Source organism: Glaciecola sp. SC05 (assembly GCF_041380235.1).
GTDB lineage: Bacteria > Pseudomonadota > Gammaproteobacteria > Enterobacterales > Alteromonadaceae > Glaciecola.
The window spans coordinates 173,015-228,343 of sequence record NZ_JBGIYY010000005.1 but is presented as its reverse complement, the minus strand read 5'-3'; the positions used below and the strand labels follow the sequence as shown (position 1 = coordinate 228,343).

40 protein-coding genes and 2 pseudogenes (1 of these 42 running past the window's edge) are annotated in these 55,329 nt (G+C 43.6%); 16 read left to right on the top strand and 26 right to left on the bottom strand.

Features of this window, described 5'->3' with window-relative positions; genetic code table 11:
- The 8 genes and pseudogenes from AB9H30_RS06835 to AB9H30_RS06800 all read right to left on the bottom strand — a co-directional run.
- A pseudogene (locus AB9H30_RS06835) lies at window positions 1-629 on the bottom strand (transposase zinc-binding domain-containing protein); the annotation flags it as partial.
- Between the two features lie 82 nt (window positions 630-711).
- Window positions 712-1,395: an alpha-L-rhamnosidase N-terminal domain-containing protein gene (locus AB9H30_RS06830; RefSeq protein WP_371193906.1), complete on the bottom strand. Its 684-nt coding sequence runs from the start codon at window positions 1,393-1,395 to the stop codon at window positions 712-714.
- A gap of 67 nt (window positions 1,396-1,462) precedes the next feature.
- Window positions 1,463-3,325 carry a TonB-dependent receptor plug domain-containing protein gene (locus tag AB9H30_RS06825; protein ID WP_371193905.1) on the bottom strand — a complete coding sequence of 621 codons (1,863 nt, stop codon included), beginning with the start codon at window positions 3,323-3,325 and terminating at the stop codon, window positions 1,463-1,465.
- 69 nt (window positions 3,326-3,394) lie between these two features.
- Complete coding sequence (locus AB9H30_RS06820) at window positions 3,395-5,812, bottom strand: PVC-type heme-binding CxxCH protein (RefSeq protein ID WP_371193904.1); 2,418 nt, start codon at window positions 5,810-5,812, stop codon at window positions 3,395-3,397.
- 286 nt (window positions 5,813-6,098) lie between these two features.
- Complete coding sequence (locus AB9H30_RS06815; RefSeq protein WP_371193903.1) at window positions 6,099-6,722, bottom strand: sulfatase-like hydrolase/transferase; 624 nt, start codon at window positions 6,720-6,722, stop codon at window positions 6,099-6,101.
- Window positions 6,719-7,564, bottom strand: coding sequence for a sulfatase-like hydrolase/transferase (locus AB9H30_RS06810; protein ID WP_371193902.1), 846 nt, complete (start codon window positions 7,562-7,564; stop codon window positions 6,719-6,721). Before AB9H30_RS06810 ends, AB9H30_RS06815 begins: the two co-directional genes overlap by 4 nt.
- A gap of 162 nt (window positions 7,565-7,726) precedes the next feature.
- Window positions 7,727-8,311 (bottom strand): heparin lyase I family protein, encoded by a 585-nt coding sequence (locus tag AB9H30_RS06805; RefSeq protein ID WP_371193901.1) that lies wholly within the window; start codon window positions 8,309-8,311, stop codon window positions 7,727-7,729.
- A gap of 270 nt (window positions 8,312-8,581) precedes the next feature.
- Window positions 8,582-8,857, bottom strand: a complete 276-nt coding sequence (locus AB9H30_RS06800) for a hypothetical protein (RefSeq protein WP_371193900.1) — start codon at window positions 8,855-8,857, stop codon at window positions 8,582-8,584.
- Window positions 8,858-9,310: 453 nt separating this feature from the next.
- Here AB9H30_RS06800 and AB9H30_RS06795 point away from each other — a divergent pair, with 453 nt between their 5' ends.
- On the top strand, window positions 9,311-9,946 hold the full coding sequence (locus AB9H30_RS06795) for a hypothetical protein (RefSeq protein ID WP_371193899.1): 636 nt from the start codon (window positions 9,311-9,313) through the stop codon (window positions 9,944-9,946).
- Between the two features lie 286 nt (window positions 9,947-10,232).
- Entirely contained in the window at window positions 10,233-12,299 is a 2,067-nt protein-coding gene (locus AB9H30_RS06790) for an EAL domain-containing protein (RefSeq protein ID WP_371193898.1), read from the top strand.
- A 759-nt stretch (window positions 12,300-13,058) separates the two neighbouring features.
- On the opposite strand, the gene istB is transcribed toward AB9H30_RS06790, so the two are convergent.
- On the bottom strand, window positions 13,059-13,805 hold the full coding sequence (istB, locus tag AB9H30_RS06785; RefSeq protein ID WP_371193897.1) for an IS21-like element helper ATPase IstB: 747 nt from the start codon (window positions 13,803-13,805) through the stop codon (window positions 13,059-13,061).
- 9 nt (window positions 13,806-13,814) lie between these two features.
- Window positions 13,815-15,271, bottom strand: a pseudogene (gene istA / locus AB9H30_RS06780) (IS21 family transposase).
- A gap of 596 nt (window positions 15,272-15,867) precedes the next feature.
- Here istA and bioA point away from each other — a divergent pair.
- Window positions 15,868-17,148, top strand: coding sequence for an adenosylmethionine--8-amino-7-oxononanoate transaminase (gene bioA, locus AB9H30_RS06775; protein ID WP_371193896.1), 1,281 nt, complete (start codon window positions 15,868-15,870; stop codon window positions 17,146-17,148).
- A gap of 89 nt (window positions 17,149-17,237) precedes the next feature.
- Here the strand turns inward: bioA and AB9H30_RS06770 are convergent, their stop codons facing one another.
- The 5 genes from AB9H30_RS06770 to AB9H30_RS06750 form a co-directional block, all read right to left on the bottom strand.
- Window positions 17,238-18,596, bottom strand: coding sequence for a sigma 54-interacting transcriptional regulator (locus tag AB9H30_RS06770; protein WP_371193895.1), 1,359 nt, complete (start codon window positions 18,594-18,596; stop codon window positions 17,238-17,240).
- A 2-nt stretch (window positions 18,597-18,598) separates the two neighbouring features.
- Window positions 18,599-19,183 (bottom strand): hypothetical protein, encoded by a 585-nt coding sequence (locus tag AB9H30_RS06765; RefSeq protein WP_371193894.1) that lies wholly within the window; start codon window positions 19,181-19,183, stop codon window positions 18,599-18,601.
- A gap of 3 nt (window positions 19,184-19,186) precedes the next feature.
- Window positions 19,187-20,662, bottom strand: coding sequence for a sensor histidine kinase (locus tag AB9H30_RS06760; RefSeq protein ID WP_371193893.1), 1,476 nt, complete (start codon window positions 20,660-20,662; stop codon window positions 19,187-19,189).
- Window positions 20,663-20,728: 66 nt separating this feature from the next.
- Window positions 20,729-20,980, bottom strand: a complete 252-nt coding sequence (locus tag AB9H30_RS06755; RefSeq protein WP_371193892.1) for a calcium-binding protein — start codon at window positions 20,978-20,980, stop codon at window positions 20,729-20,731.
- A gap of 255 nt (window positions 20,981-21,235) precedes the next feature.
- Entirely contained in the window at window positions 21,236-21,667 is a 432-nt protein-coding gene (locus AB9H30_RS06750) for a hypothetical protein (RefSeq protein ID WP_371193891.1), read from the bottom strand.
- Between the two features lie 122 nt (window positions 21,668-21,789).
- Between AB9H30_RS06750 and asnS the strand changes: the two genes are divergently transcribed.
- From asnS to AB9H30_RS06725, 5 genes are all read left to right on the top strand, one after another.
- Window positions 21,790-23,187, top strand: coding sequence for an asparagine--tRNA ligase (asnS, locus tag AB9H30_RS06745; protein ID WP_371193890.1), 1,398 nt, complete (start codon window positions 21,790-21,792; stop codon window positions 23,185-23,187).
- A gap of 200 nt (window positions 23,188-23,387) precedes the next feature.
- Window positions 23,388-24,557, top strand: a complete 1,170-nt coding sequence (locus AB9H30_RS06740; protein WP_371193889.1) for an efflux RND transporter periplasmic adaptor subunit — start codon at window positions 23,388-23,390, stop codon at window positions 24,555-24,557.
- Window positions 24,558-24,568: 11 nt separating this feature from the next.
- Window positions 24,569-27,745: an efflux RND transporter permease subunit gene (locus tag AB9H30_RS06735; RefSeq protein ID WP_371193888.1), complete on the top strand. Its 3,177-nt coding sequence runs from the start codon at window positions 24,569-24,571 to the stop codon at window positions 27,743-27,745.
- Between the two features lie 376 nt (window positions 27,746-28,121).
- Window positions 28,122-29,237 carry a chemotaxis-specific protein-glutamate methyltransferase CheB gene (gene cheB, locus AB9H30_RS06730; protein ID WP_371193887.1) on the top strand — a complete coding sequence of 372 codons (1,116 nt, stop codon included), beginning with the start codon at window positions 28,122-28,124 and terminating at the stop codon, window positions 29,235-29,237.
- A 25-nt stretch (window positions 29,238-29,262) separates the two neighbouring features.
- Window positions 29,263-30,489 (top strand): threonine/serine exporter ThrE family protein, encoded by a 1,227-nt coding sequence (locus tag AB9H30_RS06725; protein WP_371193886.1) that lies wholly within the window; start codon window positions 29,263-29,265, stop codon window positions 30,487-30,489.
- A 15-nt stretch (window positions 30,490-30,504) separates the two neighbouring features.
- Here AB9H30_RS06725 and AB9H30_RS06720 read toward each other — a convergent pair whose 3' ends face one another.
- The 6 genes from AB9H30_RS06720 to AB9H30_RS06695 all read right to left on the bottom strand — a co-directional run bounded on the left by AB9H30_RS06720 (window position 30,505) and on the right by AB9H30_RS06695 (window position 36,689).
- Window positions 30,505-31,644: a GGDEF domain-containing protein gene (locus AB9H30_RS06720; protein ID WP_371193885.1), complete on the bottom strand. Its 1,140-nt coding sequence runs from the start codon at window positions 31,642-31,644 to the stop codon at window positions 30,505-30,507.
- A 298-nt stretch (window positions 31,645-31,942) separates the two neighbouring features.
- Entirely contained in the window at window positions 31,943-33,115 is a 1,173-nt protein-coding gene (locus AB9H30_RS06715) for a DUF1501 domain-containing protein (protein ID WP_371193884.1), read from the bottom strand.
- Between the two features lie 2 nt (window positions 33,116-33,117).
- A complete protein-coding gene (locus AB9H30_RS06710; RefSeq protein ID WP_371193883.1) occupies window positions 33,118-34,464 on the bottom strand; it encodes a DUF1800 family protein in 1,347 nt (448 codons plus the stop codon).
- Between the two features lie 197 nt (window positions 34,465-34,661).
- On the bottom strand, window positions 34,662-34,814 hold the full coding sequence (locus AB9H30_RS06705) for a hypothetical protein (protein WP_371193882.1): 153 nt from the start codon (window positions 34,812-34,814) through the stop codon (window positions 34,662-34,664).
- A gap of 163 nt (window positions 34,815-34,977) precedes the next feature.
- Window positions 34,978-35,883: an ABC transporter ATP-binding protein gene (locus tag AB9H30_RS06700; RefSeq protein ID WP_371193881.1), complete on the bottom strand. Its 906-nt coding sequence runs from the start codon at window positions 35,881-35,883 to the stop codon at window positions 34,978-34,980.
- Window positions 35,880-36,689 carry an ABC transporter permease subunit gene (locus tag AB9H30_RS06695; protein WP_371193880.1) on the bottom strand — a complete coding sequence of 270 codons (810 nt, stop codon included), beginning with the start codon at window positions 36,687-36,689 and terminating at the stop codon, window positions 35,880-35,882. The genes AB9H30_RS06700 and AB9H30_RS06695 overlap by 4 nt, the downstream gene beginning before the upstream one ends.
- Before the next feature lie 421 nt (window positions 36,690-37,110).
- On the opposite strand from AB9H30_RS06695, the gene AB9H30_RS06690 reads away from it, so the two are divergent.
- The 8 genes from AB9H30_RS06690 (at window position 37,111) to AB9H30_RS06655 (ending at window position 49,455) form a co-directional block, all read left to right on the top strand.
- Window positions 37,111-38,190, top strand: a complete 1,080-nt coding sequence (locus AB9H30_RS06690; RefSeq protein ID WP_371193879.1) for a class I mannose-6-phosphate isomerase — start codon at window positions 37,111-37,113, stop codon at window positions 38,188-38,190.
- A 77-nt stretch (window positions 38,191-38,267) separates the two neighbouring features.
- A complete protein-coding gene (locus tag AB9H30_RS06685; RefSeq protein WP_371193878.1) occupies window positions 38,268-39,539 on the top strand; it encodes an Nramp family divalent metal transporter in 1,272 nt (423 codons plus the stop codon).
- Window positions 39,540-39,921: 382 nt separating this feature from the next.
- Complete coding sequence (locus tag AB9H30_RS06680) at window positions 39,922-41,088, top strand: thrombospondin type 3 repeat-containing protein (RefSeq protein WP_371193877.1); 1,167 nt, start codon at window positions 39,922-39,924, stop codon at window positions 41,086-41,088.
- A 21-nt stretch (window positions 41,089-41,109) separates the two neighbouring features.
- Window positions 41,110-42,765, top strand: a complete 1,656-nt coding sequence (locus AB9H30_RS06675) for a BNR-4 repeat-containing protein (protein ID WP_371193876.1) — start codon at window positions 41,110-41,112, stop codon at window positions 42,763-42,765.
- A 1-nt stretch (window position 42,766) separates the two neighbouring features.
- A complete protein-coding gene (locus AB9H30_RS06670; protein ID WP_371193875.1) occupies window positions 42,767-46,285 on the top strand; it encodes a glycosyl hydrolase in 3,519 nt (1,172 codons plus the stop codon).
- A gap of 232 nt (window positions 46,286-46,517) precedes the next feature.
- Entirely contained in the window at window positions 46,518-47,345 is an 828-nt protein-coding gene (locus tag AB9H30_RS06665) for a (Fe-S)-binding protein (RefSeq protein ID WP_371193874.1), read from the top strand.
- On the top strand, window positions 47,332-48,756 hold the full coding sequence (locus tag AB9H30_RS06660) for a lactate utilization protein B (protein ID WP_371193873.1): 1,425 nt from the start codon (window positions 47,332-47,334) through the stop codon (window positions 48,754-48,756). Before AB9H30_RS06665 ends, AB9H30_RS06660 begins: the two co-directional genes overlap by 14 nt.
- Window positions 48,757-49,455: a lactate utilization protein C gene (locus AB9H30_RS06655; RefSeq protein WP_371193872.1), complete on the top strand. Its 699-nt coding sequence runs from the start codon at window positions 48,757-48,759 to the stop codon at window positions 49,453-49,455.
- A gap of 34 nt (window positions 49,456-49,489) precedes the next feature.
- Here the strand turns inward: AB9H30_RS06655 and AB9H30_RS06650 are convergent, their stop codons facing one another.
- From AB9H30_RS06650 to AB9H30_RS06630, 5 genes are all read right to left on the bottom strand, one after another.
- The gene (locus AB9H30_RS06650; RefSeq protein ID WP_371193871.1) at window positions 49,490-50,470 is read right to left on the bottom strand and encodes an aldose epimerase family protein; all 981 of its coding nucleotides are present in this window, start codon (window positions 50,468-50,470) and stop codon (window positions 49,490-49,492) included.
- A 229-nt stretch (window positions 50,471-50,699) separates the two neighbouring features.
- The gene (locus tag AB9H30_RS06645) at window positions 50,700-52,361 is read right to left on the bottom strand and encodes an amino acid ABC transporter ATP-binding/permease protein (protein WP_371193870.1); all 1,662 of its coding nucleotides are present in this window, start codon (window positions 52,359-52,361) and stop codon (window positions 50,700-50,702) included.
- Between the two features lies 1 nt (window position 52,362).
- Complete coding sequence (gene cydD / locus AB9H30_RS06640) at window positions 52,363-54,234, bottom strand: thiol reductant ABC exporter subunit CydD (protein ID WP_371193869.1); 1,872 nt, start codon at window positions 54,232-54,234, stop codon at window positions 52,363-52,365.
- 3 nt (window positions 54,235-54,237) lie between these two features.
- The gene (gene cydB, locus AB9H30_RS06635) at window positions 54,238-55,239 is read right to left on the bottom strand and encodes a cytochrome d ubiquinol oxidase subunit II (RefSeq protein ID WP_371193868.1); all 1,002 of its coding nucleotides are present in this window, start codon (window positions 55,237-55,239) and stop codon (window positions 54,238-54,240) included.
- A gap of 2 nt (window positions 55,240-55,241) precedes the next feature.
- Window positions 55,242-55,329, bottom strand: the end of a protein-coding gene (locus tag AB9H30_RS06630; RefSeq protein WP_371193867.1) for a cytochrome ubiquinol oxidase subunit I. It continues 1,310 nt past the right edge of the window; the window shows 88 of its 1,398 coding nt (coding positions 1,311-1,398); its start codon lies beyond the right edge, outside the window; its stop codon occupies window positions 55,242-55,244.

Genomic DNA, 55,329 nt, shown 5'->3' with positions numbered 1-55,329 from the left:
TGCCACCCCATGAATTTTCGCTAATTGTGCCTTCAAGAAACAGCATATGGAAGTGGATGTTTAGATTCAACGCGCTGCCAAAGCGTTGAATAAGTGTCACAGCCCCCGTATTTTCTTGTTTAGTTGTAAAGCCTGCTTTGTTAACAATGTGAGTGGAAATGGCGCGGTGAATGATTTGCATCACTTTGCTTAACTCACTTGGGTATCTTGCTAGCAGCAAGCGAAGGGGAATGGGTAAACTTAGCACCCACTGGCGCACTGGGTACGCCCTTCAGGAACTGCTAAGCACATCATCAACCAACAGCGCTGCGCTTTCAGCCATTCGTCTTGCGCCACAGCTTGGTCCTGCAGACCGCGACTAGAAATCCACCTCGCTTGCAGCTAAACGCGACTAACTTTTCATGTTTGCAGTCGCCGCATACCACGCGTAGAAAGCCGTGCTCAAGTCGGCCGCAACGCAAGAACTCATCAAACTCACGTTCAACATATTTGGGTAAGTGTTTGCCTTGCTCGGCTAAGCTGGCGGTAAATTCTGGATAGTACCTTTCGACCAACTGATAAAGTAAGGTAGTTTCGGGGCGGTGCCGTTTGTACTTTTGTTGTTGCTGTATCGCCAGCACTTCCTTCATCCTTGAATAGTGGCATTCAAGGATGTCAAACAAGCGCTTAGAAAACGACTGAACTATGAGCCTGATTTTGGGAGGTGAGGTACTATTCAATGCGTTTTTTATAAGGTGTATAGCCAGGCGTTAATATATCACTACCAACGCGTTGACCATTTATAAAGGCTTCAAAAATACCTTTGGCAGTAATATACAAACGTGCCTTTTTAATGCTTTGTACTGTTGTAAATTCAGTGCGTAAATGCTGAGGAATATGAATAGGCGTTTTGTATTCATTCAATGCTATTGGCTCTGGATTATCAATCTCAATCCAATTTGCCGACCAGTCCGAATTTGATAATAAACCCAGTTCAAATTTGGCAATTTCGCTCCAACTTGACTCATTTTTTTGCTCATCCCAAAACTTTACTTGCCAATATACTGCTTGCCTAGACGATAGTGTTTTGCCTTCATAATTGATGAAAGTCGTTTCCCCACTTGGCACAATAGCGCTATCCCAAAGGTCGGGGGTATTAGGTAATAACTCGGCTTGGCTAGCGACAACAATTTGGTATTGTGATTGCGATAAAACATCTCTACTTACGGGCAATTTCCATGAAAAATTAGGCGTAGAGTCATAAAAACCTAAGGCATCAGAAAACCCTTCGTTTATGACTAGATCAAAAGGAGGCATCGACTTTTTTGATGCAGTGGTGTTCACGTCTGAACATGCCTGCAAGGTAAGCATAAAGGCTATAATTACTGATAATATAAACGCTAGTCGTTTGTTCATTGTCACTTTAATCTCCACTTCCTTTCCTGATTTCAATTGCTAGCATATAGCGTTACGCAGGCATATTTTAAAAGCGGTACGTCAAACCCAGGCGAATCTGCGCATCATTTTGTAAAAATCCAACAGAATCTTCAATCTGCTTACCTAGTACATTTTCAATATTTATAGTGATATCAGTATTTGAAGATAAATTAACAACACTGCTGAATCCAACACTTACGTGGCCTGGCAAGCGAACAAAACCCGTTGCAATAGAACTATCCAAAAACTCATCTCGAAAGTCGATATATATCGAGTTATTCGTTTTCTTATATGCAATATCTAAGCTTGCATTTCCACTAATATTGGGACGTTTACGGAGCACTACGCCATCATCAGCGTCTATCTCTAAGTACCTTGTATTAAGAACAAAATTCAGGTGTGAATTAATCTTGGTGATAAAGTCAAATTCCAAACCCGAAGTGTTTACCTTGTTGCGATTAACATTAGTAAACAATGCAGCATCAAAATCGACCAGATCGGTGAAGCGATTCATGTAAAACACGACGCTATATTGAGTATTTTCATTAAATTGACTCGAAAAACCCAAATCAAAATTCTTACTTCGCTCAGGGCGCAAGGCACTATTACCAACCAAAGGGTGGGCTAGTGCAAAAAAGCTAGGTAGCTTATAACCTTCATTATAAGTCGCAAAAATCTGGTATTGTTTGTTAACATTATAGGTTACGCCCAACCTAACACTTGTTTCATTGTCAAAGCTTTGTGGTAAATCAAGTCGAGCACTAAGCTCAAAGGTCAGATTTTTTGCGCTATGCTGCAGTTCTGCATAGGTAGAATTTATATCTTGAGAGAAGTCATAATCGACCTGCAAAGGCCCCCCGCCAAAATCTAGCTCCCCTCTATTTTTGCCGTCTTGCGTGCGGTGACTGCCCCCAAATATTAAGTCTGTGTTATCGGTGATTTGAAAATTGGAATATAAATCAAACTCAAGCTTTTCATATGTTGATCGTATATTACTAGGTGGGATCCCTGAGAACACTCCTTCGGATATACCAGGGTTAATAATACCTTCTTCTCGACGTAACCATGAAAGCTGGGCTGACAAGCTTAAGCTATCACTTGCGTTTACGGTAGACGTTAGTCCCATTAATGTCTGTTTACTATCGCGCTGTTCTGCAATTTTTGGCATGGCAAATACTTCACCACCCGAGTCCTCGGTAAAACCACTGACATCAGATTGATTGTGAGTTAACAAACCCGCTACATTATGATTTGTTCCTTGATAACGCATTTTTAGCAATATCTGATCAGACGCTAGTTTTTCAAATGAAGATACTGCTTTATTTTGACTTGAAAGAGACGCTAACACGGTCAAATTTTCATAGGCTTGATAGCTCGCCGTTAAACTGGCGTTCAAATCTTTGTTATTTCCTAGTTCTAATCCAAGTACAGGTGAAGTTGTATCTCTGGTAACAATATTTATCGCACCACTAATTGCATCGCCACCGTATATTGTGTTCACGCCACCTCTGAACACTTCAATTCGCTCAATAGCTGACGGGTTTATTTGATTAAAATCAAAACCTCCACCACGGCTGTTTGTGCTGTCATTAACAGGAATTCCATCAATGGTCACTAAAGTAAAATTAAACTCCCCACCCCTTATACTCACAAAAGGTAAACCACCGGCACTTCCATTTTCGGATACATCAACATGTGGTAAGCGTTTTAAAAGATCGGTAGTGGAAGCAGGGTTTATTTGCTCGATTTGTTCTCGAATAATGACGCTATAAGCACCTAGAACACCCTCGTTTAGTCGAGTTCCACTAACTTGGACCACTTCAACGCTACTTTGCTCTTGTGAATATACGTTTTCAGCAAAACAAAATAAAATCACACTTACAAGCAGAATTGAGTCACTTAATCTCATAGTTTAACCCTTTACTTAGATGAAGCTAAGCTATTCAAATAGGTCTTTCTAATGCCGTCCACTCTTAAACTAATCATTTTTTGAACGGTCAATTAATTCTGCTTCTGTATATGGCATTTGCCTGTCGCTTGTTTGCGTTCTGAATTTAGTCACAACGTTACCACCAAACGGATGTGCTTTATTTCCCCAATTGTTTCTAATGTATGTGCTTATATCAGCAAGTTCTTGATCGCTTAGACTTTGAGCAAAGCCAGGCATGATCATACTAATGTCATATTTTTTGTTATCAACAGTGATTGGCCCCATCAATCCATGAAGCAAAACTTTCGCTAATATTTCTGGATTGCCAATAACCCACTCACTATTAACAAGTGGTGGCCCCATGCTGTTGATACCTTCTCCGTCTTGCCCATGACACCCAAAACATGCAGCCTTGCCGTCATACAATGCTTTCCCACGTTTGTACATGTTCTGTTGGCCTTTACTCAAATTAAGCACATTACTATTGGCTATGTCTTTACGACCTACTTTTGCTAACAAATCTGTAAATTCAGTATTGTTAAACGTATCTTTGGCGTCTAAATATTGAGCAAACTCTTTCTCCTTGCCAGTAAGTCCATTTATGACAGCTTCATACACATAGGGCTTTCCTCCATACAAGTTTAGCACTTGTTCAAGCGCAGGAAGCGCCAATGGACTATCAATTTGGCCCGCTACTAAAGCCACGTTCACGCCTAATTCGTAATTATCATCATGTAAGGTAAATAGTTTTTGCGCCAAGCTCTCATGATCATTTTTAGACAGTCGAGTACTCAACTCTATACCTGCCACTTTTACTTTGTCGTGCTTATCGAGTAACGCTAATTCAATAGTTTCAATATCTATTGCATCTAAGCCCTCAAGTGTCCAAAGTGCATTGATTCGAGCGATATGACTTTGACTGTTTTTAACAATATCTTTTATCTGCGGGACCAGCGATTGTAGATAGTTTTGCACAATTAATTGGCGTGCCATATCTCGCCACCAACCATTTGGATGTTCAAGGTGGGTGACCCATTTTTGCGGGTTTTCTGATGTCATGCTTGGAAGCGACCCCAACGGTCTTTGTGCCCATCGCAGCCTATATATTCGTCCCATACCAGCATTATGTTTTTGTAAATCGCGAGATTCGTATTGTTCTCGTAAATATGTTGTCAAGTAATCAGCATGCTGAATCACGCCATGATACATATCCACAATATACAAAGTACCGTCAGGAGCCGTATTCAAATTGACAGGGCGAAAACGCTCGTCTGTTGACGCAAGAATTTCTGCTTGAGGATAGATTTCTGTTCCCTCAAGCTTTCCTTCAACTTGCGTCACTCTGCGCACACTAATTAGGTTACCAGCAGGTTCAGGTGTAAAAGACACACCATAAAATTCTTCTGGAAATTGATCTCCTCGATACAGATTATTCCCCGATGCGGCCGTGTATTTATTAAGTTTGCCTTTGTTTGGCCCTTCTGCAACAAGCGTGTTTGGTAAGTATGCTCTGTTTACCCCAGGGTTTATTCTGATAGGAAAAACATGATTTGAGCCTAAGGTGTTGGCATCGACAGCAAATTGCAAACCTGGGTTATTCATTAATGCACCTGGTCTCAAATATTCACCGCGTGCTGCCGAACTATTACCATTATGATAAAGGCGTCCATAATCATCTGAGCTAATCCCCCACTGTCCGCGATTCTCGGTAGTGGATAAGAGCATTTTCCAATATTTGTTGCGATATATTTCTTCGGCACTATCAGGAATTGCTGAGTTTAAAGGCACAACTCTATACTTGCGATTACTCTTAGCGTTGTAATACCAATTATCAAGCGAATAGTGCATAGCATTAGGTTTATGTTCTACGTTTCCACCCTTTGCGTAAATTGGGTCCACTACTTCATGTATGCCAACGCTATTATCTTCGAGAATTTCTGCAAAATGGAGTGACTCATGACTGGCATATAATATTCCACCTTTGACCATAGATATGGTCCTAGGAAGAACAACATCGTTTAAAATAACGGTACGTTTGTCAATTTTGCCATTTGCATCTGTATCTTCAAGTAAAACAACACGGCCTTGGGGAACCTCTTCATTATTTGCATCTAAGTCAGGCATATAAGTCTGCATTTCTACAGCCCAAATACGACCATTCGCATCAAACGCAATATCAACTGGACTTTGAATAAGAGGCTCTGCAGCGACATTTTCAATAACAAATCCATCTTGCACATGAATAGATTGGAGCGCTTTTTCTACATTTAGCACTGGTGCTGGAGGTATTTCTTCGGCAGGAATAGGTGCCGTCATATCGTGACCAAGCCGATCACCTTTATTTATTTTAGTTTCGGAGTTATTAGTTGTAAGAGCAGCAGCATTGTTAATCACGAGCAACAATATACAAGCAAGCACCTTCTTTGCACGTTGTTTAAAGCCAATTGTAACTTGATGATCTGACATAAAACTCGTTAATCGTGTCCTAACTTTACCTTTATTCATCGTTGTTTCTCGCTACGTTCGATGCTCAATCAGCCATACAAAACTAACCATGCAATCAGCAGACTTTGTCTACTTAGCCGCTTAATTACTATACAATTTTGAGATATTAACAGATTGGGCGATGCCACAAAAGCATATTTGACTACTTATGATTGAATATGAACACCTATGATAGTTGTTGGCGTAAAAAGTCAGGCTGCCAAACCCTTAGGGTTTGAAATAGGCAGTTAATTCGAGCCAAATAACGTTAAAACTTCTCGTTCAATTTCATCTTGCTTTTTAGTATTGCAAGCATTTTTTCAACAACTTCTGGGTGCTTTTCAGCTACATCTTTAGTTTCTTTTTCCTTACTCGTCAGGTCATACAACGCCAGCCCTTTGTTGCCAAAACGGGTTAACCGAAAATTGCCCATACGCAAGGTGTGCTTGCCTCGCCAATATGAATAAGCGGTATCTCCTTGCTCATTTGAATCATTTAGCAACTTGAGCATGGATTGCCCATGCAATAACTCATCTGGTACAGGTAATCCCACTAATTTTGCTAAGGTTGGAAAAATATCGACAGTTTCAACAACAGCATCTGTACTTGCGCCAGGTTCAGGCATATCTGGGTAAGCAATTAATAGAGGTGATCGCAGCGCTTCTTCATACAAGTTATGTTTGCCCCACATAGCGTGTTCACCTAAATTCCAACCGTGGTCTCCCCATAAAACAACTACCGTATTTTTATCTGCCCCAGATGCTTTTAGCATGTTTAGAATTTTGCCCACTTGTGCGTCAACATAACTCACACAAGCTGCATAGTGACGACGAACTAATTCAGCAAAGGCTTCATCTTGCAGCGGATTTTTACCCCAACGGTTATATTTCATAAACTCATTCGAGTTGAACCAAGTGGATGGATCTTGTGGTTTATTCGGGAAAGGATTTTTTGGGAACTCAACCCCCTCGTATAAATCGAGATATTTTTTAGGTGCGCCAAATGCAAATGCGGGCGAATAAGCCCCACAGCTAAAAAGAAAGGATTTTCAGGTGATTTGCTTAGTTGCTGAAGTTGTCTAATGGCTTCTTCGGTGATCAGGCCATCTGGATAAATATTGTCATCACCTTCTACTGCTTGAAAAACGCTCATTTTTGAAGCGTTAATGCGAACTTCACCGAAGGCTAAACCATGCATCGCTCCCTTTGGCGTTCCCCACTCACCAACCGGCATCAAGCTTTTCGTCCAACTATTAGGCATTTCTAATTGCGTGGCGTCATCCCAATTTTTCCCGATTTTTCCACCAGGATAATGAGAAACTTTACCGACAGAGACCGTAGTATACCCATGAGATTTGAACCACGCCGGCATACTTGGCGCAATTTGCTTAGAGCCTTCTAATAGAGCTTTCCCCCTTGCTTGGATAGACTGATTACTGTAATGGCCATATCGACCGGTTAACAACGAATAACGAGACGGCCCGCAACTGGGTGAATTTACAAAATGATTAAAAAACAGCCGGCTACTTTCAGCTAGCTCATCAATATTCGGCGAGTGAATATGTGCTGCGCCAAAAGATTTTAGCTCTGGACGTAAATCGTCAATGGCGATAAATAAAATATTCTTAATTGGCGCTTGTGCTGTTGTTTTTTTAGTTGCTTCTTCATTAGATAAAACTGCACACCCCTGCCCCAAAAAAATGCTACCGAGCAAAACACTGAATCTTACAAACATGATTTTTGCCTTCACTTTATTTTCCCTTAATATAATAGTGTTATCGAAAATAACGTATCTTAGAAGCTAAGTGGCCTTAACAAATAGCCGCGTGTTTAGTCCAGCAAACTTTTAAGGTAAAGAAGTACAATAAAATGGCTACGTTAGGTTTATTTCTTTATATTATTGCTCAAAATACCCAGGTGCAACATCGTAGTAGCCAGCTTCTTCATGTTCTACGTGGCGCAATTCATCCATAAACATAATAGCATCACTGTTACGAGCAGGATTATATTTACCGGTCTGATACCAGCCCCATGATGGGTAAAGCCCTTTGTCATCATTGTAGCCAAGTTTGATGTTGGTGAGTTTTACCATTTGCTTACCATTGATCCACATGTTGATGTAGCCTTCTTCTTCAAAAGGGTTGGAGCTTATTTCAAACACAAAGTCGAGCCACTTGTCTTTGTAATCTGCAATATTGACTGGCACCGTAACTTTCCCACGTCCTTGCCCACCGGTGTCTACTGCAAACTTTCTAGCATCCCATCCATACCCAATATCAAAACCCTTGTTGGTAATAGTCAGGGCCAATGGCGGATTGCGACCGGGTTCTTTTCCTTGTAGGGTTTTATCGGGAGCCCCGTGTAGCTGAAAAAAAAGCGGATTGTGGTTATTAGTCAGTTTGGTGCTCTTGCTTGGAAAATAGACACTAAACCCATGCCATACGGTTGCCGTGTGGCTACTGGCGTTTGTACCATGAAACATAGCTTTACGGTCTTCATTATCTAACTTGTTTGGATTGCGATTCCACTTAGCAGAGTATAAGTAAAACTAACACTATACGCTACCCTTCGTTACAGCTGGCTTTTAGTTTGGCTAGATGTTCGTTGCGAAGATGATTTAGGCATTTTGGCTAATTGAACAGTTTTCATTGTATGGTCTTTTCAAGTCTTTGGTATAGCAATAATGGAATTTGAGCGCATGTTGCCCTACCATTTCAGAATCTATTTCTTAGTATCTTATTTTGCTTATTGTCTACGCCCCAAAGTTGAAGTCGCGCTGTTCATCAGGTGGTGCACGCAAAGGTGGTAATAGCGTTGTTTGTGAAGAAGTAGGGTATTTTTTATCTAAATGCTCCAGTATTTTTTGAATAACGTGGCTATCTATAATGCAAGCGATGACGCTTAGCGGGTTTTGTTTTTTATTGGTGAGGTTTTGCAAATTAGAAAAATGGTAATAGAACTCTGTGCCAATAACGGCGCATTTCAGGCGCAGTAATATTTGATCGATTGAACAAAGCTGACGTTTCAAATCATATTCTAGACGAAATTCGAACAGTGACTAAAGAAGAGTCTAAGTTAATTAGACCATTACACTTAATAGTGAAGGCTCAATTGGGACGAGGATGTTGGCTCCCCCTTATCTTTCCTCACTTTTACCCATGATTTAGGGTTGGGTTTAGGTAACGGCTTTAGGACATCGCTTTTCCTAGCATAGAACGTTTGCAGATGAGTTTTTTGCTTGGCGCAGTATTCGGGCGCGAGTAAGCCACTGGCTTTGTGAGCGTCAAGCGTGGCTTTCCATTCTTCTTTAGTTCGGCGTTTTCTTCGCATAGTGTTCTCGATTAATTATCAACGACACCTCATCAAAACCGCTTACATTTTTCTTGTACTAAGTATCCTCATAAGATATTTTGAGTTACAACTTGTTAACAAATGGCAAGTTGCGATTTAGAATAAACGCATTACCGTTTGGGGAGGTAACATGAAAAATTCCATACATACAATATACAAATACTGCTTGCTGCTTTTTTTAGCCAATTTTATTCATCCCGCATATGCACAAGAAAATAAGCAAATTGAGCAAGTTTTTGCCAAGTTAATTCAAATATTACCCGAGGGTAGCCAAATTATTGCGCGTCCTTATGCTGAGAGCCTAACGAGTTATGGTGATAAGTTGCAGGCAAAGCTTGTTGATATGCCAAGTATGATTGGCGGAAAAGCGTTTAATGTTAAAACAAAAAAATCCAAAAATGTATACGATGCGGGCGTGAATACGCCTGTTATAGCAGATTTGAAAAAAGGCGATGTGGTCTATATCACGTTTTTTGCCCAAGCAACTAAACTTCCAAAAAACGCAGATAGGATCACCATACATGGTGTTGGTGTGCAGCAAAATGCGCCGCCATATGGTAGTTTGTTTTCTAAGACTATTAGCGTTGATGAAAAAATGCAGTCTTATTCTTTTTCTGGTGTAGCGGATAGAGACTATAAAGCCGGAGAACTACAAGTCGCTTTTCAGGTAGCCAGTGCATCACAAGAAATAGCCTTTGGTCCTGTGTTTTTGTTTAACGTTGGTCAGGGAATAGACCCATCGAGTTTGCCTTATGTAACAAATTAGCCTAATCAGAAGTCAGCGCCTATATGTCAAACATATCACCAGTAAAGCAATCTCTGGTGGGAGTACTTAATGGCCTAGCGTCGAGTGCTTCTATGTTGATTAGGGATGGACCATTCTGGTGTGTTGTTGAAATGCCTACCTTCTTTAATAGAGTGCTTATGACTATTTTTGTCTCTTAAGCTGCACAAAGCGTTTGATGTATCAATCAGCACCTCGTATGCAAAAGCATTGAAGAATACATAATAATTGTCGATACAAAGGGGATATTCAAAAAAAGGGGTAAATAGTGAATAATAAAATACATTTACGGGCTGTTTACTCTCTTGTCTTACTAGCAATGAGCATTTTACTTGCGTACTTTTCAGGAGCCTTGGATCGACAGATCGACTTACTAAAAAGCGAAAAAGTACCTAATATCGATTATGTAAACGATGGCAAAAATACTGCTTCCATAAAGAAATCAACAGACCATATTGGTGTTTCGTGTGTGGTTGTTGAAGAGAAATCGGATACATTTTGTGGTGCGACCTTTTGGACAAGCACTGTATTAAAAGAAGGTTGGGATATTACAAATTTCGATCGACTAGAAATTGGTATTAGCGTTGCCAATGAATTTGACAATCGACAAGTAAAACTTACGTTTAAAAATTACAACGAAAAATACTCAAAATCTGAAGATGTTGTTTCCCAAAAGTTCAATAGTGTGACTGCAACACTTGACAAAAACAAGCACATTTATAGTTTTCCATTAGAGTTTTTTAGGGTAGAAAGTTGGTGGATAAATCAATACAACGTTCACTATAATGATGCGCAAACTGACCTATCAAATGTGCAATCGTTAGATGTTATTTACAATAATTTAGACAAAATCGGTAACTACGAGTTAATTGTTTATCAAGCCAAGCTGCATGGAAAGTGGCTAAGCCTAACCCATGTTATGAGCATCGTTATTCTGATAATGTTTATTTCAATTGTTATTTTAATCAACCGCCAAATTGAAAACCAACGGCAACTGTCGTTTATGGATCCTTTGACAGGGCTTGCTAACCGAAGAGGAATGCAAGCTTGGGTTGACGAACTTAATTGTTCACAGAGCGCTTTAAAAAAAGCATCTTTGTTGTACATGGACATTGATGACTTCAAGCATATCAATGACAAATATGGCCATCTTATTGGCGACATATTACTTAAAACCTTCTGTAAGCTTGTGCAAGTTGCCATAAATGACTCAACAATAGGCGATAAAAACCTAAAATTTACCCGTCTATCTGGCGACGAATTCGCAATAATGTTGGTCAATCAAGACCCAATCATAACAAAACAGCTAGCTGAGTCTATTTTTAAACAACTTACCGCGCCAGTGCACTTAGATGGTCACTCTATCAATATTTCTGTCAGCATGGGCGTATCGAATGACATTCTTCACTCTGCAGATTTAAAAATACTATTTGGCAAAGCCGATGCCGCTATGTATTACGCCAAAAGGCGAGGTAAAAATAGTTTTAAAGAGTATGACGCGAATGTTGAGAGTGAACAAATGAGTCACAAACGAATTGCCGACGAACTCATCCAACAAATAGAAAGCGATGCACTTAAACTCAAGTTTTTACCTATTTACAATACGCTAAATAAACATGTAGAAAGCGTAGAAGTTGTATTTACTAGTGATTCAGAACTACTCAAGCATCAAGATACACAAACGCTCTACAAAATAGCCCAAGAGCACAAATTACTAGACGCGGTTGATGCGTGGACAATAAATGCTACTTTAAGCATGCTAAAGAACAATTATGATGCAATTGCGCAATTAGGTGTAAAGTTTTGTGTTAACGTCACTACCCTCGAAGTAGCAAATTCTAGTTTTGTCGAAAACTTGGCTAAACAACTCAATTATTATCGTATACCCGCAACATGGATTGGTATTGAAGTGAGCGAAAGCGCCGCGTCAAAAGACTATGAAAATAGTTGCAAAGATTTAAAAATACTTAGAGATATGGAAATTACGCTTACTTTAGATGAATTTGGTGTGAGCGCTACATCTCTCAACCACTTGGTACATTACCCAGTGGATACATTGAAAATACATCAAAGTTTTATACAAAACCTAAGCAGTAATAACGAGCAATCATCTATTGTAGTCGAGTCTGTTATCTCGCTCGCCAAAACTTGTAAACTCAAAATAATTGCTGAAGGAGTAAATAACCTCGATCAATTTTATTGCTTAGAAAAATTAGGCTGTGACATGATTCAAGGCCTTATATTTTGCGATCCTCTTAGCATAGAAGAGTTGCTGAAAGCCTTGAAAAGTCAAACCATGTTTAGTACGTACGCTTCTAAATCAATAGCGCAGTAAAAGGCTCGTTGATTATTCCCGAATTTGATCGGTTTTGTGATCAAATCAGATTGATTTACGAGTCTGTTATACACAATCGCGACGGCAAAGTGGCAGACTAATCCGATTTACCCGTTGTACTAAACCAACTTTTTCTAAATATCGAGCAATGCGATGGCTGATACTTGTCCGCGTGTGGACGGCTGCGTGCGCTCATCCTGTTGAATTATGATACCGCTCGGAAAAAATGCCATCCGCGTCCGACCCCGCTCCCCCTGCCCTTGCACTGCATGCAAAAATGAACTGCTCTCGCTTACTTCAGCATTTTGCTAGGGTGGGTGGGATCGCAGTTTTTTCAACTTTTTTTGCCAGTGATTGAGGTCGAAAAGGTGAAAGCCTGGCAATTCTGGCAATTCTGTTTTGGTCAATGGAGAGTATAAGTAAAACTAACGCTATACGCTACCCTTCGTTACAGCTGGCTTTTATTTTGGCTAGATGTTCGTTGCGAAGATGATTTAGGCATTTTGGCTAATTGAACAGTTTTCATTGTATGGTCTTTTCAAGTCTTTGGTATAGCAATAATGGAATTTGAGCGCATGTTGCCCTACCATTTCAGAATCTATTTCTTAGTATCTTATTTTGCTTATTGTCTACGCCCCAAAGTTGAAGTCGCGCTGTTCATCAGGTGGTGCACGTGCGTATTAACATCAGGAAGATCGCTGAATAACATTCATGGAGATCGCTTACTCCCTAATCAACAGGACCTTGGTTAAGGTACTTTTATTGATCTGCATGAGTCAATGATTTTGTCACTTTTCGCATCGACTCCCCTTCCAATTCCATTTTAATCGAGCGATGAACTAATCGGTCAAGGATGGCATCGGCATGTGTCGATTCACCGATCATTTCATACCATTTTTCAATAGGCAGTTGGCTTATGATGAGGATTGAGCGATGGTCATATCGTCCATCAATAAGATCGAGTAAGTCGCTACGCTGATTGGCGTTTAATGGCTCTAGGCCCCAATCATCGATAATGAGTAAGTCAGCTTTTATCAGTTTGCTCACCAGTTTTTGGTAACTTCCCTCAGCTTGAGCCAGATACATTTGTTCCAGTAGTCCTTTCAACCGGAAGTACAATACGCTTTTGCCTTGCCTGCAATATTCTGCACCAAGGGCGCAAGCAATAAAGGTTTTCCCACAACCGGTCGCGCCGGTGATCACCAGATTGTGTGCATGATGAAGCCAATCACTTTGGCTCAGGGTTCTGATTTGTGCTTTATCTATATTGCGGTTGGCTTTGTAATGAATATCCGCGAGCATGGCCTTTTGCCTGAATTTGGCCTCCCGAGTCAGTCGTTCAATGCGTCGTTGCTCGCGCTGTGTCAGCTCATGCGCAAGCAGTAATTGCAGGCGCTCTGTAAAGCTTAACTCTGCGTAGATATTGGCCTGAACAAGCTGTTGCTTGAGAGCATCTCTCATGCCCGCCAGCTTTAGTTGATTCAGTTGTAGCGTAATGTCTTGCATAATGTTCCCTTAGTGATAGTAATCGTTACCACGGATATTTGAATGTTCAATTAACGATAATAAGTCAGGTTGTTGCTCTGGCATTGCCGTTTTATCCAGTCCGTTTTTGAGTATAGGTTCAGCAATCCTAAGCAAGAGCGAAACGCTTGCTCAGGATGCTTGCGACTAGCGAGATTCTCTTGCACTAGCATTAATGTATGTGGTCCGATATTTTTAGCCCAATGTTCGAAGCGCTGGGCTGACCATTGTTGTTTTTGGTGAGCCTTAGGCATATGGGCGTCTTGGGTGGAATGTCGACCTGCTTGGTAAGCGCGAGCATGAGTCGCGACCGTATTCCCCTCATGCTTTAAGATAACAAGTTGACCGGTGATGTTCGCTTCAAGCTGTTTTCTAACAAGACTATAAGGCACAGAGTAATAGTGTTTTTCAATCTCAACGTGATAGTCGATATTGACGCGCACATGTTTGATATACGTATATTGATATGCACACTCCGGTAGGGGCTGTAAGGCAGGTCTATCAATACGTTGGAATAAGGATGTCCGCGATTCACCGTACTGCTTCATGACTTTATGATTCATCCACGTCACTAGTTCGCTAATGCGTTGGTTCAGTTGCCTTAGGCTGAAGAAGGTTTCTTTGCGTATTCTTGCCATTATCCAGCGCTCGACAATTTGCACGCCGACCTCGGCTTTCGATTTGTCCTTTGGCTTATAGGGTCTGGCAGGAATGATGACCGTACCATAGTGTTCCGATAGCTGATGGTAGGTAGGGTTTACATCAGGCTCATAGCGGCAGCTCTTATGGACCCCGCTTCTGAGATTATCCGGAATGACCACCTCAGGTACACCGCCTAGAAACTCAAAACAGCGGACATGACTCATTATCCAGTCTTCTAACTGCTGTGACCAGGTGGCCTCGGCATAGGTATAATTACTGGCACCCATCACCGCAACAAACACTTGGGCGCTACGACATTCGCCTGTTTCAGGGTTCACGATTGTCATCGTGGGGCCGCAATAATCAACAAACAGCTTCTCACCCGCATGATGTGTTTGTCGCATTGATAAACGTAAACTGACGCTCCACTGCCGATACATTCGACAATAATGATTGTAACTGTAATAGCCCGCAGGGTGATCATCTACATACTCTTCCCATAAGAGCTGCAAGGTCATATATTTGCGGGTTTTAAGCTCCTCTTGCACTTTTTGCCAGTTGGGTAAGCTGTGCTTTTTGAGCGGTGCTTTGGTTTTCAAGAATGTATTTTTTAGTGCAACGTCATCCCACTTATCTGCTAATGGCCACGACGTTATACCCATGTTAGCGGCTCGAGCAGCATAGCGTGAAACCGCCGAAGGCGAGATGGATAAACTTTTGGCAATTTGCCGATGTGTCAGTTTTTGTCCGTATTTAAGCCGGAGAATATCTTTCAGTTTTTTCATAGTAATAGGTACTGTCGACATGATTACTCTCGTCACATTTAAAAAAGACAGAGTAAAGGTTAAACACACCTATTGACTAGAAAGTAAGCAATTCAATAACATCGATGCAGATCGCTAAATAACATTTAGCATCGAAATTGATCTCGATGGATGTTATTCGCTGATCTAAGTTGATGTTATTACTTGATCTCGATGGATGTTATTTTGCGATCTAAGCTGATGAAAATATGCAGCTGTATCGCCAGTACTTCCTTCATCCTTGAATAGTGGCATTCAAGGATGTCAAACAAGCGCTTAGAAAACGACTGAACTATGAGCCTGATTTTGGGAGGTGAGGTACTGCCGTTATATCTTGAATGACCGCTTCCAAGAACGGTAACTCAAAATTTGGCAATGACTCCTAATCGAGGGCTTTGTCGACATTTGGTATAGTGAAAAGAAATCTAAAAGTATCAAACATTACGACTTTGTTTTTTTAAGTAACCCGTCGATTGTTACTATACTAAATAGTGGTAGTACACTTTATTATAGCCGTACACGTTTTCAGGCTTTTTTACCAAGCCATTGTCGAAAATTGTCCCGTGCAAACATTATTTCGCTAACCTATAGGCTATATCTTGAATAATTTAGAATTTGACAGACAGCATATCTGGCATCCATATACCTCCGCGCTGGACCCACTTCCTTGCTATGAAGTAACCGGTGCAAGTGGCGCAGAACTGCGCCTCAGTAGCAAAGAGGTACTGGTAGATGGTATGTCATCATGGTGGGCGGCTATTCATGGCTACAATCACCCCGTGATTAATCAGGCAGCCCATGCACAAATCGACAAATTTGCCCATGTGATGTTTGGCGGCATCACTCATCAGCCCGCTATCGACTTATGCAAAACCCTGCTGAATATTGTGCCTCAGGGGCTCAGCCGAATATTTTTGGCCGACTCAGGTTCGGTATCTATCGAAATTGCTATTAAAATGGCCATACAGTATTGGGCCAGCCAAGGGCGTACCGAAAAGTCAAAGTTACTGACGCCCAGAGGGGGCTACCACGGAGATACGTTTGCGGCAATGTCAGTATCCGATCCAACGAACACTATGCATGGCTCATTTCGTAAAACGCTGATTGAGCATTTCTTTGCCCCTGCCCCCCAAATTGGCTTTGATAATGCTTGGCACCCAGACGAAATTGCCCCTATGCGAGACATCTTAGAGCAACACCACCATCAGATTGCGGCATTGATATTAGAACCAATTTTGCAGGCCGCTGGCGGGATGCGTTTATATCACCCTGAATATCTCAAGCAATGCCGCCTACTCTGCGATGAATTTGATGTACTGTTGATTTGCGACGAAATTGCCACAGGTTTTGGCCGAACCGGTGAATTATTTGCTTGTAACCATGCCCAAATTAGCCCCGATATTTTATGCCTAGGCAAGGCACTTACTGGCGGCTACATAAGCATGGCAGCAACAATTTGCACCGAACAAGTTGCCGTAGGAGTGTGCGAAGGTGAGCCAGGAGTATTTATGCACGGCCCAACCTTTATGGGTAACCCTTTAGGCTGCGCTGTGGCAAATGCCAGTATCGAATTGCTGCTAAACAGCGATTGGCAAGGCAATGTCAAACGTATAGAAACCCGACTTAAACACAACCTTATGCCCCTAGCCAAACTTGATAGTGTCGAAAATGTAAGATGCTTAGGAGCGATTGCTGTTGCGCAGATGAAATCGTCGGTCAATGTTGCTCTGTTTCAAAAAGACTGTATCAGTCAGGGCGCATGGATTCGACCATTTGGTAAGCTGATTTATCTGATGCCGCCGTATATTTGCAGCGACCAGCAAATCGACTGCCTGACTCAGGCGATTGAATATGCCATCACAAAAGGCTGTGCCAGATAAATCCTGCACTGACGATACAACACACCAAAAGAGTATGAGATATCCAGCACAACAGCGCTTAAGCAATGCTAGACGACTTGCCATTTTTATTAAGCGTCAGCGGCTCTAAAATCTGCAGCATTCAGGCCATGTTTTTTCATCAACTTATGCATGTCGGTGCGGTTTCGTCCTGCCATATCAGACGCACGGGTAACGTTACCATCGGTCAACTGCAGTAAGCGACATAAGTAGCGATACTCAAATGAATCACGGGCTTCAGTCAAAGTTGGCCAATACTCCGTTTCTTGGGAGAGTGACTGTTCAACCAAAGAAGCAGGAATAATCTTAGAGTTAGTAAGGGCCACACAGCGTTCAACGACGTTAACCAATTGACGCACATTTCCTGGCCAATCGGCTTTAGTTAGCATGTTCATAGCGTCGTCGGCAAATTTACGCACGTTTATAGAATGCTTTTTAGCACTTTCTTTTAACAGGTAATCTGCCAATAAGGGAATGTCTTCAAAGCGGTCTTTGAGCTTTGGAATATCAAGGTTAACAACGTTTAAGCGATAATATAGATCTTCTCTGAACTCGTTGTCTTGCATGGCGTCCTGCAAGTCTTTATGGGTGGCAGAAATGAGTCTAACGTCAACATCGATAGAGGTGGTGCTGCCAACCGGTCGAATCGAACGCTCTTGCAATGCCCGCAGTAATTTAACCTGCAGACTCATCGGCATATCGCCAATTTCGTCTAAAAACAGTGTGCCGCCATCAGCCTCTCTGAACAAACCAGGGTTGGCCTGAACAGCGCCAGTGAATGCACCTTTAGCGTGACCAAACAATTCAGATTCAAGCAAATTTTCAGGTAAAGCACCGCAGTTAATCGCAACAAACGGCTTATTAGCACGGTTGGATGCTTTGTGAATCGCTTTGGCTAGCAGCTCTTTACCGGTGCCGCTAGCGCCGTTAATCAATACACTGACGTTTTTATCTGCAATCTGCTCGGCTTGTTTGAGCAGTTTAATCATATCGGGTGAACGCGTGATGATTTCAGAGCACCAGTCTCCCAATTCGCTCTTACTGGTTTGTTCAATCGCCTTCAATAAAATACGGCGCAGTTCATCATGATCAACCGGTTTGGTGAGAAAGCTAAACACACCGCGCTGAGTCGCCTCGACCGCATCTTTAATGGTGCCGTGAGCGGTCATTAATATCACCGGTAAATCTCGGTGCTGTTGTAATATTTCATCGAATAACGACAGGCCATCCATACCCGGCATGCGCAAATCGCTGAGCACAACATCGAAATCGTTATTGAACATTAACCTCAGCGCTTGGGTACCGTTATCAACGCTAGTCACTTCAAAACCCTCGGCCTCTAAACGAATAGACATCAAGCGCAGTAGACTCTCATCATCGTCTACTAATAATAATCGTGGGGTTTTAGGATCTTGTAAATCTACGGTCAAGACTAATTGCTCCTTTTTTCATCTGACATATTAGCTTCAATTTGTAAGAGTTGCTGAACTTGTTCACGCTGTTTTTGAATCTCATTGGTGCGAGTGTTAACGGTTTCTTGAAGTTCAGAAATCGATTTTTCTTGGCGTGTATTAACTTGACTTAATATGCTGATTGCAGACTCTAACTCAAGCATTTGTTGAGACGGCTCTTCAATCATTAATTGCAGTACTTGAGCCATTTTATTGTCCATACCCGATTTTAACTCAGTAAGCCACTTTTGTGCACGCAATCGATTTATATAGGGCGTATCTATGCCTTGACTCAACAGTACTTTCTGTAGTTTTTGTTTAGGCTCACTGCCTAAACTTTTGACACTTGCGTTACGTTCGGTCCATGTGACTTGGTCGGCGTCGATAATAAATTCGCTCCACGCACGCAAATGACAAAATTCTTCGTAGGTTTCTAAGGCAGAATCAGTTTCGCACAAGTAGGTTCCCGTAGAGGTTTCAATAGGGGCCTGCGAGCCAAAATTGTTTTGCAACAATTGACATCCCGATAAGCTGAGCAACATTACTGCTATACATACGACTCTCATGCCTTAATCACTCCTGGGCAATCTTACTCTAAAACAAACATCAGCCTCATTAGCATCGATAATTGTCACATCACCATTTAATAAACGTGCACAGTCAGCAACAATAGAAAGGCCCAGTCCTGCTCCCATCACTTTATCGTTACGTTTGTCTACACCCCGTTTAAATGGCTCAAATATTTCAGCTCTTAAGACTTCAGTAATTGGCTTACCGTCATTTAACACATCAATAATAATAAACTGGTTGTTTTGTGACACTTTGATGTTTATTTCACTGTCAGTTTTTGCATAGGCAATAGCGTTAGAAACTAAGTTGTCAAGTATCCGCCGAAGCAGTTCAGCATCACTATGCACCTGAATGTTGGCAGCAATGTGCGTTTTGATGCTCTGCAGATTTTGCGACAACAATAATCGGTATTCTTGTACACAGTCTTCAATCACTTCGGTAATATCGAGCGGCTCAAATGTAGGCTCTGCCTGTTGTAACAGCGCATTGTAGTCGAGTAACTTCACAACCAACAAATTCAGTCTTTCGGTAGAGGCATTGAGCAAACCAACCACCTCTGTTTGTCCTGGAGATAGCTTCCCGACCACTTCATTTTCAAGGATGGCGCAACCTTCTTTAATACTCGCCAGGGGCGTCTTTAACTCGTGTGAAGCATGGCGCAGCAAAGCCGTTCGCACCTTTTCTAACTGCTGTAAACGGTCGTTTAACCAAAATAAATCTTTTTCAACCGCCTTTAATTCTCGCGGCGCAGAATCAGAGCGTGGCGGTAATTTATGGCTAGAGGTCGCAATTGCTTTGATAATAAGCTGTAATTGTCGTACCGGTTTTACGATCAATTGCGCAGCAACGAGTATTAACGCAAGGGATAAAAGCACCAAGAAAGCAGTTGACCAACCCTGTCGTTTTTGAATATTGTCTAGATGGCTTTGCTGCTGAGAGATTCTTACGCCCACCGCGCCATTGACCTGCTCTTTAATGAGCTCTACAGATTGCGCAAATCTTGCCAAATGAGCATTAACGACGAGCTGGTCGTTGAACTCTGCATATCCTCTCAGCTTGGCAATATGGCCCTCAATGACCGAACATTCCGACAAGCCACCTAATATATTGCATAAAAACGCTAGTTTGTCTTCAAACCTGACAATCGCGAAATCAGCCAGTTCATCTAGCTGCGGATTAGGCAACACTTGATATTGTTTTATAAGCCTTTCGACATCTTCCCCAATCAACTCTAAATCTCTGAGTTCACTGGCAACCGACACAAAAAATTGCGTGTTAACAGTAGTAATGTAGCTAACGTCATCAAAATCTTGCTGACTCTGCCACAACAAGGCTATAAGCGGAATTAAGGCCACCATATAGCTACCAAGGACTAACTGACGTAGTGAGCGTATCTGCACTTTATTTACCGACTGGTATTTCCCTATTGCTAGCATTGCACAGCCAAGAAGATCCATCAACTTAATATCGCTCAAAAGAAAAAGGGGACGCCTGCCACTCGCAAAGCAAAACGCCCCACTAAAACTGAAACGAACGCCAGCTTACTCCTTTAAAAATGAACTAGTGAGCATTTCATCCATGCTCACATAACCATCTTCGTTTATGTCTACTGTCGTAAAATTTTCTAAAAGCCTAGCGTTGCCCGCTGCTTCACGCAGCGAAATTAGACCGTCTTGATTTTTATCAAGATTAACAAACATACTCTCTTGGGCGTTGACTTTAGCAAGGCCCATAATGGCTTGTAAGACGATGACACTCATCCCAACAATCATTATTTTTTTGTACATTCTCATGATCATTTCCTTTCAAGGTATCTAGGACTAAATTCAGGCTTATCAGCTCGATAAATTGAGTATAGCGAATACTGTGCCAACTGAACTTTAATCATACTTAACAATGACTTAACTTAATCATAAGAAACAATGTATAGGATAAACGTTGCACAAAAGCGACAGTGCTATCGCAGAATCAATTCAACTTGCTAGTATTTGCGCTGAGCGGCTTGTTTACGGTGGATCAGAGGCTTGTAGCTAATAAGACACAGCGGTTTACAGAAACAGGTAAAGCACCAGTAGACTAAGCACCGAGATGCCAAACAGGATAAGTAAATTAACACCAAAGAAGTCGGTTTTACGGCGGTTGCGCCTAGTGCGCATAATTATTGATACTAAACTCAATACTAAACAGCCCTGTAGCAGCAACAGTAACTGTTGTAAATGCGGTTGTGACCAAAACTCGCGACCATCAATCCCCCAAAACACCTGCACCCCCGCAATAAATTCAGGACGCGCATAATGAAACACTACTAGCGAGATCACGAGCAGTATCCATGCAATGACGTTTAGACCAACCACAAGGCGATAAAAGAGGTCTTGAGAACGACTAGTGTGGCGACGCTCAACAAGCACCTTTGTTCTATGTGAAGGCATTTTGAGCTCATCTATCGCACTTTCGTTGGACTTTTGTTTTTTATTTAGCATATTGTGCTTTGACTAGTGGAATCCTCACTTTGGTTCAGTATACTAGGGCCCGCTAATATTTTAAACGAACATGATTTAATACCAGTGAGAGCATAACATGCTCCCATCAATTGGAGACCTTTATGACCAACGCCCCAGTCGCCGATGTTTTGGCTGGCAAACACGACATAGGCAACAGCATCCAAGTTCAGGGATGGTTGCGCACAAAACGTGATTCTAAAGCAGGATTATCATTCCTTGCAGTGCATGATGGCAGCTGTTTTGACCCCATCCAAGTGGTCGCTATGAATTCACTGGCAAATTATAGTGAAATAGTAAAACTCACTACCGGTTGCTCGATTAAGGCCACTGGCACTATAAAGCAATCTGAAGGTGCTGGACAAGCTATCGAAATAGAAGCGAGCAGCGTTGAAATCGTAGGCTGGGTCGAAAACCCTGACACCTACCCTATGGCCGCAAAGCGTCACAGTATAGAGTACTTGCGTGAGCATGCACATTTGAGACCACGTACCAACATTATTGGTGCCGTTACTCGTGTCAGAAACTGCTTGTCGCAAGCCGTACATCGCTTTTTCCATGAGCAAGGTTACTGCTGGATCAGTACGCCGATATTAACTGCTGCTGATACTGAAGGTGCCGGCGAGATGTTTCGAGTCTCTACATTAGACATGATGAACGTTCCGATGAACGACCAAGGTCAGGTAGATTACACTCAAGATTTTTTTGGTAAAGAAACCTTCTTAACCGTATCGGGTCAATTAAACGTTGAGACTTACTGCACAGCAATGTCAAAAGTATATACTTTTGGGCCAACTTTCCGTGCAGAAAACTCCAATACCAGCCGTCACCTCGCTGAATTTTGGATGATTGAACCTGAAGTTGCCTTTGCCGACTTATCTACCATTGCACAACTTGCAGAAGACTTACTTAAATACGTATTTGACGCAGTCTTAAAAGAACGCCCCGACGACATGGCATTCTTCGAGCAGCGCGTAAACAAAGACGTTATTTCGCGTATGCAGGCGGTTATCGATTCTGACTTTGTGAGAATGGACTACACCGACGCGATTGAAATTTTACAAAAATGCGGTCGTGAATTTGAGTTCCCTGTCGAGTGGGGTGTGGATTTGTCATCAGAGCATGAGCGTTACATTGCTGAAGAGCATGTTGGCGCGCCGGTGATTATGCAAAATTACCCTAAAGATATTAAAGCATTTTACATGCGCATTAACGATGATGAAAAAACCGTCGCCGCAATGGACGTGCTTGCTCCAGGGATTGGCGAAATTATCGGTGGCTCGCAGCGCGAAGAGCGTCTTGACGTATTCGACCGCCGTTTAGCTGAAATGGATTTAAGCGCCGAAGATTATGCATGGTACAGAGATTTGCGCCGCTATGGCACCGTTCCTCATGCGGGTTTTGGTCTTGGTTTTGAACGTTTAGTGGCGTATGTCACGGGCGTACAAAATGTCAGAGACGTCATTCCCTTCCCAAGAACACCGGGCAATGCAAATTACTAAGATTTGAGCAAATAGCGTAAATCGTTAGTCAAAAAGACCACTTCACCGAGTGGTCTTTTTTTTCGCCAAAATAAAAATTAAACGCAAACCCATGCTGCATATAGCTTTGCAAGCAATTTGCATATTTCGTTACATTTGGCACATACCTTGTAAACAACTCTCCTATAAAGTGTCAGCATATCCACTAAGGACAGAGCACCATGAAAAGCAACACAAAACGAATCGTGATCAATACTATCGGCTTTTTCGCCATCATTGGTTTAGCATTTGGTATCAGTACTGGTATTCAAGCCACCGCTAAAGATGTAAAAGAAAAAGAAGCAAAAGACACGCGCCCCACTGTAAGTATTCAAACCATGTATCCAGAAACTCATAATGTCGAAATATCGAGCTTTGGCGAAGTCCAGCCTCTTGAAACTACCGTGCTTGCCGCTCAGGTAAATGGTGAGGTGCTTAGTTGGAACCCGCAGTTCGTGCAAGGCGGAGTAGTTAAACGGGGTGAGGTATTATTTACTATCGAAGCCGACGCCTATGAAGCTGCGGTACTGCAGGCACAAGCTCAAGTATCCTTAGCCGAAGCGGCGCTCACCGAAGAACTTGCCCGACAAAACGTCGCGCAACGCGAAGCACGGAACTTACCCAATAGCCAAGTATCTGATTTATATCTACGCAAACCTCAAGTGTTAAGTGCACAAGCTCAATTAAAGTCAGCACAAGCTTCTTTGCGTATCGCTAATCGTAACTTAGCTAAAACTCAAGTAACGGCGCCCTACGATGCATTAGTGATGTCTCGTGAAATAGGCTCGGGGCAATATGTCAGCGCCGGCATGCGAGTTGCTTCACTTAGCAATATTGAAAGCGCTGAAATTATTGTGCCTATTGCTGGCTTTGACCGCCCGTTTTTGCTCGATGACATGAACGGCAATGAAGCGGTAGTCACCACCAAAGACCGAGCGCCTATTGTGCGCGCTGGATTTGTATCTAGAGATTTGGGTGTCTTAGACGAAGCCACGCGAATGCTGCATTTAGTAATAAGAATTGATGATCCATATAGCTTAAATAGCGACGCCCCCACGCTAAAATTTGGTTCTTATGTAGAAGTCGCAATTAAAGGCAAGCAACTTTCAAATGTATTTAAAGTACCTCAGTCACTCGTAAACAACCGTAAGATTTGGTTGTTAGATAGTAATGAGCAGTTACAGTCTCACCCTGTCGAAGTAGTTCGCGAAGAAGGCAGCTTCTTTTATATATCTAGCGGCATCAGTGCCGATGACAGATTAGTCAAGGATTTACCTGAATATCCACAAAATGGCATGCAGGTAAAAGTAAAAATGCCTGACCAAGCCCTTATCTCCTACCATAGAAACTAAGGGGAAACGTCATGGAAACTCAACACACTCAAGCATCCACTACTGAATCCCAAAGCATGCCCACCGGGCTAATTGCTTACTTTGCGCAAAACCCCGTAGCCGCCAATCTGCTTATGGCTTTTATTATTATAATGGGCGTTATTAGCTACATCACTATCCAAAAACAAATGTTTCCGAATATAGAAATTAACTATATTACGGCAGATGTTTCATACCCCGGGGCCTCGCCCAAAGAAATTGAAGAAAACATTATCATCAAGATTGAAGAAGCCATCACCGATGTCACCGAAATCAAAAAATCGGTAGGACGTTCATATCGCGGCGGTGGTCGCGTGACTATGGAGATCCACCCCACTGAACATTTGCCCGATGTGCTCGATAAAATTAAAGCTAAAGTAGACGGTATCGCAACTTTTCCAGCTTCGATGGAGCCCATTACTGTTCAACAAATCGAATGGCAGCAGCAGGTGGTCGAACTGACCATTGCAGGCGACTTACCGCTTACTGAGCTTAAGCCTATCGCGATGCAAATTGAAGAAGAGTTACTGCAGTTAAGCAATGTGCAAATAGCCAGTACCGGAGCACCCGATGCTGAAATTGGCATTGAAGTACAGCCTGAGATGCTGCGCAAATACAATCTGACCATTAACGATATTACCTTAGCGATTCGTCGCTATTCAGCCAACTTTTCAGCGGGTCAAATAAGAAGTGACAGCGGCATGATTGCAGTGCGCGTTGAAAATCAGTTCTACAATGGCGACGAATTTAGAGATATCCCTATCAAAGTCGGCGCGGGCGGCGCAAAAGTACTGCTCAAAGATGTGGCGACAATTACCGATGAATTTACCGAAGGCGAGCGCTATTTTAAATACAATGGTAAAAACGCCATTTACGCAAGTGTAAGCGCTACTAGCACGCAAAACATGCTGCCTGTGGCCGCCTCAGTTAAGGCTTATGTTGAGGAGCGCAACAAAACCTTGCCCGACGGCGTCAGCCTCGAAATCTTGGTGGATATGACTTACTACTTAAACGGCCGCCTCGACATGATGTTGACCAACATGCTGCAAGGCGCGGTGCTTGTATTCTTAATGCTGGCCCTGTTTTTGCGCATAAAACTGGCTTTTTGGGTCATGATTGGCTTACCGGTATGTTTTTTAGGCGCATTGATGGTCATGCCCTTTGTTGGTATTACTATCAACATTATTTCTTTGTTCGCCTTTATTATGGTCTTGGGGATTGTGGTAGATGACGCCATTGTAATAGGCGAAAGTGCCTATACCGAAATTGAAGCCAATGGCGGTGGTGCGCGGAACGTTATCATTGGCGCCAAACGCGTCGCCACCCCAGCTACCTTTGGGGTACTCACTACTATCGCGGTGTTTGCACCCTTTGTATTTACCACCGGTCCGATGGGCGACTTTTTTATCAATATTGCCGGAGTGGCAATATTGTGTTTAATATTTTCATTGATTGAATCTAAACTGATCTTGCCTGCTCACATTGCCCATTCGACTTTTAAACCTTTAAAAGAGAATGGCTGGCGCTCTCGTTTTAACAAAGCATATTTTGGCTTTATTGAAGGTCCTTATAAACGCTTTGTTACCGCTTGTACTAAATACCGTTGGTTAGTATTTGCAGGCTTTTTCGGCATGCTGGTGATTAGCTTTGGATTAATCTCAGCTGATTACGTGCGCGTAGTGCCTGAACCTAAAGTGCCTCACGATTTCCCAAGCATTAACATTGAAATGAGCGAAACGGTTGCCGATGAGGTCACCATCGAAGCACTAAAAACCATAGAGCGTGTGGTGCTTGATGTTGATAAGCAAATTGCTGAAGAATATGGCACTGGCATGGTCCGTGACATTCTAGTTTGGAACAACGGCCGCACTGAAGGCCGCATCATGGCTCCCCTTGTAGATGAAGATTTACGCCATTTTGACACCTTTGAGCTTGCACGTCGCTGGCGAGAAGCGATGCCTGAAATTGCCGGTATGAAGTCTTTTACCGTACAAGATGACGTCAATGGCGGCGGCGGTGAGGGTGAGTTTGGATATATGCTATTTGGCTCAGATATCGCGACCCTGAATGCTGCAGGCCGCTTAATGATTGAGCAACTGCAAAGCGAAAAAGGTGTCTTTGACATCAGCTCGACCATCGATCCAGACAGCAAAGAAGTGCAGCTTCAGTTAAAGCCGGTGGCATACGACTTAGGCTTAGATTTAACTACCATTGCGGCTCAAGTTGGCGCCAGTTTTTACGGCGGCGAAGCACAGCGAGTATTGCGCGACGGTGAGGAAGTACGCGTAATGGTGCGTTATCCTAAGCTGACTCGCGAACGCTTTGCAGAACTCAAATACGCCGTGATCAGCACCCCAACTGGACAAGAAGTGATGCTAGGTGACGTTGTTGACCTATATGAAGTACCAGGTATTAGCTATATACGCCGTGAAGGTGGTTACCGAAGTGTCTACATTTGGGGTTCTATTGACGAAGAGCTTATTGAGCCAAATCAGGTTGTCGAGAATATAAAAGAGAATATACTTCCTGCATTAAAAGAAGCCTTTCCTTCGGTTAAAACAGAACTCGGCGGACAAATAGAAGAGCAGCAGGCTCAGCAATCGGAGCAAATCATGTTTTTTGCCGCTGGTTTAGTATTGGTCTATATATTATTGGCCGTGCCGCTTAAAAGCTATGCTCAACCCTTAATCATTATGTCGGTTATCCCCTTCAGTTTTACTGGGGCAATCTGGGGGCATTTTTTCTTCGGCATGGACATCAGTATGTTTTCGTCGTTTGGTCTGATTGCAGCCGCTGGGGTGGTTATCAACGACTCACTGGTGATGACCGACTTTGTGAATCAGCGCAGAGCTCAAGGCTATAGTATTAAAGACGCCGTAATTGATGCCGGTTGCTCTCGCTTTAGAGCCATTACCTTAACCTCAATTACCACATTTGCTGGGGTGCTACCAATAATGTTTGAAACAAGTCTGCAGGCTGGCTTTGTTATTCCAATGGCGGTAGCTCTTGGCTTTGCTGTACTTTACGCGACGATAGTCACGCTAATTTTGGTGCCGTGCTTGTATTTGATGATGTCAGATATTGGCGGCCTGTTGATGACTTTTTGGAGATTTATCAAACGCGTTTTTAAACGCTCAGAAAAGTTAAGTTCAAGCACTTATACTAGCTAATCTGAACTCTGGATAGCTAAGCTCTATCATCGAAATCCAGCCTACTGAGGGATCCACAACCTTGGTAGGCTGATGCTTAAGTTCACTGTTCATCTCCCCTGCTAGATTCCACCGTATATAGCTTTTATTCGTCTGAATCGCGCTAAATCACTGCGCATAAACGGTATTCCAATGACCTTAATTTTTGCAACGATGATCAGTAATGCCAGCCGTTGGCGAAGATAAGTGATTGGCGCGAGCAAAAAAGATCGAAAATAGCCTGCATTTACGCTAACTTTTTGGCCAAAAATACCGATGATATAGATAAGCAATGATATAGATAAGCAAAGTGCAGATAAAACGTTTTAAACACCCCACGCTTTGATAAAAGGACAAGATGCAAAGTAAAAGCCCCATAAGAGTTTTGGTAGTAGATGACTCATCTTTGATGCGCAGTCACATTTGTTCAGTGCTGATTGAAAACGGCATGATTACCGATACTGCGAACAACGGGCAAGAATGCTTAGATAAAATAGAACGCTTTCGCCCCGATGTGATCACCCTTGATATCAATATGCCAGTAATGGACGGGATTGAGTGCTTAAGACGAATCATGTACAAGCATCCAATGCCGGTAGTGATGGTTTCATCACTCACACAAAAAAATGCAGCAGAGACCTTAACGGCGCTTGATATCGGCGCGGTGGACTATGTAGCAAAGCCCGACGGGTCTGTATCGCTTAAGCTCAATCGCGACAAATACATGCTGGTTAGCAAAGTCATTAATGCAAGTAAAATCACAATGCGCTCAAACGCTCAAGCATCGAGTCAGCGCGACCTTGCTAAACCTCGCGAGCCCATCACAGCGCGCCATGTAGCTGTTCCAGACACCGCATTTAGCTCATCAAACAATGTAACACCGCTACAAAGACTCGCAGCATCTGCTTTTGACGCGGTGATAATTGGCGTATCTACTGGTGGCCCGAGCGCCCTGCAAGAAATCATTCCGAAATTGCCGGCTAACTTTCCCTATCCTATAGTGATTGCTCAACATATGCCCGCTCGCTTTACAGCGGTATTCGCTGAGCGCTTAGACAAAATATCTGCGGTCACGGTTAAAGAAATCAATGCACCAAAAACGCTTAAACCAGGCGTGGTCTATATCGCTCAAGGCGATGCCAATGTCGAAATGTACGCTCAAGGCAATCAACTAGGCGCAAGGCCTGACAATAAAGAAAGCCCGCACATTTGGCGTCCTAGCATAACCAAATTAGTTGAGTCAGCGCTGAAAGTAGCGCCTGCAAAACGGCTGTGTTTTGTGCAACTTACTGGTATGGGCAACGATGGTGCGCAGGCCATGGCGAGCGCCCATGCGCAAGGTGCGACAACCATTGCTGAGTCAGAACAAACCGCAGCTGTATACGGAATGCCAAAAGAACTTGTAAAATTGGGCGGAGCGAGTATGGTGCTGCCTAATTACGACATAGCCCAAGCATTATTGGCATTAAAATAGTCATTTTGCACGCACTGGAAAACAAGTGGACACCCAAGAATTTATTAAAATCCGCCGATTTATCGTCAAACTCGGCAAGATGCTGCACAAGTACGGAACACCCGCGTTCAGACTAGAAGCCCACCTACTAGAAGTGGCAACATACCTGGGTGTGAACTCAAGCTTTATTTCAACGCCGACTTCATTAACCTTTGTGATCTGGAGTGACTTTCACGAAGATGAGTATAATCATGCCGCGAGAGTGCAGCCCGGCGATATCGATTTAGGCTCATTATCGCGTACCGATGAACTGGTTAATCGATTGCTAAAAGGCGAGCTAACCTTGGTCGAGGCCGACGTTGAATTAACTCGAATTGACGGTCTTCCAAACTTTTATCATCCTGCGGTAGAGTTTTTTGCTTTTGGTTTGTCCACCGGCTCTTTTGCATTGGTCATGGGCTCTAGCTTTGATGATGCCGTGGCTGCCGCGGCAATTGGCTTGATCATGTATCTAATTTATTTTTGGTCGACAAAGAGTAAACGTGTTGCGCTTATGCAAGAGCCATTAGTTGCGCTTGTAGCCGGTGTCTGTGCCTGTGCTATTAGTAGCCTATTTGACCCCGACATTAATATCCGCTTAGTTGTGCTCTCTGCGATCATTATTTTCATTCCGGGGCTCGCACTTACTATTGGTTTGGCGGAACTTTCATCGCGCAATTTGATGTCGGGAACGGCCCGGGTCATGGATGCATTGATGCAGCTATTTAAACTCTACTTTGGTGCGTTTTTGGGGATTGCAATTGGCATATGGTTGTTTAGTGAGGTCGAACTAGTGCCCACAAAAGCTGCCCCTAAGTATGCTGTTTGGATTGCAGTACTTACCCTATGTTCGGCCCTAGTGGTCATTTTTAAACTGAGAATTAAGCATGCTCCATGGGCAATTATGTGCGGATTCATTGGCTATTTTGGTACCTATTGGGCATCAAAATACTTAGAGTTTGGCTTAGGAACCTTTGTTGGCGCATTTGCGGTTGGCATCTTTGCAAATATATTTACTAAATTGGCCAATGCACCAGCAAGTATCGTGCTAATGCAAGGCCTTATTGTGTTGGTACCGGGTTCAAAAACCTACATAAGTCTGAACTCGTTTGTGTCTGGAAAAGACTTCATGCAAACCGAACACATTGGCCAAGAAACCTTTGTTATCTTTATGTCTTTAGTTGCAGGACTAATATTTGCTAACGTGGTTATGCCTACCAAAAAAGCGCTTTGATCTTATACCTTCAAATTAGCTTGCGCTGCTAAGATCGAGACTGGTAAAGCACTGATTACGGCCATTAGATTTGGCTCTATACAAGGCTTCATCAGCTCGTTGCAGCCAGTCGTAGTTGCTTTCAGCTTCGGTGTATTGGGCAATCCCTGCAGAGGTAGTAATCGTCAGCTCCGGCAAATGCCACTGGGTTTGCTCAATCGCCGCCGCCAGCTTTTTTGCAAGTTTCTTGGCTTCAAACAACTGCGTATTTTCAAGCACTAGCACAAATTCTTCTCCACCCAAACGGTAAAAACTATCGGACTCACGAACATGATCCATCATAAGAGCTGAAAACTGTCGCAGTACTTCGTCACCGCAAGCATGGCCAAAGCTGTCGTTTACCCGCTTAAAATAGTCAATGTCAAAGATAATCAACGAGCATACGTTTTCTGGAGTACGTTTTATGCGGTTGACAATTTCTATAAGCTTTTCTTCCAGCCTACGTCGATTACCTGCACCGGTTAACGGATCGATAGTTGCCAATTGCTTTAAAAACAGAGCTTGGGTGCGCATACGCTTTGAAAAGGCAAAAGAAAACAAAAATGTAGCGCCTGCCGAAATGCTAAAGGTGAGCAGTAGCAAAAAGCTGACTTGTGTCCAGATCATGCCAATCACTAAAAACAAAAACAGCAGAGTAATAATGGCCGCAATGCTAGGACTTAATAAGAAGAAACTTGTGGTCAGCGCAGGATAAACCCAAAGTACGTTTTGCGCGCCTTTAAGGTAAATAGTAGCGGTCATGGCAAATAGCGTAATAACGGCCAAGCCGACCCTTGCAACTTCGACACGTTTGGTGATTAAAAGATGTAAAAATAACAACAGAGTAGCTGCAAATACCGCACTGTTCATAATAGCAATAGACCAATCTTGTTGGAGTATTCTCAATACTGCAAAAGGCAATAAACCTAAGGTAATTCCACCGCTGATGACGACCAATACAATATAATCAGAACTGCGACTGTCTGTACTTTGTTGATGTTTAATAATATCACTCCAAAAATGTACATCAACAATGGGATAGCCGATGCTTTGTGCTAACTGCCGATTATTAAATCGACCGCTTATTGCGAGTGTTTTTGATATTTTGGTGGTGTTAAAGGTAACGTCAATAACCATTTTGTTATTAACCTAGCAGGCTATTTTTATTATTTTGTCTGCCTTATGAGGCGAGTGTAGCTTGTGTTCTTAAAAAGTAACAGCGTATTTCAATTATTTATGTTTATTATTTGTACAAGCACTTTGCTATTTTTATTGAGGCCTCTAGCTTATGCAACAAATGCACGTAAACATTCACCCGTATTTTCATCTAAGGTTTAACATCAAATGATGCGCATTTGTCTGAGCGGTTTATAAGAAGTCAGGCGAACAGTCAGTATTTAAGTAAGACAGGCCAATATTACAAATATGGCCACGATTACATAAAGCTAATATCAGGAAATATTTCAGCAAGCTGCCGTTTGTTCAAACTCCAATGTGCCTTTAACGCCTTGCCAATCCACTCGCGAGTATCTGAGGTCGGCATTAAGTCCCTGCCCTCATATAATTGATCTTTGCCTAAGCCCGGCCAACTACCATGAACCTGTTTGTTTGCAACACCTGCACTCGCAAAGTCAGGGGCATTGCTTGCCAGTGCGCCACCGGCTAAAAACATCGACGCCCCAGTTCCGTGATCGCTGCCAGAGGTGCCATTTATTGCAACCGTGCGGCCAAATTCAGTGGTTACCACCACTAGAGTGTCTTTCCAGCGTTCTCCTAGACTTTCCCGCAGCGCCAACAAGCCTGCGTCTAGTTCTCTAAACTTGCGAGAGAGCCTGCCCTGCATGTTGTTATGGGTATCCCATCCATTTAGCTCTAACATAGCGCATGATATGTTGGCTTGTTGAGCCATTAACTGCCCGCAACTTTTGGCTAACAGCGCAAAATTAGTGCGTCGTTTTTGCTCCATGCCCTGTGTGGCAGTCAATTGCATCTTAGCCAAGTCAAGCCACTCTCCCATCTGCTCATCGTTGCTATACAAGGATGTCAAACGTGCAAGTAAGTCGTCATCCGGCTCGTTAAAAGCAGTCGGGTACCATGTTTGAACGGTATTATCTTCGCCCCTCAATGCAATTGGGACTGCACGCGCAAGCGCAAGTCCATCTCCTGAATAAGCGTTTAAGGCCCTAGCCAACCAGCCGTTTTCATGTTCCGTTTGATTGAGGCCAGACTCTAACTGGTCTTGAGCCTCAAAATGTGAGCGTTCTCTATACCCAGTAGCAACGGCAACGATAGGGCTAAGCTGACCTTCGCCATATAGTTGATGCAGGTAGGGTAAATCTGGGTGAAGTGAAAAAGATTGGTTTAAAGGCAGCAATGCGTCTTCGATGGGCTTCACTATTGCGCCTCTTATGGCAGCAAAATCAGGATCAGCCACTGGCATAATGGTGTGCAACGGATCGAGTCCTCCACGCAACATTACCCACACTAAGGGTTTTTTGGTCGACTCGCTGAGCAATTTGGCTGTTGCAAAGACACTTGGGGATTGCATTAACACCCAAGCGGCTCCTGCTCCTTTGATAAAGTCGCGGCGGTTTATATACTTGCTCATAGCTATCTCCTTTGAAACTCAGGGCTCATTAATAACAAGGTAATAGCCTGCCGCTGACTCTCAGCTCGCGCAATTTGCGTGCGTGTATGTTCATTTAAAAACCCTCCGAGCAAAGCTGGAGCAAGCATCAAAGAATCTGCCGAGACCTGTTTGGCGAAATGTTCTGACCATTCAATGCGACTCATCAGGGCTTGCGGCCCAGACCAAGCGCTTGCATCGTCAGCATAGCCCGCGGGCGAACCTGCATTAAATAGGCCTTGTCCCAACACCTCCAGTAATTGGTAAATACTTGGTCGAGGAGACATTACCGAACACCCACGGCAAGCCGAAATCACAAAATCACGAGGCGTCTTTAGTTTTTGCTGCGTCATTTGCCAGCTTTGTGGGTGATCAATCATGGCGTTCATCACGCTAGGAATGTGCCCCTGGCTACTTAAAAATGCAGCGCTCATTGCATCTACTAAACCTTGGTCGGGCTGGTCTGCGATAAAGTGTTTAGCTAGCTTATGACTAATATGTTTTGCCGTTTGTGGATGATTGGCTAAATCGTTCAAAATCCCCAAACCTTGGGCTTCTCCTTGGCTTTTATTAATCTGTGCATAACGTTTATTGAGAATGGTGCGCCGGCCAGGCTCATGGGCGTTATGCCTAAACACAAAACCTGCAGATTCATCTTTTTCGGGGTTGCCAATACTCCAACCACTTAGTGCCTTGGCAAGCTCAATCACATCTTGTTGGGTGTAACCGCCATTAACGCCTAAGGTATGCAGTTCGAGAACCTCCCGCCCCAAATTTTCATTTAGGCCTGCTTTTTTTCGGCGCCGAGCGACTTTGCTATTCGGCCCTACTGAACGCTCATTATTTAAATACACAATCATCGCGGGATGACTCACCACCTGTTTGAGCATCTGCGCAAAATAACCATGTAAATTGGGTGCTATTGCTTCAGCTTCTAAAGTGGGAGCAAGCGCTAAAGATGACAAGTTTGCGCGGCTGACTGAAAAATGATTTGAAAAAAAATCGAGCAACCTCGCCTGCAAAGGCCTGTTGGTGCTAAAGCTCTGTTGAACGCTCTGCTCTGCCATCGCACGGGCTTTCATCACAATAGTTCTGCGGGCCTTGCTAACTTCGCCTTGGTCAAGCCCTGAACCTTTACGAAAGGTGTTAAATGCGTACACGTCTGTAATAGCTTGTTGACTCGACCATGCTGGTTTTGGCAGCGGATAAGGCTCGAGCAATTGCTGCTTTAGCCAAGACACGGGCGTAATAGTGTTAAGAGATTGTAGATCCCTGTCATTCGCACCATAGCCAAATCTGTTGGCGGCAATAAAGTGAGCATCACTAATCATGTTTGTCTACTCTTTGACCACTGAAGTCGCATTACTTGCGACAATTGTGTCAGTCTAATCGTAATACCGAGTATATTTTGAAGTGCAAATAAGACAAGAAACTTTGCGTTTTCTTTACAATTACTAAATGACCTTATGAGACTGCTCAGCCAAACTTAGTCCAACTGCTCAGTCTCTAAGGAATATACGGTTAAAAATCAGCGACGAAAAGCAGGAAAAGGCACCGGCTGAGTAAAACCTCTGTCGGCATGGCGAATAGGGCCTTTTGGTGCTTGCCAATAAGACTTGCTCTGAGCGCGAACTACACCGCCACTTACTGCTGCTATTTGTTTGTTATTTAGATCATCCATGATATTTCTCCAATAGTTTTATGATTTAAAAATTATGCTTCGGCACTCACTTAACACTCAAGCACCGAAGACCCACACATATTAGCAAATCAAAAAAACCTGAAAACTGTCCGATGGATGGGAATATTACATAAGCAAAACATTGAAATATCCATAGTCCCGATCAATTTTTATGGAATATTTGATTTTCTAATGTATGACCATTGATAAGCTGCCTATATTGCCAATTATGCGCATGACAGCACTCTAGTAACAGAATATCAAAGGCCGACTCACAAGCATCAAATTCCACCACGTATTCTTTTGCTTGGCTCATATACACTTTTATGACGCTAGGCAAAGCCTGCAGGGTTTCTTCAACATTTGGGTAGCTTTGGCTCAACTGCAAAGTAATAAAACGCTTATCGTCTTGAGATTGGCTTTGCGCGCTATGCTCAGAAAGAATGCCTTGATCGAGGTGTAAGACTTGGCCACACAACCTTTCTAATTCAGTTAAGTCATGGGAACTGAGAATGAATGTCGTCTCGCTGCTGAGCGAGCTCACCAGCTCTCTTATTGCACGCGCATGAATCGGATCGAGCCCCGCTGTGGCTTCGTCGAGCATGACTATTTTCGGCTCACCAATGAGCGCTTGTGCAATAGCAACCCGTTTACGCATGCCATGAGACAAGTCCGTAGGGTTTTGCTTGGCCGCTGCGCTTAAGTCAACTAACTCTAAAACACGCTCACTTTCTTGCTTGGCCTTGGCCTTACTTAAGCCTTGCAGGCGTCCGTAAAAGCTTAGTTGATGAATAATACTAAAGCGTGGATCAAACTGCGCATCTTGAGGCAATGCCGCGAGTTGCCCAAACAGCTTTGAACTACCTGGTGCATGACCTAATATGGACAACTCTCCGGCACTCGGAAATATATATCCGCAAAGCAAGCTAAATAAAGTGGTTTTGCCCGCACCGTTGGGGCCAACTAATGCAACAGGAGCGCCTTTACTGATTTCAAAATTCACCTTATTTAGCGCTAATTTACTGCCAAACTGTTTACTGAGGCCAGAGGCGCTGATTAAAGTCGTCATAGTGCGCTCCTTGCGAATATGCGTTGAGCCAATAGTAGCAAAACGGCAGTTTGTGCTAGGGGCAGTCCAATAGCGAGAATAGCCTCAGCATTCTGCCCTGCCATTTGATCGAGCTGATAACCCGGAAAAATAAAACTTAGCATACCTAATGCTGGAATTTGCCAACTCAAAATTCCCACAATAATATTTCCTCCCGCAAAAAACAAAATTGCAAAAACAAAGGCTAAGCGTGCCGAGTTTGCAAAGGTGTTTATTAAGCTCATTAAGGCTATGAATGGCATCACCGACACAATCAAATATCCAAATAACAAGAGGCTGTGAGGCAATGCAGTTGCCAATAACGCGGGATCGCGATAGGTCAATATTGCTAAGGTAGCGCTCAAGGTCAGCATTAATAAGATTGCCAATATCAAGACTTGCCCAATAAAACGTCCAATTAGTAATTCAGCGCGAGTCGCTCTTAGGCTTAAAAATCGTAAGGTTCCTCGCTGTTTATCGCCAACGATTTGGTCGCCACATAAAAACAAACAAAAAATAGGAAAGCTATAAAGCGCAATTAACCAGTAAACAGCGAGTTCAGCGGCCAGCCAACTCAACAGCTTGCTCAACCCTATCGCACCAAATACACTATCGAAGAACCCAGCAAAGTCAGGTGAATTGAGCAATGACACCGACCCTGCAATGGGGTATCGCAGGATCAACAACCAACAAATAGAAAATGTGATAACCGCAAGCAAGCCTCGTTTGGTGAGAAACAATCTGACCAATTCAAATGATGCGATGTTTGCTAATCGTTTTAGGTGCAACGTTAAGACTCCTTGAGTTTGGCAATTACTTGGATTTGGCAATATTTTGCAAACACAAACCGCCTTTTGATAAGTAGGGTATTAGTTTAAATGACGTAAAGCTATAGCATCAAGCTCAGGGCTTTGATTAAAATCTGCGAACAATTGCAATTCGTCCCTAAGCTCAACATAAAAGCGCGCTTTGTCACTAAGCACGCTTTCTAAGTGAAAGCTCGACACATCCGAGCACTTCCTCGCTCTTTGAAGCCTTGCAATCTATACGCCCAACAAGCTTATCGTTGCATAACACTAGCAAGCAAAAATAACCATAAACACGTTTTGCAGCAGGTAAATAACACTCAAATTTGTAATCAACATTAACCAATACATATGGTTAAAATTGCGCATGACCTAAAAACTTTTTATCAGTAAGATATCAAGCATGAAACCTATCATAAAATTTTCACCTAACCGTGTTTGGCGAACCTATGTGGGCGGTAAGCAACTCGATACTATTGAGGGGAAAGACAGTCCTCAAGACTCACATTTTCCTGAAGATTGGATTGGCTCCACTGTTGAAGCTCGTAACATAGGCCGAGAGGATATTTCAGAAGGTCTAGCCATGATTAGCCTCGACGACGGACGCTCAGTACCTTTTCGCGACATGCTAAATGAAGACCCAGCTTACTATCTTGGCACCAGTAGCGGTGAGCTCCGTTCGATTGATGATATACCTCTGGTTAAATACCTCGACAGCGCTACCAGACTGCACTTTCAAGCCCATCCTACCCGCACCTTTGCTAGAGAAAAACTGGGGTTTCCTAGAGGCAAAACCGAAGCGTACGTTATACTCGAAATAAGAGATGACGTCAGTGACCCCTACATTTATGCTGGCTTTCAGCGTTCACCTAGTAGGGAGCTCCTCAAAAAATGGATAGAAGCACAAGATATAGCTTCCATCGAAAAGTGTTTTGATCGCATTCCCGTTAAAGTCGGCGATGTATTTTTGCTTCCTGGCGGCAGACCGCATGCTCTAGGAGAAGGTATTTTAATGCTCGAAATAATGGAACCTTCTGATTTGGCCGTTAGGTTCGAGTTTGAACGCTGTGGCTATGTTATTCCTGAAAAAGCAAGATTCATGGACCGCGGTATTGAGACAGCCTTAGATGTCTTTAACTTTAGCCCGGTTACGTCAGAACAAATAGACAAAGAGTTTCGCTGTGATCCAAAACGTCTCAAGTGCGATGGCGCAAGCAGCACCCTAGAAGAACTTATCGGCCCAGACAAAACCGATTGTTTTGGGGTAAAGCGAGCATCAGTCACTGGCCGCTGCCAACGCTCAGAAAAAGATTGCTTTTACGGTATTGTCATTGCCGGAACAGGCAGCTTAGTCATCAACAATGAGAAAATACCACTTCGCCAATGGGAGCGTTTTTTCTGCCCTGCCGGCGTTGTTGATTTTGCATACGAATCGGAACTTGGCATGACCGTATTGGAATGTTACCCAGGTAAAAGCGAATAACATTGGTCGATCGCTGTAGACGGTAGCTTTTTTCAACCACTCATCAAAATAATAATAAAAACAAAAAAGGATGTCGCTTGAATAACAAAACGAAAAGTTCATTCATGCAAAGAGCTGCCAAGGGACTTGCCTTACTTTTGCCTGGTATTTTCTTACTCGGGTTTAACATCGGAACCGGCAGTGTTACCGCGATGGCAAAAGCCGGCGCTGAGTACGGCATGTCACTATTGTGGACGATTGTTGCTTCCTGCCTATGCACCTTCTTTATGATTAATTTATATAGCCGTTATACCTTGGTTACCGGTGAAACTGCGCTTGAAGCGTTCAGAAAGCATATCCATCCGGCCGTCGGCATATTCTTTTTAACGGCACTGACCTTTGGGGTTGCTGGCAGCGTGATGGGCGTGATGGGGATAGTGGCGGATATCTGCTACGAATGGTCAAAGGCCTTGGTTGAAGGCGGCATCTCTCCTATATATTTTGCAATATTTTTCGTTAGCTTGGTGTATTTTATTTTTTGGAATGGCAAAACGCAGTTTTTTGAACGCAGTCTTGCGGTCATCGTAGCGGTAATGTCAGCCTGCTTTTTACTTAACTTTTTTATCATGATGCCTCCCCCAATAGATATATTGAAAGGCTTCGTTCCCAGCATTCCTGTTGTGAGCGACGGTGAGAGTAAAGCGCCGTTTCTGATCATCGCGTCAATGATTGGGACAACTGTTTTTTCTGGCCTGTTTATCATTCGTACCACCTTGGTCAAGGAAGCTGGCTGGACAATGGCCGATTACAAAACCCAGCGCTTTGATGCGTGTTTTTCAGTTTCTTTGATGTTTATTATCAGTGCATCGATTATGGCCGCTGCTGCCGGCACCTTATACGTTGAAGGGATCAGCCTCTCAAAAGCCTCGCAAATGATAGTAATATTAGAGCCATTAGCTGGCGCACTTGCGACCGCCATATTTGCCTTTGGCCTGATCGCCGCTGGGGTATCTTCGCAGTTTCCCAATATACTGATGCTGCCTTGGCTAATATGCGACTATACCGGCGCGAAGCGCGATATGACCCTGCCAAAATATAGAATAATGGTATTCATCATTTCTCTATTGGGCTTAGTGGTCCCTATCTTTGAAGCCCGCCCCGTGTTTGTCATGATAATCTCTCAGGCCTTTAATGCCATCATACTACCAATAACCGTTGCATGTATTTTCTATCTTACTAACCGTTCTGACTTAATGAAGCAACATATAAATAGTAAAATTGGGAACGTCATTCTTTCTGGTATTTTCATATTTTCGTTATTTACTTCATTTTTTGCGCTAAAGAGCGTTCTGCAACTAATATCTGTATGAATGAAAGGGCAAACTGTGAAAGCAAGCAAATGTTACTCAAATAAACTTTCGAAAAAGCGCTTGCAAGCATAATCGATTGAATAGCATCTGCTCTAAACAAAATTCGCATCACTATTACATTTACCGATTACACTTGGCATAAGTAAAGAACGGTATCACTAACTATCTGCCAACTCATAACAATCGCCGTTAACACGCAATTTAATTCATACTATGCACTAAAAGAATTAACGCGTGGTTCACCTTTGCTCAAATATCTGCAACAATACAGTCATAAATAATCATTTTTAGTTAACATCAATCATAAATGTCCAAATTAAAAACCAACGTTATTGTGCATATCTTACCAACTAGTCTTCAATCATGTTTAGCTAAGTGTGCCATGGCCCTACTTTTATCAGTTTCTATTATTGGATGCGGAGGCTCTGACAGTGCTGGGCCGCCAGTGATTGTCACGCAGGCGCCTGATGCTGATTCTGATGGCGTTAACGATGCCCAAGATACATGCGCGAATACCTCAGCCAATGCAACGGTAGACAGCAATGGTTGCGCGCCGACGCAATTAGATAATGACGACGATGGCAAAAATAACGCTATAGACCAATGTCCAGCAACCCCACAAGGTGAAGCAGTTGATATTCTTGGTTGCGGCATTGATACCCAAGGTGGCGCAAGTCCTGATGATCTTGACAATGATTCAGTGCTCAATGCAAATGATAGTTGTGACGCCACACCAAGAGATGAGTTAGTCGACGCAGTAGGTTGCTCTGCATCGCAAAAAGATAATGATGCAGATGGTGTCAGCGATGATATCGATGTATGCGACACCACCCCAAATGGTGAACCTGTAGACATCCGTGGATGCGGCATAAATAGTGAAACACAAGTGCTTAGCTCGGCCTTTGTCGAGCGCGATGGCCTTCTAGTTATAGAGCTAGAATCCACCAATTATGATGGCGATTGGCAGCTTCGAACTGGCAGGCTATCCAGTGGCAATGCGTATCTGATGTATCAAGGAAATAATAATTTCAATTTACCCGGAGTAGATGTGATTACAGTGCCTATTGTAATAAACCAACCCGGTATTTATCGGTTTTCATGGTTGAATATTATCGGGGAAGGCGATAGCCCAACCGAGGCCAATGATTCTTGGTTACAAATCAACAGCGAAAATTTTTATGCGAAAAAGATAAGTAACGCTCAGGGCGATACTCCGCTAGGCCATATTGTCTGCCCTGTTGGCAGACCATCATCTAATCGCTGCGAGGGCGAAGCACCGGAGGGGAGTTCATCGCAAGGCTGGCTGAAGGTGTATCGAACCGGCAGTCCCGTTGATGACTGGGTGTGGCGATCATTTACTAGCGATAATGACCCACATGCAATCTTTGCTGAATTTGACCAAGCCGGTCAATATAACATTCTTATTTCAGGACGTTCATTTGGACATGGAATTGATCGTTTAGTCTTATACCGCAGTGAAAACCCTAATAGCAATGTTTCTGAAGAGACGGCGATAAGCTTAGACCGAGCCGAATCGTCAAGGGAATAAACACTTACACAAGAGCGCATTATGAAATTTTACATTTTAGCAACCTTACTCACTTTAGCACTGTTCTCGGCAGACAGCGCAGCCATCAATGAGCAAGACTTTTTTGATAAACGGACCGCGCTTATTATTAAGCATTCCCATCACGACAAAACCTTTGAAGCCTTGCAGCAAGAAGAGAGTTTTAGTCGAGAATACTGGCGCTGGAGAGTCGATCAGTACATGTACGGGCAATATCCAGAGTTTCAAGCGATATACGATGCATACACTGAGGGCAAAACGTTTTTGCAAATTTACGACTTACCTGAAGAACAATTAGGTCCTGAGTGGCAAGAGCCAAACAGACTGCCTGAGATACCACAAGGCGACTTTAGCGGTAACTTGCCCGGCAACGCGCATACCGGCTGGCATAAACTGGTGGGTGATAAACTATATATTACCTACCAAGGACATTTAACTGACCCTTATGTTGCAAGCTACGACCTTAAAAGCCACAAATGGGACGGCCCATACAAAGCCGGACACAGCACATTGTCAAAAGACGGCAGAAAGATAGACAGCCACGGTAGGCCAATCATTGAGGTTGATAGCCAAGGTTACATTCATATTATTTTTGGCGGCCATGGTGGCGAAAGAGAAGATGGTCTTAATCCCCTCTCAATTGATACGCCCCATGCTGGCGGCAGAATGATACATGTGGTATCGACCAAGCCTCATGACTTAAGCGAATTTGTTGAAAAAGACGACATTTCTCCGTTTGCGTCGTACACCAAAAGTTATCAAATGGCTAACGGCGATATTTACTTTTTTACTCGCGCCGGCACGCACAAATCGCCATGGCTCTATTATAAAATGAAAAATGGTTCACAAACCTTTGAGCCACCGGTTAAGATCACTTGGCCAACGGTGCACCAAGATAACCCTATTTTGGTCGACACATTTTATATCAATCCTTTAAAAGTATCAGATACAGAAATCGTCATCACCTCATTGTGGCATGAATGCAACTTTAAAGAAGAGCATAATAAGACTCACTACAATAGATTAAATGCTTACTTTATGAGGCTAGATACCACCACAGACACATTTTATAATATTCAGAACAAAGCGCTGGACTTGCCTGTCACCCTAGCGGCTGCAAATCGATACACACTTGCCTATGATTCTGAAGCAGCCAAAGAAACTAGCTTTGGTACTCGTCCATTAGTGCTTAAAGATGGCAGCTATGCCTTAGCGTATGAAGCTAGAGGTGAAGGGTATCGCGAGTGGAGAATGGCATCGTTCAACGACGGGACATGGCAGCATGGTCAACCCATGCCAGGAACTGCGAACCGCAGGCTGTTAGATACACGGGGCAATGACATAAAGGCTATTCAAAGCCTTGAAGCCTTGACCGCTAACAACGGTATCGCAAACGCTGTGGTGGTATATAAAAATGCGAAAGGCGAAAGTGTATTCGCGCTAGCACGCTCGATTGATAGCACGGATAAGCCTGAAGATGAAACAAAAGAAACGTGGATGCTCACCGACGAATATTTCAAAGTAGCCGGTGCAAGAATAGAGCTGCAAACAGTAAAGGGACAAACAGACGAAAATATTGCATTTGTTTTAAATGTAAGAAAAGGGGCCTCGCAGCGCTTGTACTTATGGCACGAAGGAAAAATTAGAAGCCGATATTGATATGCACTACCTATCACCCAGAATCCCCAAGCGCTGCTTAATTGTTTTGGTAAGCGCTTTGTGTATAAGCGCTTGCCACGATAAACAGGTCGCCGTCGAACAAAAACAAGTGCTAATCATCAACAGTACCGATGACACTTTAAAAGAGTTGCATAAGAGTTTCGATACCCCGCCGTTTAGGTACCGACCTGAGACATGGTTTCATCTGAATGGCAAAAACATCAGTGAGCAGGGCTTAAGTGCTGATTTAGAGGCTATAAAGTATGCGGGTATGCAAGGTATTCAGCTATTTAACAAAAGCGGGCCTGCATATCCTGGGGTGCCTCAAATATCAATTTTATCACCAGAATGGGAACAGATGATTGGCCACGTTGCTGACGAGACCGAGCGCCTCGGTCTGCACCTTACCCTGCAAAACTGCCCAGGATGGTCAATGGCCGGTGGTCCTTGGGTACCGGTAGAAGAGTCACAAAGAGAAGTGATACATCACAGCTATCAGTTGGCCGCTGATGAAAAAGCTGATATTGCGTTGAATATCGCCACTGAATACTTAAGCTCAGAGCGTAATTATCAAGACATTAAAGTAATCGCTTTTCCTACCCCTCGAGACGAGGGGCAGCGTGCACTCACTCCCATAAAATACCAAAGCAATAATCCCTTTGTACCTTGGGATACAATTATTGATCCATCAAAACGAAGAGTATACAACGATAGAATTAAGCAAAACGAAGAGCCTTACAAAACCTATCAAGCGCAAAACATATCGACAATTAATGGACAAGACACTTGGCTAACCGTAACTTTTGCAAAACCCGAGACGCTCAGAACAATAGAATTACCACCAATTCGCACGGTGATCACTAATAGGCTGATCCCTAAAGTAGACATCAACATCTTAGTAGAAGCCATATCACAAACAGGCAAGGCAACAAAAATTGCAAATTTAGAAGTGCCCTCTAGCCATTGGTATGACCGAGACTACCCTGTTAGCTTGAGCGTACCTGACACAACAGCAAGCCGGTTCCGATTGACCTTTTCCAAAGACCCCTTGTTTTTATCATATTTAAATTTAAATGGACAAGTGAGACTGCACAACCATGAAGCAAAAGCCTCAAAAAGCTCACGCAGTTTACAAAGCAACATTGAGCAAGCAGTGGCAAACGAAAATATCATCGATTCCGAGCAGGTAATTGATATAAGTGAGTATCTTAGCAAAGACGGCACACTGCAATGGCGGCCCACCCAAGGAAACTGGACTGTAGTGAGGTTGGGCCATGTAAACATGCTGAAAACAAACCGGCCTGCTGAACCTGAGGCAACCGGATGGGAAACCAGTAAAGTAGATAAAATTGCCATTGAAAACCATCTTCGCAATGGCATGATGGGCAACTTAATGCGTCCTGAGGGTCCCTTAGACGGCCATGCATTACACGGTATGTTAATCGACAGCTGGGAGAGCCATGTCCCCACATGGACCATGCAAAGCGATGGCTTATTAAAAGAGTTTGAGCGCAGACGAGGATATGACATGCGGCCTTATCTGCCAGCCAAATTGGGCTACGTGGTCAATTCTGTTGAGCAAAGTAATCGGTTTTTACGCGACTTGCGCCAAACCATGGACGACTTGTACGTTGAACACTTCTTTGCACATTTTAGAACGGTGGCAAATGACATGGGCGCAAAAGTCTATACCGAAGGTGCCTCCGGCGAAGTGCTGCCAGGCGACCCTATGCGATACTATGGGGTAAGCGACTTTCCGATGACTGAGTTTTGGTACCCTAAAGCCCCGTCTAACAAACAAGAAGCTAAACCCATTTTTGCAGCAGCATCGGCTGTGCATCTCTACGACAAACCCTTTCTTGCCGCAGAAGCCGCCACTCAATTGAACACGCAATGGAATGAGGGGCCTGCAACTATCCAAAATTTAATTAATGAAAATTTCGCCAAAGGTGTCAGTCATTTAGTCTTTCATACCTTTTCTCACACCCCACAACTAGATGTTGTGCCTGGTTCCAGCTTTGGTGGTAGCATTGGTTTTCCGCTACTACGAACGCAGACTTGGTGGCGACATACGCCAAGCTGGATAGATGCACTTTCAAGATCGCAACTTATGCTTCAGCAAGGTGAATTTGTGGCAGATGTGTTGTGGTACTTGGGCGATGAATTGGACCGGCATCCGTTTGATACTCATCCCTTTCCTGAGGGGTATAAGTTTGACTACCTTAATGAAGAAATACTGTTAAACAAAGTTACTGCTAGCAACTACGCTATTCACGTTAAAGGCGCTGGGGACTATCGCGTGATAATGTTGCGAGATTCACAAAACATGCTGCTCTCTACCGCCAAAAAATTACAAGATTTAGTTACCAATGGCGCGGTTGTGCTGGGTAACAAACCACTGAATTCTCCAAGTTTGATGGATGACAATGCTGAGCTTTCAGAACTAAAAACGATATCAGACAACTTATGGGAAAACAGCCCTAGCGGAATGAAATCGGTAGGCAAAGGCCGCGTATACTGGGGGCAAAGTCTAACCTCAGTGCTCGCACAAGAGAATATTCAAAAAGACGTGAGTTATGCTCAAACGATAGAGCTGAAGTGGCTTCATCGACGTGCCCAAAACGCTGATATTTATTTTATTGCAAATCCCTCAAATCATGCTGTTGACGCTGCAGTTAGTTTTCGCCAAACCATAGGCAGCCCAGAAGTATGGCAACCGGCCACTGGTTTGCGACTGCCGGCTAAGGTCTGGCACCGTCAAAACAATATTACTCATGTTGGGCTTAGTTTAGGCCCACATGAGAGCATGTTTGTGGTATTCAACCATACCAGCCAGCAGAGCGGCATCCGCGATATATGGTTTAAAAATAGAAGAATACTAAGCAGTGAACCGAACTGGTATCGCCTACCGAGCGCTGACGATTCCTTCATTCAGTTAGGCAACAATGGCTGGCATGTTAGCGACACGGGAGCCTATAAATTTTCCGCTGACAACAGCGATACAGAGCTCACCCTCGATGTTGTTGAGCAGACTGTCGAGCAAAATTGGCGGGTAAAATTTGAAAGTGTCGGGAATAAATATTGGGACACTCCGGAAATATTGCCCCTGAACAAATTAACTTTGCTCAATGAATTTGATGATCCCGCTATTCAACACTATTCTGGTAGCCTTATCTATACTGCTGATTTCAACCTTAGCGACGCAAACGAATCTAGCAATGTAATGCTGGATTTAGGCGAAGTATACAATATTGTTGAGCTGTGGTTGAATGACAAGAAAATTGGTACACGGTGGGCCGCCCCTTATCAATTTGATATCACGAATTTTGTCGTCAATGATAAAAATGAACTTAAGCTTATCGTCACCAACACCTGGCGCAATCAATTAATATTTGACAATCAACGCTCTGCGGCGGAAAAGAAAACATGGACAACCAACCCGCCTAAACAAGACGACAACATTCTCGATAAGAGTGGTTTAGCGGGGCCAGTCCGCCTGCGTGTTACAAATATTCAATGAATACATATGGATAGGAATTGACAGTATGAGCAGAATATTTGACCGTTTGAAATACCATGATACTAAAATACTATAGGCAACGGATGAAAATTGTTGAGCCTTGCCATCACTATGCGGCACTTTTGTAAATATATATAGACCAAAGGTGTATGACAAAACCGCAAAAAAGTAGGATTTACCAGCATCTTCAGCGTAATCTAGATGCTACAACCTTATGTTGAGTAACCAACACATGACCGAAAGTATAAGCAAAACTGACGCTTCTCAATCAAGTAAGATTGACTTTATAAATATCAGTGAAAAACGAGTCGGACTCTTTGTAACTTGCTTGGTAAATGCCATGCGCCCATCTATTGGATTTGCTTCTATTACCTTACTTGAACAAGCGGGATGTGCAGTCGAAGTACCTGAAGCGCAGTCTTGCTGTGGCCAACCTGCGTTTAACTCAGGTGATGATGAAGGCACGCGCCAAATAGCCTATCAAACGATTGAGCAGTTTGAAGGTTTTGATTATGTTGTGGTGCCATCAGGCTCCTGTGCCGCGATGATCAAAAAGAATTTTATCGAGGTCTTTAAGGACCAACCCGAATGGTTAGCACGAGCCCAGCACTTGGCCGATATCACCCACGAACTGCTGTCATTTTTAGTCGATGTTTGTGATTTTACGCCCGAAGGTATTGCCCTCGATGGGTCTTATACCTATCACGATAGCTGCTCTGGTTATCGCTCTCTTGGCGTCTATGAACAACCTCGTAAAATGCTCGCTAAGGTTACAGGCTTGTCTCATAAACCACTAAATGGGCACTCTGAATGCTGCGGTTTTGGCGGCACTTTTTGTGTCAAATACTCTGATATCTCCAATGAAATTGTTGCTGAAAAAACCGAAAACGTACTAGCGACTGAGGCTGAATACTTGCTAGGCGGTGATATGGGCTGCTTAATGAACATGGCAGGCAAGCTCAATCGTGACGGCCATCAAACAATCAAAGCACTGCACACCGCAGAAGTCCTCGCGGGTATGACGGCGCAGATTGTGGGAGTCAAAAATGCAGGTAAATAAGCCCGAGAACTTTAACGCTAACGTCAAAAAGGCCTTGGCCCAGACTGACCTAAAAATGATTATCCGGCGCACCACCGACAAGGCTGATAGCAAGCGTGCCGAAGCCGTGGCAAACTTTCCTGAGTTTGAAAATGCTCGAACCCAAGGACAAAAAGTCAAAGACCATACTATTAAGTATATGGACCATTACTTAGCCGAGTTTGAAAAAAACGCGCTTGCGCAGGGCACCATTGTGCATTGGGCCAGCACCGGCGAAGAGGCCTCAAAAATCGTGTTAGACATTTGCCGACAGCATAAGGCCAAAAAGGTCACGCGCAGTAAATCTATGCTTGGCGAAGAAATCGGTTTAACTCATGCCTTTGATAATTCAGAAATGGAACGGATTGAAACAGACTTAGCAGAGCATATTATTCAACTGGCCGGCGATCCGCCCTCGCATATTGTTTGGCCGGCAATGCATCGCAGCCGCGAGGACGTGATCAAGCTTTTTAGACAATTTCATAAAGACCCGACTTATTCTGAAGAAATTGTGGATTTAGTGGGCAGCGCGCGTCGCGACCTTAGAACTAAGTTTCTTACTTCAGATATAGGCATTAGCGGCTCTAATTTTTTACTAGCAGACAGCGGCTCATCGTGCACCGTCACTAACGAGGGCAACGCAGAGCTCACCATTACACCACCAAAAGTACATATTGTTACCGCAGGTATTGAAAAGCTGGTGCCGTCAATGGCGCATGCTGTGCCGCTGCTGAGATTATTAACCCGCTCGGCCACCGGCGCAGAAATCACGCAATATATAACCTTTCATAACGGCCCTAAACGCCCTAATGACGCTGACGGCCCCCAAGAGTGTCATATCGTATTGGTCGATAACGGACGCACTAAAATGCTCGCCGACGGTATGGAAGAAATGCTGCGCTGTATTCGCTGTGGCGCTTGCATGAACCACTGCGTTGTGTATAAACATATCGGAGGACATGCCTATGGCTCGGTATATCCCGGTCCGATGGGTTCGGTATTGACGCCGCATTTAAACAGCCTTGAAGTTGCAAACAAACAAACCCATGCCTGCACCATGAACGGACGCTGTGAAGAAGTCTGCCCGGTAAATATTCCCCTTCCTAAACTCTTGCGGTCATTGCGCGCGCAGTCTTGGGAGAAAAAGTTTGAGCCCTTAACCAATCGCTTTTTTGTTCAGGCATTTTCCCAAGTAGCAAAACGACCTAAGCTGTTTCAATTTGCCAGTGCGTGCGGCGTGATATTCATGAAGGTATTTAGCCGCAAGGGCTGGATAAGATTTATGCCGATGACCTCTGGCTGGACACGTAATCGAGACCTAATTGCGCCCAGCTCGCAAACGTTTATGCAGCAATACAAAAAAATGAAAAAAGCTAAAAGCGGTGGTGGATAGATGAGCGACAAAATAAGCAATAAACAAATTAGTGATTTGAGCAGAGCGCGCATTTTCAAAGCCATCAAAGCGGCTGCGCCTACTGTAACTGCAGATATCAGTAAAATTGAAGCAGAAGCCCTCGAAATTTTGGGCATGAGCGAGTCGGCAAGACCACGTCTGTTATCGAGTGACGCCACCGAAGCACTGATGCTTAGAATTGAAGCGGGCTTAGTCATTGGTACCACTTGCGAAAAAATAGCCACCCTTGATGCCCTGCCTGCTTCAGTGAAGCAATTTTTTAATAAACACTCACTGCCCCACGCTTTGAAAGTGCAAGAGCTTGCCCACTTACAATCGCTGAATTGGGATGGTATAACCATTGACGTGGATGTAAAAGAAGATAAGACCGTTGGTCTGTGCTGGGCAGAATATGGCGTAGCCGAAACAGGCTCATTTGTTGTGCATTCAAGCGCCGACATGCCTATTTTGCTGAATTTTTTGCCTTTGTATCTTGTTGCAGTTATTGCAAAATCAAAAGTGCTGCATTACATGGACGATTACGCATTGATCGCTAACGAGATCGCCAAAAAAGCCGAAACGCCCCGCAATATGTGCCTCATTTCAGGCGTGAGTGGCACAACGGATATTGAAGGTGTGTTAGTACAAGGTGCGCATGGGCCAGAAATCTTGCATATTATTATTGTTGAAGACCGCTAATATGGTTGAAGACTGCTAATATGGTTGAAGACCGCTAACAGTTTTCAAAACGATAGCTTACAAATTTTGTATATGGACGCTTCGGCCCCACCCATTCTGCTTGCATAGATGCTTGGTTGACGGCATCGGTAAAACCTTGCGCTTCTAGTGCAATAGCCGCGTGTTTTTGCGCAAGATAATTGCCGGTGTAAACTTGCAGGCCACATTGGTTGGTCGAAATAATTAAAGCTATACCATTTTTATGACTTACCAACCTGGCAGCTTCATTGGCATTACCTCTATCAGTAGCAAGGCCTGCATTGTTAGCCTTGAGTACAAAACAATCGTCTAAGTCACGCTGTTTTAGAATATCTTCTAGCATTACCGGTGCATTTAAATCAGTAGCGCTATCAACTTGATTAAATAGGCCCGTTGGAATACTGTGTTTATCTACTGCCAATACTTGCTTTGCATTTACCTGCAGAGACAAGTCGGCAATGGACTTTTCTCCCAAATTAAAATATACATGATTGCACATATTTATAGGGCAAAGTTTGTCGCACGAGGCTGAAAATTCCACACGTAGCTCATTGGTGGCCAACAAGCGATAGCTCACTCTAGCGAGCATGTTGCCAGGGAAGCCTTGATCATTATCAGGTGACGCGATCTCAAATATGGCGGTGTCTTCAGCATAAGTTTTACGGTGCTCGGCTAAGCGCCAATGGCGCTTAGAAAAACCTTGTGCCCCCCCGTGGAGCATATTCGAGCCTTCGTTTGCATGAAGTTGATAATGCTCCTTTCCTATATAAAACGCCGCGTTGTTAATACGATTAGCGACTCTCCCGCAGGTCGCCCCTTTATAGGAAACATCGTCGATTATTTGCTGATCGCGTTTGTCACTGTAAGTCGTTTCGATAATCTGATCCTGCTTGTTAGGCACTTTTATCGAAACAATGCGCGCACCAAAATCAACAAGTTCAACCTGCATGTTGTGCTTGTTACTTAAAATGACGCGCTGTAACTTACCTGCTTTCATACTGCTGCCTTTGGTTCTTTTTGATATGAGTGAAGGGGGATGTATCACAAAACGATTAACCGTTTAAAAGTTATTCAGATTTGCTTTACATTGAAGCTTCTTGTTGGCTGTATTATCGATAATTTTACACAATATGAAAGTGATAATTTTATTTACGTGAGTTTAGATCTGTTGATCTTTGCTGTATTTTTTTGCAGCAGTTTGTGCGTAATCTAAACATCAGCATACCCTAATCATGTTGATCTAAACTTACTAAATATTGTTGCTGTGCATCAGATAAAAACGCAGGCTGCTCGTGAGTTAACAAAACAACCATACGCTGAGCTAGCCAATCAGACATGTTGTGCCATATTCGAGCAGACATATCAGCGTCTAGACCATTAAATGGTTCGTCCATGATCAACAGATTAGGTTCTCTTAGCAAGCATCTCGCCATGCAAATCCGCCTTGCCTGCCCCCCAGAAACAAGCCCTCCAGTTTCGCCTAGCCATGTGTTAAGGCCTTTAGGAAGTTGCTTTGCCCAATCTTCTAATTCAAGTACTATCAACACTGACCATAGCGAATCTTCAGATACTGCGTTTAAGCCTAAGGCTAAATTATATCCCAAAGAACCGGCAAGAATGGAGTTGCCCTGCTCCAAATACGCTAAGTGCTTATGCCAACTGCTTGAGTCAATGTTTGCAAGGGGCAGATCACCATTAATCAAAATATTAGAATGTTTATTGTCGATAGACTCTACCGCGCTTAGAACATTAGCTAAAGATGATTTACCCGAGCCCGAGCGACCCACAATAACTAACAGACTATTTTGCGTGACCGCAAATGACAGTAGACTACTATGACTCGCGGGGATCTTTGATTGCTGACTTAGCTGCACCGATAGAGAGTCAATCTTGTCGATGCTAACTCCGGCTGGATTTGGCTCTGCACTTGTTAACTCTCCGAGCCGTCGCGCGGCAAAAGCGGTTTTACCCCATGTTGCGAACTGCGACGGAATACTCTGCAAAATTTCAGTTGTACCCATAAACATCATGACTAGCAGCACGGCAGTAGGCCCATCTATTTGCGCAAGGTTTGCGGCGTGCAAGGCAATAAAAACTAAGCTCAATAGCCCCAGCCCGAGGCATATATCAAGAGCAAGCTGTACGTTGGATATTTTCTTATTCAGTCTGTTTTGCACAGTATTCAATGCTTCGAGCAGTTCTTGAATTTTTGCTTCATGAGCGTGCATTAAACCTTGTGCTTGAAGCTCAAATGCGCCATGCAGATGCTCTATGAGCTGGGCTCTTAAATCACTGAGCAACTTCGATGACTCACCCGCTAGTGTTTTAGTGAAGCTTAGGCTTACCGATATACTTAATATATACAACGCCAAGAAAAAGCCGCCTAACACCAGCGCCATTTCAAACCAAATAAAGCTTAAAAATAAAGAGAGCAGTACAATAACAATTACACCAGCAATGGGCGCAATAGTGTATCTCAGTAGAATAGAGTCTAAAGCGTCTAAGTCGGCGGTTAGCTTACCTAACCATTCGCTGTCTGAGGTTTTTCGTAATTGACTGGTTGATAGCTGACTTAACTCCTTAAACAACGAGACTCGAAATACTGAAATTAGTCGCAAAACGCTGTCGTGATTGTAAACCCGTTCAGTGTAGCGCCCTACAGTTCTGCTGAGTGCAAAAAAACGAATGCCAGAGCCTGGCATATACATATCAAACATCAGAAAAACACCGGCACTAATCGCTACTCCAGCAATCGCGGTAGCGGTAATAAACCAACCGGAGAGCATTAATAAACTCACCCCTGAAAGTGCAGTCAACACCACCCACAATATTCCCCAATACAAGCGTTTACCTTGGCTTTTTATGAGCAAGCGAAACCAGTACTCCACGTTATGAGTCGCTCGAACGATTGAGATTGATATGGATGTCTGCGATGTCGATCAAAGCCGGATCGTGGGTCACTACAATCAAGATCACTCTAGACTTAAGCGCCATTAATGCGCTTAAAATGAATTGTTTACTGTGCACATCGAGTTTTGCCGTAGGCTCATCTAGTAACACAATAGGCGCTGGGTTAAGCAGTACTCTAGCCAAAGCGATACGCTGCATTTGCCCACCTGATAATCCCTGTCCGTGCTCCCCAATAAGTGTGTTTAGGCCATGGTGAGTGTGTGTCAATTCTGTTTTTAAACCTAGTGTTTGCAGTACTTCGAGCATTTCGCCTTTGCTAGCTTGGGGTGCTAATACCGCAAGATTATTGTATATGGTGTCGTTTTTAATCCACGGCTTTTGCGGCAAATAGGCCATTGCCTTATGCAAGCTAAGGTCAAAATTAAGCGTGCCTGACAAGGCTGGCAAATAGCCTGCTATGGTATTTAATAAAGTGGTTTTGCCGCAGCCAGAACTGCCTGAAACAACCAACATTTCACCGCTATACAGTGACAAATCAATTGGGCTGGTCAAAGCTTGGTTTTGTTGATGTCCAAAGCAAAGGCTACGAAACTGTAGTCTATGTCTATTTTTGGGGTCTTTTGATAATGCCGCGTCGGCTTCGTTTTGAGACGAAACATTTTTATTTATGAAAGGGCTGTTACTGCAGTCTGCTGGTTTGCTAATGCGCTGCGTTGTCCGCTGAGTTATGCCTTGCGCTTGAGCACCAGATGAAACAGAGTGCTTTACCATTTCTGAGTTAGTATTTGAGTGCACATTTGAGAACGTATCTGAGTGCGAATCTAAATGCTCAGTCTCCGCTGTAGTTAACAGCCCAAGCAAGTTAGATGCCGCGCCAAGCGCCGCGGCCCGGTCGTGATAGTACTGCGATAGATTCCGCAGCGGCTGAAAAAACTCAGGCGCTATAATAAGAATAGCCAAGCCGCTAAATAATGTCAGGCTTTGGGCTGGCCCCCAAGTTATTGCGCCATACAATGAAAATCCGATGTATATAGCTAAGCTGGCAATCGCCACGCTGGTAAAAAATTCTAGCACCGTTGACGATAAAAACGCTACCTTCAGGGTCTTCATGATGACCTGCCGATAGCGGTCGCTACGCTCACTGACTTCTTCAAACACTTCTTGCTGAGCGCCTAATAGTTTAATTGTGCCTAAATTGGCAACGCGATCTAAAAAGTGTCCAGCCAAACGCTGACGAACTGTCGAATATTTTTGATTGAGCTTTTCCGCCCCCATACCGACCAACACCATAAATAGTGGAATGAGTGGTGCCGATATCAGCAGCAAAATTGCACACAGCCAGTTAAAATAGGCCACCGTGCATAAGATTAGCAGCGGTGAAACGACAGCCAACATTTGTTGCGGCCAATACCGAGAAAAATAGCCATCCATTGCTTCAACTTCTTCAACCCACTGCGTGGCTGATGCTCCGGCCGAGTATTTTTGCAGCGCAACAGGGCTCATGTTGCGCCACTGCCAGAGGATTGCCTGACGGATACTATTGCGCACGTTTAAACTTGCCTTTTGGGCAAAATGGGACTGTAAACGAATCAACAACGATTGCCCCAGAACGCCGCAGGCAAACAAAACTAACAAATCAAAGTTAGCCTCGATTGGCACATCGTCTAGCACGATTTTTTCGGCCATTAATGCAAAGGACACCCACTGTAGCAATAGCAAAACCGTCGCAAAACTGCCCGCCAAGACCGCTAAGTAAAGCAAAGGTTTTTGATTAGCAATATAGCGATTTAAAAAGCGACGCCCGCTAAGAGCGTCCTGCTCAGCGGGCTTTTTTACAGCGGTTTTTGTCATACCTTAGTGATACCCACCAGCTTTCACCTTGCCTCGAAACACCCAATAGGTCCAGCTTGTATAGGCGAGCACAATAGGAATAACAAACAAAAAGCCTAACAGTAAGAACAACTGAGAATTGTGTGATGACGCCGCATCCCAAATGGTAAAGTTAGGCGGCACGATATATGGCCATTTGCTTGCCAGCAGGCCAAGGTAGCTAAATAAGAAAATTCCCATAGACGCCACAAACGGCATGCCATCTTGACGCTTTTTGACTGCGCGAAGCACTACATATGCACAAAACAACGCTAAAGCAGGCAAAACCCAAATGATACTGATGTTGTTAAACCAGCGCATCTTGACTGTTTCGTCTACAAAAGGCGTGTATATGCAGACAATAGTGAACACGGTAAGCAAACCTGCTAAAAGCTTAGGCGTGATCTTATAGGCCCAATCCTGCAGCTCACCTTCGGTTTTCATTATTAGCCAGGTGCTGCCCAATAAGGCATAGCCCGCCACTAAGCCAAGTCCAGTTACCACGGTAAATGGCGTTAACCAATCTAATGGACCACCTGAATAAACAAAACCTTGGGTCTCAAAACCTTGAATATAGGCACCTACTACCGCACCTTGGGCAAAAGACGCCACGGTCGAGCCCACTGCAAATGACCAGCTCCACAGGTGCTTAGAGGTTTTCGCCTTAAAGCGAAACTCAAAGGCGACGCCTCTGAATATTAATCCCGCGAGCAGTAAGAATACGCCAATATACAGTGCTGGTAAAAACACCGAATACACCAGCGGGAAGGCAGCTAGAAGGCCTGCACCGCCCAACACTAGCCATGTTTCATTACCGTCCCAAACTGGCGCGACAGAATTCATCATGGTGTCTCTGGCTTTTTCGTTAGGTGCAAAAGGAAACAAGATACCCTGCCCTAAGTCAAAGCCGTCCATCAATACGTACATCATTAATCCAAAGCCAATGATGCCCGCCCATATAACCGTCAAATCAAAATGTTGTTCCATGATTATTGCTCCCCATCAATCGCAGCACGCGCCGCTGAAAACGGTCTCTTGGGCCGCTCAATCTCTTCCATTTCAGGCGCTTCGTTGGCT

Excerpts from the sequence above, each read along its gene's own strand:
- AB9H30_RS06830 (WP_371193906.1), bottom strand. The coding sequence starts at position 1,395 with ATGAACAAACGACTAGCGTTTATATTATCAGTAATTATAGCCTTTATG.
- AB9H30_RS06825 (WP_371193905.1), bottom strand. The coding sequence starts at position 3,325 with ATGAGATTAAGTGACTCAATTCTGCTTGTAAGTGTGATTTTATTTTGT.
- AB9H30_RS06820 (WP_371193904.1), bottom strand. The coding sequence starts at position 5,812 with ATGTCAGATCATCAAGTTACAATTGGCTTTAAACAACGTGCAAAGAAG.
- AB9H30_RS06815 (WP_371193903.1), bottom strand. The coding sequence starts at position 6,722 with ATGAAATATAACCGTTGGGGTAAAAATCCGCTGCAAGATGAAGCCTTT.
- AB9H30_RS06810 (WP_371193902.1), bottom strand. The coding sequence starts at position 7,564 with ATGTTTGTAAGATTCAGTGTTTTGCTCGGTAGCATTTTTTTGGGGCAG.
- AB9H30_RS06805 (WP_371193901.1), bottom strand. The coding sequence starts at position 8,311 with ATGTTTCATGGTACAAACGCCAGTAGCCACACGGCAACCGTATGGCAT.
- AB9H30_RS06795 (WP_371193899.1), top strand. The coding sequence starts at position 9,311 with ATGAAAAATTCCATACATACAATATACAAATACTGCTTGCTGCTTTTT.
- istB (WP_371193897.1), bottom strand. The coding sequence starts at position 13,805 with ATGCAAGACATTACGCTACAACTGAATCAACTAAAGCTGGCGGGCATG.
- AB9H30_RS06765 (WP_371193894.1), bottom strand. The coding sequence starts at position 19,183 with ATGAGAGTCGTATGTATAGCAGTAATGTTGCTCAGCTTATCGGGATGT.
- AB9H30_RS06755 (WP_371193892.1), bottom strand. The coding sequence starts at position 20,980 with ATGAGAATGTACAAAAAAATAATGATTGTTGGGATGAGTGTCATCGTC.
- AB9H30_RS06750 (WP_371193891.1), bottom strand. The coding sequence starts at position 21,667 with ATGCTAAATAAAAAACAAAAGTCCAACGAAAGTGCGATAGATGAGCTC.
- asnS (WP_371193890.1), top strand. The coding sequence starts at position 21,790 with ATGACCAACGCCCCAGTCGCCGATGTTTTGGCTGGCAAACACGACATA.
- AB9H30_RS06740 (WP_371193889.1), top strand. The coding sequence starts at position 23,388 with ATGAAAAGCAACACAAAACGAATCGTGATCAATACTATCGGCTTTTTC.
- AB9H30_RS06735 (WP_371193888.1), top strand. The coding sequence starts at position 24,569 with ATGGAAACTCAACACACTCAAGCATCCACTACTGAATCCCAAAGCATG.
- cheB (WP_371193887.1), top strand. The coding sequence starts at position 28,122 with ATGCAAAGTAAAAGCCCCATAAGAGTTTTGGTAGTAGATGACTCATCT.
- AB9H30_RS06720 (WP_371193885.1), bottom strand. The coding sequence starts at position 31,644 with ATGGTTATTGACGTTACCTTTAACACCACCAAAATATCAAAAACACTC.
- AB9H30_RS06715 (WP_371193884.1), bottom strand. The coding sequence starts at position 33,115 with ATGAGCAAGTATATAAACCGCCGCGACTTTATCAAAGGAGCAGGAGCC.
- AB9H30_RS06710 (WP_371193883.1), bottom strand. The coding sequence starts at position 34,464 with ATGATTAGTGATGCTCACTTTATTGCCGCCAACAGATTTGGCTATGGT.
- AB9H30_RS06705 (WP_371193882.1), bottom strand. The coding sequence starts at position 34,814 with ATGGATGATCTAAATAACAAACAAATAGCAGCAGTAAGTGGCGGTGTA.
- AB9H30_RS06700 (WP_371193881.1), bottom strand. The coding sequence starts at position 35,883 with ATGACGACTTTAATCAGCGCCTCTGGCCTCAGTAAACAGTTTGGCAGT.
- AB9H30_RS06690 (WP_371193879.1), top strand. The coding sequence starts at position 37,111 with ATGAAACCTATCATAAAATTTTCACCTAACCGTGTTTGGCGAACCTAT.
- AB9H30_RS06680 (WP_371193877.1), top strand. The coding sequence starts at position 39,922 with ATGGCCCTACTTTTATCAGTTTCTATTATTGGATGCGGAGGCTCTGAC.
- AB9H30_RS06675 (WP_371193876.1), top strand. The coding sequence starts at position 41,110 with ATGAAATTTTACATTTTAGCAACCTTACTCACTTTAGCACTGTTCTCG.
- AB9H30_RS06670 (WP_371193875.1), top strand. The coding sequence starts at position 42,767 with ATGCACTACCTATCACCCAGAATCCCCAAGCGCTGCTTAATTGTTTTG.
- AB9H30_RS06665 (WP_371193874.1), top strand. The coding sequence starts at position 46,518 with ATGACCGAAAGTATAAGCAAAACTGACGCTTCTCAATCAAGTAAGATT.
- AB9H30_RS06660 (WP_371193873.1), top strand. The coding sequence starts at position 47,332 with ATGCAGGTAAATAAGCCCGAGAACTTTAACGCTAACGTCAAAAAGGCC.
- AB9H30_RS06655 (WP_371193872.1), top strand. The coding sequence starts at position 48,757 with ATGAGCGACAAAATAAGCAATAAACAAATTAGTGATTTGAGCAGAGCG.
- AB9H30_RS06650 (WP_371193871.1), bottom strand. The coding sequence starts at position 50,470 with ATGAAAGCAGGTAAGTTACAGCGCGTCATTTTAAGTAACAAGCACAAC.
- cydD (WP_371193869.1), bottom strand. The coding sequence starts at position 54,234 with ATGACAAAAACCGCTGTAAAAAAGCCCGCTGAGCAGGACGCTCTTAGC.
- cydB (WP_371193868.1), bottom strand. The coding sequence starts at position 55,239 with ATGGAACAACATTTTGATTTGACGGTTATATGGGCGGGCATCATTGGC.